The sequence below is a fragment of the Halorubrum rubrum genome, from assembly GCF_024494685.1.
GTDB lineage: Archaea > Halobacteriota > Halobacteria > Halobacteriales > Haloferacaceae > Halorubrum > Halorubrum rubrum.
The window spans coordinates 1-51,799 of record NZ_JANHDM010000018.1; the positions used below are offsets into that span (position 1 = coordinate 1).

Genomic DNA, 51,799 nt, shown 5'->3' on the forward strand with positions numbered 1-51,799 from the left:
ATTCGAAAGTGATAGACCGGCAAGATGGTGGCGAATACCCTTTTCAATGATCTCGCGGGGTGTCCGCTCTCGCTCCACAAATTCCAAGTCGATCCACTCGGTAGACTCGCTGAGGCGGTTGGATTCGGACATGGACATTCGAACTACCGACCGCCTCTTTCTTAACTTAACACCGCGAACGGCTGCCGGCGGAGTTATAAAAGAACGCGTTCGAGCGCGACGGCCGCCCCCGACTCGGCGTCCGGGTCGCCGACGAACCGGCCGAGACAGACGGCCGTCCCGTTCGGCACGTAACAGGCGACGAGCGGGGGTTCCGTTTGGTCTTCGTGGTTCGCCGTGTCCGCAGCGTCGGCCGCGTCCAGATCGCTGTCGATCACGCCGGGCGCGTAGACGGGCGCGCCGGTGGCGACGTTGCGGGCGGCGGAGGGCGCGATCGTCACCGAGGGAAGGTGAACCAGCGCCTCCTCGGCGGGGCGGACCACCTCGCGGAGCGGTTCCTCTTTCCCTTCCTCCGCCCACGCGAGCGCGTCGACGAGGTCCTGAAGCGCGTGGAGGTCCGCGTCGTCGAAGGGGTCCGTGGCGGTCCGCCGGAGGTGTCCCATGTGCGCGCCGACGCCGGCGGCGAGCCCGAGGTCGTGACACAGCTTGCGGACGTACGTGCCCGACTCGCAGCCGATCCGGAGCAGGGCGCGCCGCTCCTCGAGTTCGAGCACGTCGAGGTCGTGGACCGTCCGAGTCCGGAGCCGGCGGGTGACCGCGCTCTTCCGGGGGGGCTTCTGGTAGATCTCCGCCTCGAACTCCGCGGCGACGTCCTCGAAGTCTGCGGGCGCGGGACCGTGGAGCTCCAGCACGGAGACGTACTCCTTTCCGCCCTCGAGGAACACCTGCGCCATCCGGGTCGCGGTGCCCGTGAGCGTCGGGAGACAGCCGGTGACCTTGGGATCGAGCGTGCCCGCGTGGGCGACGCCGTCGATCCGCGGCCCGTCGGGGTCGATGACCGCGAGCGCGTCGTTGATCGCGTCGCGGATCCACGCGGAGAGTTGGTGTGAGGAGGGTCCTGCGGGCTTGTCGACGTTGACGACGCCGAACCGGAGCAGCTCCGGGACCGACCGCTCGCCGGGCGGGGCGCGGATCGGGTCGTCGCTCGCGAGATCGGCGTCGTCGCTCAGGGGATCGGCGGAGTCGTCGGACCCGGCGTCGGTGTCGTCGGTCATGTTGGTGTCCGTGTGTGCTTGGGTCCCGGCGTCCGCGGGTCAGAAGTCGTAGGAGACGCCCTCGATCGGCACCTTCCCCTCGTCGTCGTCGGGGTCGTACGCCTCGACCGTGGAGACGAGCGCCTCGAGGAACCGGTCGGGGCCCCAGCGGGCGGTGTTGTAGGCGGCGTCGTAGATCGAGAGGTCGTCGATGTCGACGTCGTAGTACTCGAGGTACCGCTTTCGCTCGGAGGCCTCGCGGCGGAGCGTCTCCTCGCGGGCCTGCGAGACGGGCTTGTCCTCCCGGTCGGCGATCCGCTCGGCGCGGACCGCGACGGGGGCGTCGAACCAGAACCGCAGGTCGGCGTGGTCGCCGGCGAGCCAGCCGGCCAGCCGCGACTCGAGCACGACCGCCTCGCTGGTCGTCGCGATCTCGCGGAGGCGGCGGTCGAGGTCGCGGTCGATGTCGCCGTCGTCCTCGGCGTGCTCGTTGAACTCGACGGGCGTCATGCCGCGGTCCGCAGCCATCTCTCGGAATATGTCGCCGCCGGAGACGTGGTCGAGCCCGAGCGCCTCGGCGAGCCCCGCGGCGTTCGTGCTCTTCCCGCTTCCCGGCGGGCCGGAGACGGTGATCAACATATCCACCCTCCGGCAGGCCCGTTCAAAACGATTGTCGTTCGCGTCCGGAGCGGCTCCCGCGTGGGAGTTCCTCGCGTGCTACTCCGTCGCGGCCGTCATCGACCAGACCGCGACGAGCCCGAGCAGAACCGCGGGGACGAGCGGGAGCGCGAGGTACGTCGCGAAGAAGGTGAACCCGAACGCTCCGGGGACGTACGGGTACGCGTAGATGATTCCGGGGATGACGAGGACGCAGGTGAACAGTACGGCGGTCAGCGCCCATCCCTTCCGACCGAAGCCGTCGGCGGCCGGTTCCGCGGAGTCGCCGGGGCGTCCCGCGGGGTCGGCGGCGTCGACGGACGCGGAGCGATCCGCGTCGGTCGCGGGACCGGCGTCGCCGCCGTCCGGGGCGTCGTCCGGCGTGTGGACGTACCCGCCGTCCGCATCGGTCTCAGAGCTCACTGTCCGGTCTCAGGACCACTTTGCCAAAGCCCTCACGGTTCTCGATCAGCTCGTGGGCGCGCGCGGCCTCGCTCATCGGGAGCGTCTCGCGGATCCGGGGCTCGAAGGTGCCGTCCCAGACGAGTTCGAGGGCGTCGTCGACCTCCCCCGGCGTCGCCATCGTCGAGCCGATCACGGAGAGCTGGTTCCAGAAGATCCGGTTGAGCCCCGCGTCCGGGTTCGGGCCGGTGGTCGCGCCGCAGGTGACGAGCCTGCCGCCCTTGGCCATGGACTTCAGCGAGTCGGGGTACGTCGCCTCGCCGACGTGGTCGACGACGACGTCGACGCCGCGTTTCCCGGTCAGATCGGCGACCTCCGCGGCGAAGTCGTTCGCCTCGTAGTCGATGGCGTGGTCGGCCCCGCACGCCTCGGCGTGTGCGAGCTTCTCCTCGCTCGAGGCGGTCGCGAACACCTCACAGCCGGCGTGGTCCGCGATCTGGACCGCGGCGTGGCCGACGCCGCCGGACGCGCCGAGGACGAGCACCGACTCGCCAGCCTCCACGTCCGCGCGCGTGTGGAGCATCCGCCACGCCGTCTGGAAGACGAGCGACGCGGAGCCGGCCACCTCCCAGTCGACGCCCGACGGGACCGGAACGAGGTTCTCGGCGGGCACCGCCGCCCGTTCGGCGTGAACGCCGCGGACGTGCTCGCCCAAAATGTGAAAGGAGACGCAGAGCGACTCCTCGCCGTCCCGGCAGAACTCGCAGTTCCCGCAGGCGACGCCCGCGCTCACCGCGACGCGGTCGCCGGGCTCGAACCGATCGACGCCCTCGCCGACCGCCTCGACGACGCCCGCCGCGTCGCTGCCGGGGACATGCGGCATGTCGAGGTCGACGCCGGGGAGCCCGCGGCGGGTCCAGACGTCGAGGTGGTTCACCGCGCCGGCCTTGACGTCGACGAGCACCTCCCCGCGGTCGGGTTCGGGGTCCGGGAACTCGCCGTACTCGATCACGTCGCGGTCGCCGTGGGCGTCGAACTGGACGGCCTTCATGGAGACACCCATCGCGGGGGACCACTAAACGGTATGGCAATCGGTGTCGGCGGCGGCCCTCGCGGGCGCTCCTCGATGCCCTGGATCGCCCGTGTCAACGGGAGCCACGTCCCGGGGCTTTCGTGATGTTTAAGTAGTGAAGCGCGGTTGATCAGGACGCACGAACTGCAGGGGTGCCGGACCCCGAGTCCGCGAGGGCGACGATACGACGCGAGTTGCGGTAGCCAAGCCTGGCCCAAGGCGCAGGGTTGCTAACTCTGTGGCGTCACTGCCTCCGGGGTTCGAATCCCCGCCGCAACGCTCGACACGACCGAGCACCGCCGGATCGCGCCGGTAGGGCTCACTGCGATCAACACATGAGCACGGAAGAATCACAGGACGACTCGCCGGAGGAGGAGGAAGACCTCCAGTACTTCGTTCGGATCGGGGGCGCGGACCTCGACGGGACGAAGACGGTCGAGCGAAGCCTATCTGAACTCAACGGCATCGGCACGCGCATGGCGCGGCTGGTCGCCGAGGAGGCCGGCGTGGACCGAACGTCCACGTTCGGGCTCCTCGACGAGGAGGACATCGAGGCGGTGGTCGACGTCGCCGAGAACCTCGAGGACCACGTCCCGTCATGGATGACCAACCGACAGAGCGACTTCTTCACCGGGGAGACGACCCACCTCGTGGGCACGGACGTCAACGAGAAACGGCGTCACGACATCAACCGGATGAAGCAGATCGAATCGTACAAGGGCGTCCGCCACAAGCGCGGCCAGAAGGTCCGCGGCCAGCGGACGAAGTCCACGGGCCGGACCGAGGGGACCATCGGCGTCAACGTCGAGGAGATCCGCGAGGAGATGGCCGACGAGGAAGCGGGTGACGAGGAATGAGCACCGGCAAGAACACCAAAGGCTACGAGACGCCGAACCACCCGTACCAGGGCGAGCGGATCGCCGAGGAGTCCGACCTCCTCTCGCGGTACGGCCTGAAGAACAAAGAGGAGCTCTGGCGCGCGCAGTCGGAACTGCGTCGCATGCGCCGGGAGGCGCGACGCCTCCTCGGCGAGGCCCAGGGTGACGTCGAGGTCGCCCAGGAGGCCGGCGCGGAGTTCGTCGCACGGCTCCGCCGCATCGGCATCCTCGGCGACAACGACGACATCTCCGCGGTCCTGTCGCTCGACGTGACGGACCTCCTCGAGCGCCGCCTGCAGACGGTGGCGTACCGACAGGGGTTCGCCTCCTCGACGAAGCAGGCCCGCCAGTTCATCGTTCACGGACACGTCACCGTCGACGGGGCGCGCGTAACGCGACCCTCGGTGAAGGTCGACGTGAGCGACGAGGGCGCGATCGCCTTCGACGAGACGAGTCCGCTCGCGGACGACCTACACCCCGAGCGCGCGGAGTCACAGGAGTAACCAATTATGAGTGGATCCGAGGACGGAAAGTGGGGCATCGCCCACGTGTACGCGTCGTTCAACAACACGCTCATCACGGTCACCGACGAGACGGGCGCCGAGACGATCGCCAAGTCGTCCGGCGGCACCGTGGTGAAGCAGAACCGAGACGAGGCGTCGCCGTACGCCGCCATGCAGATGGCCGAGGTCGTCGCCGAGCGGGTCAAGGAGGCCGGCTTGGAGGGCGTCCACGTCCGCGTGCGCGGCCCCGGCGGCAACCTCAACAAGTCGACCGGCCCCGGTGCGCAGGCGACGATCCGCGCGCTGTCGCGCGCGGGCGTCGAGATCGGGCGCATCGAGGACGTCACGCCCATCCCGCACGACGGGACGAAGGCGCCAAAGAACAAGCGAGTCTGACATGACGGAAGCCGACTTCGACGTGGAGTACGTCGAACGGGACGATCGCAGCGCGCGGGTCCTGATCCGCGGGCTCACGCCGGCGTTCGCGAACGGCATCCGCCGCGCGATGATCGCCGACGTCCCGACGTTCTCGATCGACACGGTGCGGTTCGTCGAGAACTCCTCCGTGATGTTCGACGAGATGATCGGGCTGCGATTGGGGCTCGTTCCGCTGACGACGCCGCTCGACGAGTTCGAGATCGGCGACACCGTCACGCTCGCGCTCGACGTCGAGGGACCGGCCACCGCCTACTCCGGGGACATCGAGTCCGCAGAGCCGATGGTCGAACCCGCGGACGAGAACGTTCCCATCGTCGAACTGAAGGAGGGACAGCGGCTGGAGTTCGAGGCCGACGCGGTCCTCGAGGCCGGCAGAGAGCACGCCAAACACCAGGGCGGCGTCTCCGTCGGCTACCGACACCTCCAGCGCGTCTCGGTCGAGGGCGACCGCGGCGAGTTCGACGACGAGGAGCCGCGCGTCCTCCGGGGCGTCATCGAGACCCCCGAAGGGGAGGTCGTCGCCACCGACGAGTTCGGCAACGACCTCTCGGAGCGGTACCCCGGAAAGGAGGTGCGCGTCGAGGACGTCCCCGGCGCGTTCGTCTTCCACATCGAGACGGACGGCTCGTTCACGGTCGAGGAACTGCTGCTCCGCGCGATCGACTCCCTCGAGGAGCGCGCGGACGAACTTCGAACGAAGGTCGCGGTCTAAGGAATGTCGACTCCCCGAACCACGTACACGGCGCTCGCCCCGGTCGCGAGCGGCGACGCCGTCGCGGACGACGGCGCGGCCCCGAACGGCGGGACCGAAAGTGGTTTGAAGGGAGCCGGATTACCCAGGAGTGCACGCAGGGATAGCCAAGTCAGGCCAACGGCGCAGCGTTCAGGGCGCTGTCCTGTAGAGGTCCGCAGGTTCAAATCCTGCTCCCTGCACTCCGCTTTTCAGGAACCCCCCACAGGGAGGGACAGCTATGAGTAGCAAGACGAATCCGAACTTACAGAACCTCATCGCCGATCTGAAGTCGGTCTCGCGTGACTCCGGTGCCAACGTATGGCAGGACGTCGCCGACCGACTGGAGAAGCCACGGCGTACCCACGCCGAGGTCAATCTGGGTCGCATCGAACGGTACGCAAACGAAGACGAGACGGTCGTCGTTCCCGGCAAGGTGCTGGGCAGCGGCGTCTTAGAGAAGAGCGTCACCGTCGCCGCCGTCGACTTCTCGGGCACCGCCCGCACGAAGATCGACCAGGCCGGCGAGGCGGTGTCGCTCGACCAGTTCGTCGAGGACAACCCCGAGGGCGGCAACGTCCGGGTGATCCGATGAGCCTCGCGAAGGTCGACGCCGACGTCGTCGTCGACGCCCGGGACTGTATCCTGGGTCGGGTCTCCTCGAAGGTCGCCCAGCGCGTCCTCGACGGGGAGACGGTGGCCGTGGTCAACGCCGAACACGCGGTGATCACCGGCAACGAGGAGGCGACGATGGACACCTACCACACCCGCGCGAACCTCGGCTCGGACAGCGGGCCGTACTACCCCAAGCGTCCGGACCGCATCTTCAAGCGGGCCATTCGCGGCATGCTGCCGTACAAGAGCGAGGACGGCCGCGAGGCGCTCTCGAACGTCCGCGTCTACGTGGGCAACCCCTACGAGCGCGACGAGGACGCCGAGGCGGTCGTCCTCGACGGCACGTCGCTGGACCGACTCTCGAACATCAAGTTCACCACGCTCGGGGACGTCTCCGAGTCCCTGGGAGCTAACGTCACATGGTAACTAACACCTCGGGCAAGAAGAAGACGGCCGTCGCCCGCGCCACCGTGCGCGACGGCGAGGGCCGCGTTCGAATCAACTCCCAGCCGGTCGAGCTGGTCGAACCACAGCAGGCGCGTCTCAAGATGCTGGAACCGTTCCGCATCGCCGGCGAGGCGATCCGCGACGACGTCGACATCGACATCGACGTGACCGGCGGCGGGTTCAACGGCCAGGCGGACGCGACGCGGACCGCCATCGCCCGCGGGCTCGTTCAGCACCTCGGCGACGCCGAGCTGCGCGACGCGTACATGAGCTTCGATCGCACGCTGCTGGTCAACGACGTTCGCCAGTCCGAACCCAAGAAGTGGGGCGGACCCGGCGCGCGTGCCCGCTACCAGAAGTCCTACCGCTGAGGTGATCCAGTCATGATGATCCCCGTCCGGTGTTTCACGTGCGGCAACGTCGTGGGTGAACACTGGGAGGAGTTCAAAGAGCGCGCTCGCGAGGGCGAGGAGGATCCCGGCGAGGTGCTCGACGACCTCGGCGTGAACCGACACTGCTGTCGGCGGATGCTGGTAAGCCACCGGGATCTCGTCGACGTCGTCTCGCCGTACCAGTAAGAATGTCAACACAGAGATACAATCGGTACGAGAAGGCGCGGATCCTCGGGGCGCGCGCCCTACAGGTGTCCTACGGGGCTCCCGTGCTGATCGAGACGAACCAGACGGAGCCGATCCTCGTCGCCGCCGAGGAGTACGACGCGGGCGCGCTTCCGTTCACGGTCCGGAGGGAGGCCGACGCGTGACCCGGATCACCAACGTGTCGCTGCGCCGTATCCTCGACTCGCGGGGGAACCCGACGGTCGAGGCGGACGTGCTCACCGAGTCCGGCGGCTTCGGTCGCGCGGCCGCGCCGAGCGGCGCGTCGACCGGCGAGTACGAGGCGATCGAGCTCCCCGCCGAGGAGTCGATCGCGAAGGCGAGAGAGCGCGCGGTTCCCCGGCTCGAGGGGCTCTTCGCCGGCGACCAGCGGTCGGTCGACGCCGCGTTGCGCGCGGCGGACGGCACCGACGACTTCTCCGCGATCGGCGCGAACAGCGCGGTCGCCATCTCGATGGCGACCGCGAAGGCCGGCGCGGACGTGCTCGGCGCGCCGCTGTACCAGCATTTGGGCGGCGCGTTCCGCGGCGACAACTTCCCCGTGCCGCTCGGTAACGTCGTCGGCGGCGGCGAACACGCCAAGGAGGCGACCCACATCCAGGAGTTCCTCGCCGCGCCGGTCGGCGCGCCGAGCGTCTCCGAGGCCGTCTTCGCGAACGCCGCGGTCCACGCGGCGGTCGCGGACGTGCTCGACGAGCGCGGCGTGCCCGCGGCGAAGGGCGACGAGGGAGCGTGGGCCCCGCCGATCTCGGACGCGGAGGCGTTCGAGGTCGTCGCGGAGGCCGTCGAGACGGTCGAGGCGGAGGTCGGCTTCGAGATCCGCTTCGGGCTCGACATGGCCGCCGCGGAGTTGTACGACGACGAGGGCGACGCGTACGTCTACGGCGAGGAGACCAAGTCGACGGACGAGCAGATCGAGTACGTCGCCGGTCTCGTCGAGGAGTACGACCTCGCGTACGTCGAGGACCCGCTCGACGAGAACGACTACGAGGCGTTCGCCGAGCTCACCGAACGCGTGGGCGACCGGACGCTGATCTGCGGCGACGACCTGTTCGTCACCAACGTCGATCGGCTCCGCGAGGGGATCGACGTCGGCGCGGGAAACAGCATCCTGATCAAGCCGAACCAGATCGGGACGCTCTCGGACGCGTTCGACGCGGTCGAACTCGCGACCCGGAACGGGATGGAGAGCGTCATCTCCCACCGTTCGGGCGAGACGGAGGACACGACCATCGCACACCTCGCCGTGGCGACCGACGCCGCCTACATCAAGACGGGCACGGTCGGCGGCGAGCGAACCGCCAAGCTGAACGAACTGATCCGCATCGCGGACGACGCCGTATGACGGACCCACACGACGCATGAGTGAAGACAACGACGCGGTCGAACTCGACGAGGACGCCGAGACCGAGGCGGTCGACGCGGACGTCGAGGAGGAGGCCGACACGACCGAGGAATCGACCGCCGACGCGGGTGCCGAGGAGGCCTCCGCCGACGCCGGAACGGACGAAGCGACCGCCGCGGCCGACGACGTCGGGGCGGCCGACGCGGCGATCGAGGGCGACGAGGCCGAGGAGGACGCCTCGCCGTTCGACGACGACGTCATGCCCGACGACGACGTCGACCTGCTCATCCCCGTCGAGGACTACCTCTCCGCGGGTGTCCACATCGGGACCCAACAGAAGACGAAGGACATGGAGCGGTTCATCCACCGCGTCCGCGACGACGGGCTCTACGTGCTCGACGTGAGCGAGACGGACGGCCGGATCCGCACGGCGGCCGACTTCCTCGCGAACTACGATCCCGAGCAGATCCTCGTCACCTCCTCGCGGCAGTACGGCCGGTTCCCGGCCGAGAAGTTCGCCGACGCGGTCGGCGCGCGCGCCCGGACCGGACGGTTCATCCCCGGCACGCTCACCAACCCCGACTACGCCGGCTACATCGAGCCGGACGTCGTCGTGGTGACGGACCCGATCGGCGACGCGCAGGCCGTCAAGGAGGCGATCACGGTCGGCATCCCCGTGATCGCGATGTGCGACTCCAACAACCAGCTGTCGAACGTCGACCTCGTCATCCCCACGAACAACAAGGGTCGACGTGCACTGTCGGTCGTCTACTGGCTGCTCGCCAACGAGACGCTCGACCGCCGCGGTGCGGACACCGTCTTCGCCCTCGAGGACTTCGAGGACGAGCTGTAAGCCGGCCGTTCGATTCGAGTTCGACTCGCCTTTTTGCCCGCCACGCGCTCCCGCCGAGCGACGGCTCCGGCGTTCAGTCGGTTCCCGAACCGGCCTCGGCGTCCGGCACGTCGTGGGTCCACCGCGGCTCGATCTCTCGGTTGGCCATCACGATCCGGTCGCCGGCGTCCGTGTCGATCCGGGTCTTCCGCAGTTCGATGGCGGCGACGGCGTCCTCGATCGTCTCCGAGAGCGCGTAGGAGACGCCGAGCGCGACGAGCAGATCGCCCACGAGTTCGCGCTCGCCGACGTACACCCGCCCGATGGACGAACGGACGAGCGCGAGAACGATCCGAACGGTCACGTACGCGAGCCCGAGGAACACCAGTCCAGAGAGCAGTCGAGGTATCGCGACCGGCACGCCGTCGAGGAACGCGCCCAGGGCCTCCGTGAGCAGCGACACGATCGGTGACATGGAACACGCGATGGCGGCCGCCGACGAAAAGAGAGGGAAGATCGACGGATAGGGGTGATCGACGGGTCGAGATCACCGCCACGCAAGCGCAACGACTGTATGCTCGCGGAGAGACGGTCGTCGTATGACCGTCTGTGAAGCGCCGGGGAAGGTGTACCTCTTCGGCGAACACGCCGTCGTCTACGGCGAACCCGCGGTTCCGGCGGCGATAGAGCGCCGGGCTCGGGTGACTGCCGAGCCGCGGGAGGACGACCACGTCCGGGTCACCGCCGAGGACCTCTCGCTCGACGGATTCACCGTCGAGTACGCCGGCGGGACCGGCGACCGCCCCGACATCGACGCGCCAGCGCCGCTCGTCGAGGCCGCGATGGGGTACGTCGACGCCGCGGTCCGGCAGGCCCGCTCGGCGGCCGACGCGCCCGACGCCGGCTTCGACATCACGGTCGAAAGCGAGATCCCGCTGGGCGCGGGGCTTGGGTCGTCGGCCGCCGTCGTCGTCGCGGGGATCGACGCGGCCACGCGCGCGCTCGGCGAGCCGCTGGACCGCAAGGAACTGGCCGACCGCGCCTACCGCGCCGAGTTCGAGGTCCAGGAGGGCCAGGCCTCCCGCGCGGACACGTTCTGCTCGACGATGGGCGGGGCGGTCCGGGTCGAGGGGGACGACTGCGAGGCGATCGACGCCCCGAACCTCCCGTTCGTGATCGGGTTCGACGGCGGCGCGGGCGACACCGGCGCGCTCGTCGCCGGCGTTCGCGAACTCCGCGAGGAGTACCGGTTCGCAGCCGACACGGTTCGGGCGATCGGCGACATCGTGCGCGACGGCGAGGAGCTGCTGGCCGAGGCGGTGCCCGAGGCGGACCCCTCCCGCGAGCTGCTCGAGGAACTCGGCGACCTGATGGACTTCAACCACGGCCTGTTGGCCGCGCTCGGCGTCTCGGCGCGCTCGCTCGATGCGATGGTGTGGGCGGCGCGGGACGCGGGCGCACACGGCGCGAAGCTCACCGGGGCCGGCGGGGGCGGCTGTATCGTCGCGCTCGACCCCGGCGCGGAGACGCCGACCGCACTCTCGTTCACGCAGGGATGTGAGGAGGCGTTCCGCGCCGAACTCGCCACCGAGGGCGTCCGAGTGGTGGAGCCGTGACCGCCGACGGCCCGTCCGCTCCCGGCCACGATCCGTCCGCAGCCACCGACCATCCGCCCGTCGTGCTCAAGCTCGGCGGGAGCGTGATCACGGAGAAGGACCGCCCCGAGACCGTCGACGAGTCGGCGCTCGCGGCCGCCTGTGACGCGGTCGCGAGGGCGCTGGGCGGGTCGGTCGATCGGCTCGTCGTGGTCCACGGCGGCGGGAGCTTCGGGCACCACCACGCCAGCGAACACGGCGTCTCGACGACCGAGGGAACCCACGACGACGACGCGGTGACGGATATCCACGGCGCGATGGTGCGGCTCAATCGGGCCGTCATCTCGGCGCTTCGCGACCGCGACGTGCCCGCGATTCCCGTCCACCCGCTCTCGCTCGCGGCGCGGTCGGGGGGCGTCGGGGGCGACCTCGACCTGCCGCTCTCCTCGACGGCGACGCTGCTCGGGGAGGGGTTCGTCCCGGTGCTTCACGGCGACGGGGTCGCGACCGCAGCCGAGGGGGTGACGGTCGTCTCCGGCGACGAACTGGTCGTCGAACTCGCCGCGGGGCTCGGGGCCGACCGGATCGGCGTCTGTTCGACCGTTCCCGGCGTCCTCGACGAGGAAGGGTCGGTGATCGAGCGCATCGACTCCTTCGAGGCGGTCGCCGACGCGCTCGGTGCGAGCGACGCGACCGACGTCTCCGGCGGAATGGCGGCGAAGGTCGCGGAGCTGCTCGCGCTCGACGCGCCGGCGGCCGTCTTCGGTCCGGCGGGACTGGAGGCGTTCCTCCGCGGCGAGGCGGTCGGCACGCGGATCGAGTGACCGATCCCGGTCCCGTCGCGACGGGATCGACGCGCAGTGGAGGACCCGCCCGCGACGCCGTCGGTGGGGAACCCTTATTCGCGTCTCCGCCCTCCTCCCGGACATGAACGAAGCGGACGTACGGGACCGTCTACGGGCGGTCGAAGACCCGGACCTCGGCGACGACATCGTCTCGCTCGGGCTGGTGAACGACGTCGAGATCGACGGCGGGACCGCGCGGGTGTCGCTCGCGCTCGGGGCCCCGTTCTCGCCGCACGAGTCGACGATCGCCGACGACGTGCGGGCGGCGCTCGCGGACTCGGGACTCGACGTGGAGCTGTCGGCGTCGATCCCCGAGGACCTCTCGGCGGACGAACAGGTGCTGCCCGGCGTCGAGAACGTGATCGCGGTCGCCTCGGGGAAGGGCGGCGTCGGGAAGTCGACGGTGGCGGTGAACCTCGCGGCGGGGCTCTCGGCGCTCGGCGCGCGGGTCGGCCTCTTCGACGCGGACGTGTACGGTCCGAACGTCCCGCGGATGGTCGCCGCTGAGGAGCGCCCGCAGACGGACGGCGAGACGATCGTGCCGCCCGAGCGGTACGGCGTGAAGCTCATGAGCATGGACTTCCTCACCGGCGAGGACGACCCCGTCATCTGGCGCGGCCCGATGGTCCACAAGATCATCACCCAGCTCGTCGAGGACGTCGAGTGGGGCGAGCTCGACTACCTCGTGATGGACCTCCCGCCGGGCACCGGCGACACCCAGCTCACGATCCTCCAGACGCTGCCGCTCACGGGCGCGGTGATCGTCACCACGCCACAGGACGTGGCGCTCGACGACGCGGTGAAGGGCCTCCGGATGTTCGGCAAACACGACACGAACGTGCTCGGGATCGCGGAGAACATGTCCGGGTTCCGGTGTCCCGACTGCGGCGGCTTCCACGAGATATTCGGCTCCGGCGGCGGGAAGGCGATGGCGGCCGACCACGACCTGCCGTTCCTCGGCGGGATCCCGCTCGACCCGGCCGTGCGGACCGGCGGCGACGACGGCGCGCCGGTCGTGCTCGGGGAGGGCGACACCGCCGACGCGTTCCGAGTGATCACGGAAAACGTCGCGAACAACGCCGGCGTCGTCCGCCGTCGCGAGGCCAGCGAGGGACGATGACCGGGGGCGAGGAACGGGAGGAACGCGGGGAGGACGACGGTGACGGAGAGAGTCCCGGCGACGAGTCGGCCGATCCGCTTGAGGCCGCCGGCGTCGACCCGGTCGTGCCGGATTCGGCGTCCGACGCGGCGGGCGAGGCGTTCGTGGACGACGCGGAGGTCCGGGCGTTCCTCCGGGAGGTCGCGGACGACGTGCGGGGAGACAGTTCCGAGAGCAAGCAGCTCTCGGCGGTGCTGTACCGCGTGTCAGACCTGTACGATCCAGACGAGGTGACTTCGCCCGAGGAGATCTACCTCAACGTTCGTCACATCATGCGGATCAAAGAGCAGGGCGGGATCGAGCGGTAGCCGCGGTCGTCGGAGAAGCCGAATCCGGGGCTGCCGGACGGTCGAAAGCCAGGGCAGGGAGTTGAACCCCGGAAGTCTCGATTACAAGTCGAGTGCATGAACCACCCATGCTCCCCTGGCGCGGCCGGACGTTCTCGGCGCTCGTATGAGTGCGTGTCGCTTTCGGCGAACCTCCCGGAGGGATCCCCGACACGACTCACTCCTCGTCGTCGATCGCCTTGCGGAGTTCGACCCGGTGGAGGTCGTATCCGCGGTCGGCGTAGAACGCTCGCGCCCGCTCGTTGTCCGCGAGCGCCTCCAATGCGACCGCGTCAGCGCCCGCCGCCGCGAGCTCGCGTTCGGCCGTCGCGAGCAGCGCCGATCCGATCCCCTCGCCGCGGCGCTCCGGCGTCACGAAGAGGTTGCTGACGACGCCGCGCGTCCGGTCGCGTTCGTAGCCGTCGCGCTCGAGCGAGAACGCCACGAAGCCGACGATCGCCCCCTCGGAGGCGTCCGCCTCGTCGTTCTCCCCGCCGCCTTTCGCGTCGTTCGCCCCGTCGTTCTCCCCGCCGTCTCGCGCCACGAGCAGCTCGCCGGTGACGACGCTCCGAGCGACCCACTCCCTGACCGCGGACCGGTTCGCCGACGCGAGCAGCGTCGACCCGTGCCGTCGCTGGCCGCGGGCGAGCGCCACCCACTGGTCCGTGATCGCGTCGACGTCGTCGACGGTCGCCGCGACGATCCGCGGTCCCTCGGAGTTCGACACGGCTCGTGGTAGTGGCCTGCCGCGTTTGAGCCTGCCGCTCGATCCGTCGGCTCAGACCTCCCGGCAGTTCGGACAGATCGCCTGTCCGTTCGCGTCCGCGAGATCCGGTGCGAGCGCGCCGCACACCTCACAGACGCCCTGGGTCGGGGCACCGGCGGCGTCCGTCGAGGACGCGGTTCGTGCCCGCTCGGACCCGCGCGCGGCGTCGGCGGTCCCCGACCGCGTCGTCTCGAGGCGCGCTCCGTTCCGCACGTCGGCGGCGGCCGTCGGCTCCTCGGGGGGATCCTCCTCCCGCGCCGCGCCCGCGGCGAGCGAGTCGCGGGCGGTGACGACCCCGACCGCCTCCCCGTCGGCGGCGACGACGACGCGGTCGACCCCCTCCGCGACCAGCCGCTCCTCGACGGCCCGCAGCCCGTCGTCGGGGGCGACCGTCGGCAGCGGCGGCCGCATCACCGATCCCACGGTCGCGTCGTCGACGTCGCCCTCGAGGACGGCCGCGAGCGCGTCCCGCGCGGCGAGCCGGCCGACGGCTTCCCCGCCGCGGAGGACGACCAGGCAGTCGGTTCCCTCCTCGACCAACAGCGCGGCCGCGTCGGCGAGCGGGTCCGACTCGCTGACCCCGAGGAACTCCCGATGCATCACGTCTCGAACCGTGGTGTCTATGCGCATACTCGCGGATCGGCGGCGAACGGCTAAAAACTGCCCCCGGTACCGTTATCACGCCTCCGGGCGTAGGATCCCCTTCGGCGGGCGATGCGGACCAGCGGACGACCACGGCGATGGACGAACGCGGACCGAAGCGGAAAGGGAGCCTTGAAACGCCCCGGCGTCGGAACGCGACCATGACCATACCCTCGTTCGTGATCGGGATCGCGGGGGGGACCGGCGCGGGGAAGACGACGGTCTCCCGGCTCGTCACCCGGAACTTCGGCGATGACGTCACGCGGATCCCGCTCGACAACTACTACGAGGACCGCTCGGAGCTCTCCTTCGAGGAGCGACGCGAGGTCAACTACGACCACCCCTCCGCCTTCGAGTGGGCCCTCCTCCGCGAGCATCTCGAGACGCTGTTGGAGGGCCGATCGGTCCAGATGCCCCGGTACGACTTCGAGGTCCACAACCGGAAGGAGGAGCGGACCACCGTCGAGCCGACCGACGTCATCGTGCTCGAGGGGATCCTCGCGCTCCACGACGAGGACATAAACGGGATGATGGACCTCCGGCTGTACGTCGAGACGGACGCGGACGTGCGGATCCTCCGGCGGATCCGCCGCGACGTGCTCGAGCGCGGCCGCGACCTGGAGGGCGTGATCGACCAGTACCTCTCGACGGTGAAGCCGATGCACGAGCGGTTCATCGAGCCGACGAAGGGCCACGCCGACCTGATCATTCCGGAGGGAGCGAACAGCGTGGCGGTCAACCTGATCGAGGAGAAGCTCCACGCCGAGATCGAGGGGAACGCCGTGCGTAACTGGGAGCGCGGAAGCCTGGAGCGGGAACTCGCCGAGAAGCGGTCGCCGGACCTCGATACCGAGAACTGAGGGTCGCCGGTCGGTGCTCGTCTCACTGCATCCGCGATCGTTTCGGGTCAGCCGAGTCGCTCGTCGAGGATCAGCCGGGTCTTCGTGGATTTGACGTCGTCGAGTTCGCGCGCCTGCGTGATGAGTTCGTTGACGGCGCGGGTGTCGACCGCGTCGACGACGAGGACGATGTCGTCCTCGCCGGAGACCTGCCAGACGAAGTCGACTTCCTCCCACTCCACCATGCGCTCGCCGACGGCGGCGGTGTCGACGTTCATCTCCACGGAGATCTCGATCATCGCCTTCACGTTTCCGGTCCGGGTGGTGACGGTGAACCGCTCGATGATGCCCTCCTCGGTCAGCCGGTCGACGCGGTTGCGGACCGTCCCCTCGGAGGTGCCGACCCGGTCGGCGATCTCGGTGTAGGGGGTTCGCGCGTCCCGTCGCAGGATCGAGAGGATCCGGCGGTCGAGGTCGTCCATACGACGGGGAGGGTCGGCGACGACTTACCGCTTACGAAGATCGTAACTACCCTTCGAACTCCACAGCGAGATCGACTCGTGAGTGCGATGTTCGCAGCCGATCTCGGTGACCTCCTCAACAGTGACTCTTCCGGTCCGAGTGCGGTCGATACAGCCTAAGCAACGAGCGATCGTCCGAACGGTCGGCGCGCCTCCTCGCGTCCCGACGGGACGCGAGGAGCCCGCGAGGGACGCCACGAGCGCTTGAAAAGCGCGAGTGGCGAGGTTGGGGAGGCGTGAGGTGCGGTTGCGGGGCGGTTGCGGGCGGACTCAAAGGGACAGCCGGCTCCGGGAAGACGGCCGACGCAAGCACCGCAGCGAACGAAGTGAGCGAGGAGCGCAGCGAGGCCCTCGACTGGAGCCGGCTGGGGCTTTGGACGTCGTCACCGCGCCAGCAACGATCTCCTTCTACTCATCCCAACCGCTACTGAAACACCCGTCCAATAAGCATCCACCTCTCGCAGATGGTTCGCGATTACAGCTACGAAACCGGTATCTCCACTCCCCGTTCCCGAACGTGTGACGCGGCCACCCGTCTACTCCCGACGCAACACGAGCGCGTCGCCGTCGACGTACGCGTCCGGCCGGCGGTCGACCACGTCGAACCCGCACGCCTCGTAGAGCGCGAGCGCGGCGTCGTTGTCGGGATGTGCCTGGAGCGTCACGGGGCCGTCCGCGCCGTCGACGACCGCCGCGAGGAGTCCGCTGGCGCGACCCTCCCGGCGGAAGGCGGGATCGACCACGAGTTCGGCGAGGTGAGACCCGGACCGCGTCGGCGCGTCCACCGGGAGCGCGTAGCCGACGACGGAACCGCCCTCGGCGACCGAACCGTCCTCGGTGACGTCCGCGTCGTCCGCCGCGCGGGCGTCAGCGACGCTCACGAACCCGGACCCGATCGCGATCCCGTACTCTAGCAAGTCCGAACTCGGCTCGCGGAGGTGTCGCTGGAGGGATCGAACGCGGTCGGCGTCGGCGGGACGGATCGGCCGGACGCGCGGATCCGAGGGGCCGTCGAGGTCGGTCATCGGGATCACCCGACCGCGACGCCGACGCCGACCGCGAGGGCCGCGCCGGAGAGCGTCGCGAGGAAGTTCACGGTCTGGTTGCCGATCCGGCCGCCCTCGACCAACGCGCCGAGGACGCTGTCGACGGTCATCCCGAACACGCCCGCGAGGACCACGACGCCGCCGGCCCGGAGGACGCTGCCGACGACGACGGGGTCGAGGACCGAGACGGGGGGTACGGCGAGGACCGCGATCAGCGCCGCCCCGGCGGCCCCGGCGACGCCCCCCTGCCACGTCACGGCCCCGTCGGTGCCGGGCTCGACCGGGCGGAGCGTCGTGATCAGCCGCGGGGCGTCGAAGAGCCCGCCGATCTCCGAGGAGAGGGTGTCCGCCATCGCGGTGGCGACCGCGCCGGCGAACGCGAGCCGGAAGACCGACTCGGGAACCGCGAGGTGGCCGGCCGCGGCGTACCCGAGGAGTGCGGCGAGCGCGACCGCCGAGTTGGCGAGGACGTTCCCCGTTCCGCGCGCACCCTGGTTCTCCTGGGCGACGCCGCGGTCGGCCTTCTCCTCGAAGCGGTACTTCGAGGCGAGTCCCCCGCCCGCATAAAAGGCCATCAGCGTGAGGAACCAGGCCACCCCACCGAGCACGACGGTGAGAAGCGAGAGCAGCACCCCGGTGAGCATCCCCGGCACCGAGGCGGCCCCGAGCGCGTAGGAGGCGTACCCGAGCCCGGCCGTCACGGCGAGCGCCGCGACGACGCCGACGGCGGTCACGGTCGGGGCGAGCGCCGTGAACCCCCACGCGACCAGCGCGACGATGACGACCGTGATGTGGGCGTCCCGCGCGTACACGAGCGACCGGACGAGCGCCGCGGTCAGGACCGCGACGGAGCCGAGGAACGCGAACTCGGGAAGCGAGCCGACGGGCGCGCCGAGCCCGCCGGAGGCGATCAGTTCGGCCGCCGCGCCGGAGGCCACCTGTCCGATGACCGCGGCGACGCCGCCGGCGAGGAGGTAGCCGGCGACGAGCCGGAACTCGTCGTCGGAGCGCGTCCGGACGAATTCGCGACCGAGCCGGCCGCCGCCGACCGCGAGCGCGGCCGCCGCGAACGCTCCGGCGGGCAGCGGGACGGGAGGGAACGTGGCGACGACGGCGAGCCCGGCGAGCGCGAGCGCGAACGCGCCGACGCCGTAGAGGCGATCCGCCTCCCTGTCGCCGGGAAGCGCGAGGGTCTCGAACCACTCGCCGTCGCGGATGGCGAGGAGGAACGCGCCGGCGGCGACCAGGAAGGGAACGGCGGCGGCGCGGCCGAGCGCCGGTGCGAACGCCGCGAGCGCGGCCACCGCGGCGAACACGCTCGCGCGTCTGACCCTCCGATACACACCGACGAGTATCCGCGACGACCACTTAACCCTCCCGACAGCGGGGCGACACGGTCGTTCGGCGGCCGGCCGAACGACGAGAGCGGACGGAAGGACACGAGAAACGACCGGCCGGTGAACTCGGCAGTACGCGCACCGACACGGGAGCGAACGCGCGGCGGCTCAGTACCGGTACTCGTTGAACTGGACCGCGTGACCCTCGATGACTGGAACCCCGTCCTCGGCCTCGTCGTCGTCGTCCGCGGCCGCGTCGTGTGAGTCAACCGCTGTCATACCCGGTAGTTGCCGCACTCCTACATAAATGATGCGGAAATAACGTCCGGTTCCGGCTCGGTCAGAGCACCCGATCGATCTCGCCGAGGTGGTCGACGACGTGGTCGGGTTCGAGGTCGCTCGCCGCGAGGTCGGCCTCGTCGGTGACGCCCGACAGCACGAGGACGGTGGTCATGCCGGCGCGCACGCCGAGCTCGATGTCGGTGTCGAGACGGTCGCCGACGACGAGACACTCCTCGGGCGGGTACGGGAGCCGCTCGCGGACCGCCTCGATGGCGGGATCCGACGGCTTGCCGAGGATCACGTCGGGATCGCGTTCGGCGACGGCCGCGACCGCCCGGATCACCGCGCCGGATCCGGGAACGTCCCGCTCGGCCGCGGGGATGACCACGTCGGGGTCCGTCCCGATGAACGGGATCCCTCGATCGAGCGCCCACAGCGCCGCACAGAGGTCGTCGTAGTCGAACGACCGGTCGATCGAGGCGACGAGCGCGTCGGCGGCGTCGACGTCGTCCGTCGTCGAGAGCCCCGCGTCGGCGAACTGCTCGAACAGGCCGGGCGCGCCCAGACAGAGCAGGTCGTCGTCGGGGTGGTGCTCGCGGAGGTACGCCGTGGTCACGCTCCCGGCGGTGATCACGTCGGCGTCGGTCACGTCGTACCCCGCCGCGCCGAGCCGATCGACGTACGCCGGCGGCGCTTTCGTCGGGTTGTTCGAGACGAACAGCGTCTCGACGCCGGCCTCGCGAAGCCGGCGGTAGCCCGACGGCGCGCCGGGGATCGGGTCGTCGCCGCGCACGACCGTCCCGTCGACGTCGAGGACGGCACCGGAGAACTCCATGTGGATCACTGGGCCGCCGTCGCCGTATGGGTTGCGCTCGCCGACGTGACGGGGGGCCGTCGCCCGGCCGAGGGACAGGTTCGTTCCAATATCGTGATCTGTCGCACCTACGGGATAACGGAAGCGTAAAGCGGCGGCGGTCCGAATCGGAGGTACTGTGACGACGACTCAGGTGACCCTCGTCCAGATCGACAACTACGGGCCGTGGACGGTGACGCCGGAGCCCCGACGAGAGATGGACCTCCAGAGCCTCCAGTCCCGGCTCTTCGCCGACATCGCCGAGTTCCTCGGGCACCGCGACGGGTACGCCTTCTTCACCCGCTTCGACAACATGATCGCGGTGACGAACGGGGTCGACGCCGACGCGCACGCCACGCTCCAGGAGTCGATCGGCAACCGCTACCCGGTGACCGTCAGCTTCGGGACCGCCGTGGGCGATCGGCCGATCGACGCCCTCGAGGCGGCCAACGCCCGGCTCCAGACCGAGGGAAGCGCGCAAGACGAGGGCCGGACCGAGGTGCTCGCCGGCGAGTACCTGACCGAGACGAGTCCCGGAGACGTCCAGATCGCCCACTTCGACGTGGTGAACGTGACCGGCAAGTACACCGACCGGCTCAACGAGTTCGACACGTTCATCGACATCGAGCGGGCGTACGCGTCGCTGATGCGGCACCTCCGGCGGGAACACGGCGCGCTCTCCTTCTTCGTCGGCGGCGACAACGTGATCGCCGTCTGCCCGGACATGTCCGAGGCCGCGTTCGCGGACGCGGTCGACCACGTCGTCGCCGACGTCGAGGTGGAGCTTCAGGTCGGCGTCGGCCGCGGAGCCTCCGCCCACGAGGCGGGCTTCGCCGCCAAACACGCGCTGGAGGACTGTCGACACGCCGGGACCGCGGTCGAACTGTTCGGCGCGCCGGCCGCGGGCGACTGAGATGGGCGGTCGGAGCGGCGGCTCCGAGAGGAACCCCCCGACCGTCGGGGTCGTCGTCTACGGCGACCTCGACGCCCGCTCCGGGGGATTCCTCTACGACCGCCGGCTCGCAGACCACCTGACGGCCCGCGGCTGGACGGTCGAGGTCGTCTCGCTGCCCGAGCGGTCCTACCGGCGGTCGCTTCTCACGAACCTCGCGCCCGGCCTCGTCGACCGGCTGGACGCCCTCGACGTCGTCGTCGAGGACGCCTACTGCGGCCCGTCGCTGTTCCTCGCGAACCGTCGGATCGAGGCGCCCGTGGTCGCACTGGTTCACTACCTCCGGTCGGCCGGCGGCGGCGAAGCCGTCGGCGACCGCGCGGTCCGGGCGATCGAGCGCGACTACCTCCGGACCGCGGACGCGTACGTCTTCAACAGCCGCCCGACGCGGGACGCCGTCGCCGAGCTGTGCGAGGGCGACGACGCCGGAGGACGGTCCCCGTCCGCCGCGAGCGTCGTCGCGCCCCCGGCCGGTGACCGGCTCGGAACCGCCCCGGCGCTCTCCGGCGACCGACTGACTCGAGATCCCTTCCGGGTGGTCGCCGTCTGTAACGTCACCCCGCGGAAGGGGATCGCGACCCTGCTCCGGGGACTGTCGCGTCTCGACGAGGGGATCGACTGGCGGCTCCGCGTCGTCGGCGACGTCGACGTCGCGCCCGGCCACGTCGCGTCGTTGCGGACGCTCGCCGACCGCCGCGGGATCGCGGACCGCGTCGCGTTCGCCGGCCGCGTCGACGACGCCAGGCTGCGGGAGGAGCTCCGCTCGGCGCACGTCCTCGCCGTCCCCTCCCGGTACGAGCCGTTCGGGATCGCCTACCTCGAGGGAATGGCCTTCGGGCTGCCGGCGATCGCCTCGGCGAACGGCGGGGCGAGCGACTTCGTCGGCGACCACAACGGCGCGCTCGTGCCGCCGGGCGACGCAGGGGCCGTCGCCGACGCGATCGGACCGCTCGCGCGCGACCGCGACCGCCTCCGCCGACTGAGCGAGGCGGCCCGCGAGACCTTCCGGGCCCACCCCACCTGGGAGGAGACCTGCGGACGCGTCCGGCGGTTCCTCCGGAGGATCGTCGAGGGCGAGGCGGTCGACGGATCGGCCGCGGTCGTCGGGACATCCGGATCTCACGGATGATAACTCGCGTGTGAGCTTTTTATTCCCGTGTCGGGAAGGGCCGGATAGCATGTCAGAAGAGATAGTTTTCGTCTGTACGGCGGAGGGGTGTGACGCCGGGCCGTGGGAGGGCGCTCACGACGCGATGGCCCACTGCGAGATGACCTCCGATCACGGCTACACCGGTCGGCCGCGCTCGGAGGTGGACGAGGTGATCCCCGCGACCGCGGTCGAGAAGCGCGACAACCGGAACCTCCAGCACAAGGGCCACCCGGATGGCGCGCTGGCGAACGACGACTGAGTCGGCGGGAACGCCGACCGCCTCTTATTCCCCATCGAGCAGTCCGAGATCATCGGCGACGAGGTCGGCCAGTCGGTCTTTGAGCCCCGGAGCGACCTCGGCCACCTCCTCGCCGTCGTGCGTCCCTTCGTTGTGCCGGGAGAGCGCGTCCGCAACGTCGGAAAGCGGGACCCGCGTCTCCGTCTCGCAGTCGGTACACACGATCGGGACGGTCGGTTCCTCGGAAGACATCGTTCGGAGAGTCGCGGGTGGTCGGCATAGTTCTTCGGGGACGCGGCGCGCGTCGCGATCGGGCCGGGTCGCGACCGCCGACGACTCGAAAACCCCTAAGTCACGGCGACCCAACCTCGCGTATGGTCGAAGCACCAGCGACGGAGGAAGGGTGGTTCGCGCTACACGAGTTCCGGTCGATCGACTGGGACGCGTGGCGTGACGCGCCCGACCGGAAGCGGGAGCGCGCCGTCGAGGAGGGTCAGTCGTACCTGCGCGACCGCGAGGAGCTCGCGACCGCCGACGCCGGGGACTCGGCGCTCTTCTCGGTGCTCGGACACAAGGCGGACCTGCTGACGATCCACTTCCGTCCGACGCTCGACGAGCTGTCGACGATCGAGCGCGGCTTCGAGAACACCGCGCTCGCCGAGTTCACGACCACCGAGTCGTCGTACGTCTCGGTCACGGAGGTGTCGGGATACGTCTCCGACGCCTACTTCGAGGGTGACGAGGAGGAGGTCGACGAGGGGCTCCGTCGGTACATCGAGGGGAAGCTGAAACCGGAGATGCCGGACGACGAGTACGTCTCCTTCTACCCGATGAGCAAGCGTCGCGGCGAGGAGTACAACTGGTACGACCTCTCCTTCGAGGAGCGCGCGGAGCTGATGTCCGGCCACGGCGACACCGGCCGCGAGTACGCCGGGAGGATCGAGCAGGTGATCGCCTCCTCCGTCGGCCTCGACGACCACGAGTGGGGGGTGACCCTGTTCGGGTCGGATCCGACCGACATCAAGGACATCGTCTACGAGATGCGCTTCGACGAGGCCTCCTCGCGGTACGGCGAGTTCGGCCGGTTCTACGTCGGCCGCCGGTTCCCGCCGCGCGACCTCGGCGCGTACCTCGCCGGCGAGGCGGTTCCGACCGGGAACACGGGCGGCGAGGGCGGCGACGCGCGGGGCCACCACGGCGGGGGCGACGCGCACGACCACCACGGCGAGGGCGGGTCGGCTCACGGCGATCATCCGCACGGTGACGAGGACGCCGTCGGCGAGGGCGATCACCCCCACGGCGAGGACGACCGCGCCCACGGCGATGACGACGCCGAGGAGTCGGCCGACGGGATCCGCGGCGAGCTCGCCGACCTCGACATCTACGCCGGCAAACCCCAAGGCGAGGACGTGTTCGCGACGGTGCTGTACAGCGAGGCCGACGTCGACGAGCTGTTCGGAGAGGTCGAAGGGCTCCGCGCCAACTTCGACCACTACGGCACCCACGTGAAGACCGCGGTCTACGAGGGACGCTCGACCGACCGCGCCGCCGTCGTCTCCCTCTGGGAGACCGCCTCGGCGGCCGAGACCGCCGCCGGGTTCCTCTCGGAGCTGCCCGAGGTCGTGGGGCGCGCCGGCGAGGAGTCTGGCTTCGGGACGATGGGGATGTTCTACACGGTCAAGCCCGAACACCGCGAGGACTTCGCCGACACGTTCGACGACGTCGGCGAGGCGCTCGCCGGGATGGACGGCCACATCGAGACGGACCTGATGGTGAACGTCGAGGACGAGAACGACATGTTCATCGCCAGCCAGTGGCGCGCACAGGACGACGCGATGGCCTTCTTCCGCTCCGACGACTTCCGCGAGACCGTTCAGTGGGGCCGGGAGGTCCTCGCGGACCGGCCCCGACACGTCTTCTTAGCCTGAGACGAACCGGGTCCGGCTCCGCGCACCGTCCCGACTCCGCGACCGCCCCCTTTTAACTTCCGCGTCGGCGAACGGTCGGTCATGTTCGACACGATCGTGGTCGCGACGGACGGCTCCGACAGCGTGGGTCGGGCGGTCGATATCGCGATCGACGTGGCCGCCCGCTTCGACGCGACGGTCCACGCGCTGTACGTCCTCGACACCGGCGAGGTCGAGTCGTCGCCCGACGAGGTTCGCGAGGACCTCCGCGCCGCGCTCGACGACCACGGGGAGGACGCGCTCGCGGCGGTGGTCGACCGCGGCGCGGAACGCGACGACGAGCTCGCGGTCGTGACCGACGTGCGCGAGGGCCGGCCGGCCAGGGAGATCGTCTCGTACGCCGAGGAGATCGACGCCGACCTCGTCGTCACCGGGACGCGCGGGCGGCACGGAGAGAACCGCTTCCTCATCGGATCCGTCGCCGAGAACGTCGTCAGGACGTGTGATCCCCCCGTGTTGACGGTTCGCCGGCTCACCGACGAGGACCCCCGACGGGTCACCTTCTGAGCGACCGACGACGGGATCGAACCGCGTCAGAACACCCGGTTTCGAAGCGCCTCGCCGGTTTCCAACCGATCGAGGTTCTCCACGAGAACGTCGGCGACGCGGTCGAAGTACTCCGGGGTGTGCCCGGCGTTGTGCGGCGTGATCGTGACGTCCGAGAGCCCCCACAGCGGGTGGTCCTCGGGGAGCGGCTCGGGATCGGTCACGTCGAGGGCAGCCCCGCGGATCCGGTTGTTCCGGAGCGCGGACACCAGGGCGTCGGTGTCGACGACGCGGCCGCGCGCGATGTTGACGAGCACGGCGTCCGAGCGCATGGTCCGGAGGACGTCGGCGTCGATCAGCCCCTCCGTCGCGTCCGAGAGCGGACAGGCGAGCACGACGTACTCGGCGTCGGCGACCGCCTCGTGGATCCGGTCGAAGCCGACCACCTCGTCCGTCGGACCACCCTTCTCCGGCGTGTAGCGGACGCCGACCGTCTCGACGTCGAACGCGGAGAGCCGGTCGACGATCGTCTCGCCGATGGCCCCGAGGCCGACGACGGCGACCCGCGAGCCGTACACCTCGGTCGTGGAATACGAGCGCCACTCGCGGCGCCGCTTCTGGCGCTGGGCGCGATGGAACCCGCGGGCGTGGCCGATCATCGCGCCGACGACGTACTCGGCGATGTTCGGGCCGTGGACGCCGGAGGCGTTCGTCACCGCGACCCCGTGGTCCTCGAACGCCTCGCGGGGGAGGTGGCCCGTCCCGGCGTACACGCAGGCGAAGAGCTCCAGGTTCTCGGCGGCCGCGAGGTCCTCCTCCGCGGCCGTGAAGCCGGTCGCGATCCGCGCCTGCGAGAGGTACTCGCGCTCCTCGGCGGGCGTCCGCGCGAGCGCGACCTCGCGGTCGGGAAGCCGCTCGCGGAGTATCTCGGCGTAGTCGCGCCCCTCGATACCGTGGATCTTCTGTCGTAGAACGACGACGTCCGGGTTCGTCATGGCCGTGGAGACGGCGAGGGGGACCAAAAGGCTCGGCACCGCGGCCCCGACTACCGGGACCGGCGGATCGCCCGCGGTCGGCCGGTTCCTCCCTTCAGAGAAGAATTCACGCGTTCAAATTTTAATTGTCTACCTAAATCATAGAAAAGTATATAGTAAAACACCCACATTGGGTACTGGTACCATGCCTAGTCCGAACTTTCCGGCGGAGCTCGCATCGATCCCGTACGAAGAGGTCATCGGAACGCCGTTGCGCGCCGCCGTCGAGGCGAACGCGAGCGCGTCGATGACGGCGGCGGAGTTCATCAAGACGGTCGGATTCACCGAACCGATCGTCGGGGAGGCGGAGCCCGTGACGGTCGATTTCGCCTACAAGCGCCGCGAGATCGACCCGGACACCGGGGGCGAGACGGTCGAGAGCCACACGATGACGGTGCCGCTGCTGTTGTTGATCCACGTCCCCTACTTCGAGGTGGAGACGGTCACGATCGACTTCAACGTGAAGCTTAATTCGGTGGAGGCGTTCTCGCGCTCGACCGAGTTCGAGTTCGGCGTCGACAACGAGACGGAAGGCGGGTTCGATCTGGGGTTCATCGACGGGAAGACGAAGACGTCGGTCAACATGAGCTACCAGTCGTCGACCCGGCGGGGACGGGAGATCGAGCGGACCTACGACCAGCGCGTCCACGTCGAGGCAGGATCGATCGATCCGCCGGAGGGTGTCTCGAAGCTGTTCTCCGCGCTGGAGACGACGATCACTGACGTGACGGACGACGACGGCGAAGTGGAGTGACCCGGCGTGAGCCAGACCGACACGCTCGCCGACCTCCCGCTCGCGACGCTGTTCTCCGCGCCGCTGATCGCGGCGATAGACGCCAGCGCGCAGGCGCAGACCGAGACGATCGACCTCCTCCGGGAGGTCGGGTTCGAGTCGGACGGGACCCCCGCGACGGTGTCGTTCGAGTACGCGACGACGGACGTCGAACCCGCGACCGGCGAGCGACGACGGCGGCCGAAGACGCTCGAGGTCCCGCTGTTGTTGTTCCTCTCGGTCCCCGAACTCGTCGTCCACGAGATCGAACAGACGTTCTCCGCGCGGATCGTCGACGTCGAGGACGTCGAACGCGAGGGCGACGGCGGGGGCGGAACCGCCGGTCGCACGAAGTCGCCGTCGCTCCGCCCGCAACGACTCCGCGTCGCGCCCGCCAAGCAGTCGGAGACGTTCGCCCGGCGGACCAAGACGACCTTCGACCTCGACGTCACCATGCGTGCCGAGGTGGAGAACCGGTCGACCGGGATAGACCTGCTCGAGCGATCGCTGATGACGACCGTCGTCGACGGCGACTCGGAGGCGGCGGGATCGACGCCGGCGGGGCGGGAGAAAGCGAAGCGCGAAGCGGCGAAACGAGAGAAAGCGAAGCGCGAGAGAGCGGAGGAGGACCCGCAGAGAACCGAAGATCGGACGACCGAGGGGGACGGCGAATGACGGAGCTCAGGCACTTCCTCACGTCACTTTTCGACGCCGTCTCCGAGGCGGAGCTACAGGCGCTGTCGAACGGGCGAACGCGGCTCGAACGGATGGTCGAGTCCGGCCGGTTTCCGGAGGACGTGAGCCTGCCCGTCTACCACGCGAACGACCTCTCGGTGTCGCTCGACGTCGGACTCGAGGCCAAACGGACGAAACGCGGGATCCAGCTGTTCGTCACGGAACCCGGCGAGGGCGACGACACCGCCCTCGAGTTCGACCTCGAGGTGTACGACTTCCTCGAGGCGGGCGACCTCCCGGACGGTGGCGTCGGGCGGGGGAACCCGGACCACGGGGCGGTCGACGTCCACGTGCCGCTGGAGGATCCCCCGGCGGGAGCCGGCCGCGAGGGCGATCCGGACGACGCCGGGACGAGCGGAGAACGGGTCGATCCGAAGGAGGAGTACTATCGCGAACGGGAGCGCGAGGAGCGGAAACGGGAGGAACGCGAGGAACGTGACCGGCGCGAGAAACGCGAGGAACGTGACCGGCGCGAGGAACGCGAGAAGCGAGAGAACGAGCGGAGCGGCGCGAACGACGAGCGAACCGATGACGACACAGAAACGGACCGACGGCGACCGGATCGATCGGCGAACGACGAGAAACGGGCAGAGCCCGCCCGGAGGGAACGGAGACCCGCCGATCGAGAGGGGTCCGGTTCGAGCCGGCCGTTCCTCGGAGTCGACCTCCCGGAGGGCTGGCCGCTCCGGCGGACGGGAACGCTCGACGCGACGGGCGAGGACGAACCGTCGGGGGAGAAGCGATGAGTGACGACGACGGCGTTCGACGCTACTTCGAGCCGCTGACGACCGACCAGCGCGAGTCGCTCCGGGCGCGCATGGAGCGGTATCGCGACGGACTGGAGGGCAACGGGTACGAACTCGCGCTCGCCGAGGGAGTCGGCGGGCTCTTCGCCGGCGTCCTCGTGATCGACGACGAGCGGGGTCGCGCCGGGTTCCTCGAGACCAACGGCGCGGTCACCTGGCTCGACGGGTCGACCGGCGGGCTCGGCGCGCTCGGGTCGGCGATCGCACAGAACCACACCGACGCGCTCGACGCGGCGGTCGACGTCCCCGAGGGCGTCGACATCGAGTAGCGTCCCGCCGGGACCGGGCGCGGCCGAACGACCGCTCGTTCACTCGAGGGCGGCGTCGAACGCCCGCTGGAGGTCCGCCTTCATGTCGTCGACGTGCTCGATGCCGACCGAGACGCGGATCAGGCCGTCGGTGAGCCCGGCGGCGAGGCGCTCCTCGCGGGGGATCGCGGCGTGAGTCATCGCGGCCGGCTGCTCGATGAGGCTCTCGACGCCGCCGAGCGACTCCGCGAGCGTGAACACCGCCGTCTCCTCCACGACCGTCGAGGCCTGCTCGAGGCTGCCGTCGAACTCGAAGGAGAGCATCCCGCCGAAGTCGTCCATCTGTTCGGCGGCGAGCTCGTGGTGCGGGTGCGACTCTAAGCCGGGGTAGTAGACCCGGCTCACGTCGTCGTGGTCCTGGAGCCACTCGGCGAGTTCGGCGGCGTTCTCGCAGTGGCGGTCCATCCGCACCGGGAGGGTCTTCGTGCCCCGAAGGACGAGGAAGGCGTCGAACGGGCCGGGCGTCGCGCCCACCGAGTTCTGGTAGAACCCGATCTCCTCGTCGAGGTCGGCGTCGTCGACGATCAGCGCCCCGCCGATCGTGTCGGAGTGGCCGCCGAGGTACTTCGTGAGCGACTGACAGACGACGTCCGCGCCGTCCTCGAGCGGCCGCTGGAGGTACGGCGTCGCGAAGGTGTTGTCGACGGCACACAGCGCGTCGCCCTCGTGGGCGATGTCGGCGAGCGCGCCGACGTCGTTCACGTTCATCAGCGGGTTCGTGGGCGTCTCGACCCAGACCAGCTCCGTGTTCGGCTCCATCGCCTCGCGGACCGCGTCGTGGTCGGTGGTGTCGACGAACGTGGTCTCGAGGTCGTACTGGTCGTACACCTGCGTGAGGATCCGGTGGGTGCCGCCGTAGACGTCGTCGCCGGCGACGACGTGATCGCCCGCGGAGAGCAGGTTGAGGACGGTGTTTATCGCGCCCATCCCCGAGGAGAAACAGCGGGCGTGGCTGCCCGACTCCAACGCCGCGAGGTTCTCCTCGAGGTCGGTTCGCGTCGGGTTCCCGGTCCGGGAGTACTCGTAGCCGCGGTGGTCGCCGGGGCCGTCCTGTTTATACGTCGAGTTGGCGTGGATCGGCGTCATCAGCGCGCCCGTCTCCGGGTCCGGCTCCTGGCCGGCGTGGATCGCCCGCGTCTCGAAGTGGAACTCGTCAGCGTCGCCGTCGCCCGCTGGATCGTGGTCGCTCATGGGTTCCACTCGCCGGCCGGGGTTCTCACTCTTGTCCTTTCGGTCGGTGACGGGGGCTCGGAGGTTGATCCCTCGAAGAATGCTCGGTCAGGGATTTGAACCCTGGTCGTCGGCTGTCTTCCGAACCGGCACGGCGAGGTGCCACGTTCGTCGAAAGGCCAACATGATTGGCCGGACTACACCAACCGAGCGCGTTCTCTCGTTACGACGGACCCGATTTAACTCTTCTCAACTCCCCTCGGCGAGTCACTGCGTCACACGGACCCGAACCGGGGGCGACGCGGCGACGACCCCCGAACCACCCATCTATATATACTCCACACACGCTATGTAACTGACGGACGTCCTCCGGAAAAGTCGCTAACTCCGGAGGGTATCGGGTTCCCTCCTTTCGAACCAGCAACGCCACGAGTCCGGTAGGTAACTCGACTCTGGCGGTTCTATCGACGGACGCGTTCGGATATATATTTTACCACAGCGTTAAGTAGAGTCGACCACGATCCGATCGCATGGAAACGCGGAAGGTGCAGGTCACCGGCGGCTCGACGTACACGGTCTCGATCCCGAAGTCCTGGGCGACCGAGAACGACGTCGGCGCGGGAAGCGAGGTCGAGTTCTACCCCGACGGCGACTCGCTGTTCCTCACGCCGCGCTCGGACGAGGAACGGACCCGTGGAACCCTCGACATCGCCGATCTCACCGGACAGGACCTCACCCGCGCGGTGACGACGATGTACGTCAGCGGGTTCGACGTGATCGAACTGACCGGCGGCGACATCTCCACCGAGCAGCGCTCGACGGTCCGGGAGGCGGTCCAGAGCCTCGTCGGCCTCGAGGTGTTAGAGGAGACGCGCGACCGCGTCGTGATCCGCGACCTGCTCGACTCCTCGGAGCTGTCGATCCACAACGCCGTCACCCGGATGCGACTGATCTCGCTGTCGATGCTCGAGGACGCGATCACCGCGCTCTCCGAACTGGACCACGACCTCGCGCGCGACGTGATCGGCCGCGACGACGACCTCGACCGACTGTGGCTCGTCGTCTCGCGGATCTTCCGGGCCACCCTCCGGACGCCGAAGGCGGCGGAGGAGCTCGGACTCCCCCGCGAGGAGTGTTTCGACTACCACTCGAGTGCCCGACAGCTGGAGCGGGTCGGCGACCACGCGACCAAGATCGCCCACCTGACGCTGAACATCGAAGAGCCGCTCCCGGAGGACGTGATCGACGCCATCGACGACCTCCACGGCGACGCCGTCGAGGTGATCGACACCGCGATGGACGCGCTGCTCGCCGAGGACAACGACGAGGCGACCCGGCTCGCGAACGAGGCGCGCACCGGCGTGCGGGCCATCGACGAGCGCGTGCGCGCGATCGACGAGCTGCTCCGCGGGCTCGACCCGACGCGCGCACAGCTCCTGGGACTCGTGGTCGACTCCGTCCTCCGGTCGGCCGACTACGGCGGAAACGTCGCCGAGACCGCCCTCCAGAAGGCCGCGCCGACCCCCTGAGCCGGCGACCGCGTCTCGAGACCGCGCGTGGAGAGCGCGTTTCGGAACCGGGTTCCGGGATCGCGCTCCGACGAGTGTCGTGTCTTTTTGTCCGTCGACGCCGGACCCCGTGGCATGCCGGAGATCGAGTTAGGCGTCCCGCGAGGGGTCATCGAGTCGTTACCGGAGGGGGACGAGACCGCGGAGCGGGACATGCGGCGGGCCATCGCCGGGATCCAGTCCCGGCTGAACGAGGAGATCGGCGGGAGCGACCCGTCGGAGGCGGCGACGGTCGTCGTCGACGCGGTCGAACGCATGGAGGCGCAGGCGAGCACCTACCACGAGTTCGTGCCCGAACTCCGCGCGTGGGGGCAGTCGCCGATCTACGCGATCGCCTGGCGGAACCTCTACGTCGAGCTGATCGGTCAGCTGTACGAACACGAGTGGCTCGCCGGCGAACTCGACCGCGAGCGAAACTTCCGGCTCGTCGACGACGGGATCCGGCTCTCGGACCTGTAGCGGTCGAAGCGCCGGAGACGCCGGTCAGGCGCCGTTGTCGTCGCCTCCGCCGACCGCACCGTTTTCGCCGACCGCACCGCCGCCGCCGTTCGCGCTCCCGCCGTCGCGCGCGCCGCCTCCGTCCCCCGCTGTCGCCCGGTACAGCCAGAGGTGTCCGTCGCCCTGCGGGAGGTCGATCGGACGGTAGGTCCGACGGACGGTCCCGCCGCCGACGAACGTCAGCACCTCGTTGGAGACCGGTCGCCGCCCCGCGACGATCGCGTTCGTCCGGTCGACGAACCGGTCCGGGTCGGCGAACCGGTCGCTCACGTCGGCCGCGAACCGCTCGCAGTCCCGTCCCACCGCGTCCTCGGGGTCGCCGTCGATCCCGAACAGCTCGTACAGGCGGTCGTTGACGGCGAGGACGCGCCGGTTCGCGGTCTCGACGAGCACGCCGTACGGGAGCGTGGCGAAGATCGTCGAGAGGACGGCGTTCGTGCGTTCGAGTTCGCGTTTCCGCGCCTCGCGCTCGGTGACGTCCTCGAACTGCGAGAAGACGCGGATCACCTCGCCGTCGTCGTCGGTCACCACCTGGTTGTGCCACACGCAGCGGATGCGCTCGCCGTCGCGGGTGACGTTGTCGTTGACGCTCCGGTAGCCGCCGCGGTCGGCGAGCAGGTGGCGTTCGACCTCGGCCACGCGCCGCCGCTCCTCCTCGGGGACGATGGGCATCCAGGTGCCGCCGACGAGCTCGTCGGCGTCGTAGCCGGTCACCGCCTCGGCGGCCGGGTTCACCCGGACGATCTCGAAGGACTCGTCGTACTCGATCGTGGCGAGCGGCGACTGCTCGATGAACCGCGAGAGTCGCTCCTGGCTCGCCGCCAGCGCCCGCTTCGAGCGGTGCTGGTCGACCGCGTTGCGCACCCGGTTGGCGAGCACGGTGTACTGGTCGGTGCCCGCCTCCTTCTGGATGTAGTCGGTCGCGCCCGCGGCGATCGCCTCGCTCGCGATCTCCTCGCTTCCCTTCCCGGTGAACAACACGAAGGGGACCTCGATCCCGCGGTCGCGGACCCGCTCGAGGAAGGTCAGCCCGTCCGTCCCCGGCATGTCGTAGTCGCTGACGATACAGTCGACCCGCTCGTCGTCCACCTCGAGCGCCGTCAGCGCGTCGGCGGCCGCGGTCTCCGACCGGACCGAGAACGCGTCGTCGACGCGTTCGAGGAACGTGGCGACGAGCTCCGTGAACGCCCCGTCGTCGTCGACGTGGAGGATCCGGATCCCCTCGTCTTCCACGGCGTCCGACCGGTGGAGGGGGTCGGTCATGATAGTACGCGAGACGGTCACGCGAAATATAGTTTCGGGTCGGGTACCCGAAACGAACGACGATCGGCCGCGAGAACGGCGCGTCGGTCTGCGGGTCGGCTACCGTCGATCGGAGGCCGCCGACGTCTCGTCGGCCCCGTCGTCGCCGGCGACTCCCGCTCCGTCGGCGCGGGCCAGCCGGAAGAGCCCGGTGAGCGCGCCGGCGACGATGAGGGCACCCTCGACGCGGGCGGCCGCGATGACCCACGGCCTCGGCTCCGCGTCCTCGGCGTTCCGGTAGGCGACGCGGGTGAGCACGCGGACGAGGGGACCGGGAGCGACCGCCTCGATCAGTCCGAGGAGTCCGGCGGCGAGGAGTAGGTGAGCGCGCATGCCTGCGCTTCGACGGGAGACGACAAAAGCGATGCGGCCACGCCGAGAAGCGTAGTTTTTACTCCGTCTCCGGGGAAGGGCCGAGCATGGGCGAGGACTACCGCACGGAGGAGGACAGCCTCGGCGAGATGCAGGTACCGGCCGACGCCTACTGGGGCGCACAGACCCAGCGGGCCGTCGAGAACTTCCCCATCTCGGGGATCGGGTTCGGGCGGCGGTTCGTCCGCGCGCTCGGCGTGGTGAAGAAGGCGGCCGCGCAGGCGAACCGGGACCTGGGTCTGATAGCGGAGGACACCGCGGAGGCGATCGTCGCCGCCGCCGACGAGGTGATCGCGGGCGAGCACGACGACCAGTTCCCCGTCGACGTGTTCCAGACCGGCTCGGGCACCTCCTCGAACATGAACGCCAACGAGGTGATCGCCAACCGCGCCGCCGAGATCGCGGGCGCGGAGATCGGCGACCGCGTCGTCCACCCGAACGACCACGTCAACTACGGACAGTCGTCGAACGACGTGATCCCGACGGCGATGCACGTCGCCGCCCTCGAGGCGGTCGAGAAGGACCTCGTTCCCGCCCTCGAGACGCTCCACGCCGAACTCGAGGCGAAGGAGGCCGAGTTCGACGGGGTCGTCAAGACGGGCCGCACCCACCTCCAGGACGCCACGCCGGTCCGGCTCGGCCAGGAGTTCGGCGGCTACCGAACCCAGATCGCGAAGGGGATAGAGCGCGCCGAGGCCGCCCAGTCGAACCTGCGCGAGCTCGCCTTGGGCGGCACCGCGGTCGGCACCGGGCTCAACACCCACCCCGAGTTCCCCGCCCTCGCCGCCGAGTACGTCTCGGAGGCGACGGGCACCGCGTTCCGCGAGGCGGACGACCACTTCGAGGCACAGGCGGCCCACGACGCGATGGCGGAGGCGCACGGCGCGCTCCGGACCGTCGCCGGGAGCATGAACAAGATCGCGAACGACCTGCGACTCCTGGCCTCCGGCCCCCGCAACGGGCTCGGCGAGATCGAACAGCCCGAGAACCAGCCCGGCTCCTCGATCATGCCCGGCAAGATCAACCCGGTCGTCGCCGAGTCGGTCAACCAGGTCCACAAGCAGGTGGTCGGCAACGACGCCGCCGTCTCGGCGGGGGCGGCCCGCGGCGAGATCGACTTGAACCTCTACAAGCCGGTCGTCGCGCACAACTTCCTCCAGTCGGCCGCGCTGCTCTCGAACGCGGCCGAGACGTTCGGCGAGAAGTTCGTCGCGAAGCTGGAGGCGAACGAGGAGTACTGTGAGACCCGCGTCGAGCAGTCGATGGCGCTGGCGACCGCCCTGAACCCCGCGATCGGCTACGACAAGGCCTCGAAGGTCGCGAAGAAGGCGCTCGCGGAGGACAAAAGCGTCCGCGAGGTCGCCGTCGCGGAGGGGTACCTCACCGAGGCGGAGGCCGACGAGGTGCTCGATCCCGAGGCGATGACCCACCGCGTCATCCTCGGCGACGACGACTGAGATCGGCGGACGGACGCGGCGACCCCGCGGCGGGGTCGAACCGGGGCGGCGCGGTGAAAGTCCGCTATCGCCGGCCGACTCGCACCTTCACTGCGCCGTCCGGGCGGAGCGTGATCGACGGCGACAGCGAGAGCTCGTCGGTCACGGCGTCGAACTCCCAGTCCCGTGCGATCGTGGCGAGCACCAGTCGCATTTCCTGTTTGGCGAAGTTCTCGCCGATACAGCGCCGTGGCCCGCCGCCGAACGGGAAGTACGCGAACCGCGGGAGCGAGTCACGGAACCCGTCGGTCCACCGCTCGGGTCGGAACGACTCGGGACTCTCGTAGAACCGGGGGTCGCGATGGAGCACCCACTGTTGGACCGTAACGACGGTTCCCTCGGAGAGTTCGTAGCCGCCGAGTTCGATCGGCTCGGTGGCTTCCCGTATGACGCTCTGTACCGGCGGATACACGCGCATCCCCTCTCTGAGCGTCCGTTTCGTGTACGGCAACTCCTCGATCACGTCCCTCGACGGCGGACCGCGGTTCACGTTCTCGTCGAGTTCGGCGCCCAGTCGGTCCGCTTGCTCCGGGTTCGTCGCCAGCAGGTAGAGGGTGTACGTCAGCGCGAGCGCGGTCGTCTCGTGGCCCGCCAGAAGCAGCGTCACCACCTCGTCCCGTATCTGCTCGTCGTCGAGACCCTCCACGCGCGATTTCGCCCGCAGGAGCCGCGAGACCACGTCGTCTCCGTCCCCGTCGTGGCTCTCGACGATCTCCGCCGCGATCGCGTAGAGCGTCGAGAGCGCGCGGTTGTACCGGCGGTTGCCGGGCGTCGGAACGGCGTCCGGAACGGTGATCGGCCGTTCGAGCCGCCGCTCCGAGCGGTCCATCACCGCTTCGAGCGCGTCGGAGATGTCGGCCTCGTAGTCCCGAATGTCCACGTCGAACAGGGTCCTCGCCGCGATCTCGACGGTGAGTTGCATCATGTCCGCGTGGACGTCCCGGACCGTGTCGTCCTCCCAGTCCGACAGTAACCGTTCGGTGTGTTCGACGATCGTCGGCGCGTACTCCGCGAGCGCCTCGGGGTGGAAGGCCGGTTCCATCCGGTGGCGCTGCCGTCTCCAGAACTCGCCCTCGCTGATCAACAGCCCGTTGCCGATGACGGGGCTGAGGATCCGCCGATACTCCGACCCTTTGTCGAACCCGTCGTTCCGGTGGACCAGCACCCGCTCGACGAGTTCGGGATCGCTCAACTGATAGAACTCGGTGCCGCCGAGTCTGTACCGCGCGACCGGCCCGTACTCGCGTGCGACCTCCTCGTAGAACGACAGCGGGTCGGACGCGAACTGGTAGACGTTTCCCACCACGGGGAGGCCCGACGGACCCGGTGGTTCCTCGCCTCGTGTCGTCATACCATCGTACACGAGGCGTACTGTATACGTCTTTCCCCGTTCGGGGCGAACCCGTCCGGAGGCCGACTCGGGCCGTGATCCGTCGTTCGATGGCCGGTCGTCGCCTCCGGACCGCCCGCGTCGCTCGCCGGCTGCCGAGTCCCGACGCCAGCCAGCCGTGCGAGCCGGATCGGCACCATTTAAGCCGCCGTCGAACGCCCTTCGAAACGGATGAAACTTCACGAATATCAAGCGAAGTCTATCTTCGCGGACGCCGGGATCCCGGTACCGGATTCCCGGCTCGCGACGACCGTCGAGGAGGCGCTCGACGCCGTCGACGAGATCGGGTACCCGGCCGCGATCAAAGCGCAGGTCCACGTCGGGGGGCGCGGGAAGGCCGGCGGGATCAAGATCGCGACCGATCGCGACGAGGCGGAGCAGTACGCCGACGACATCCTCGGGATGGACCTGAAGGGGTACACCGTCGGGAAGGTCCTCGTCGAGTCGGGCGTCGACTTCGTCGACGAGCTGTACGTCGGCGTCACGATGGACCGCGGCGAGGGCGAGCCCGTCCTGATGGTCTCGACCGAGGGCGGCGTGGACATCGAGGAGGTCGCGGCGGAGAACCCCGACGCGATCGCGCGCGAGCACGTCGACCCCGCGTTCGGGCTCCACCCGTATCAGGCCCGCAAGGTCGTCTACGAGGCCGGCGTCGACGCCGACGTCGCGCTCGACGTGGCGTCGATCCTCTCGACGCTGTACGACCTCTACGAGGACAGCGACGCCTCGGAGATCGAGGTCAACCCCGTGATGATCACGGGCGACCGCGACGTGATCGCCGCCGACGCCGTGATGAACGTCGACGAGGACGCGCTGTTCCGCCAGCCCGACCTCGCGGAGATGGCCGAGGAGTCCTACGAGGACGACCTGGAGCGCAAGGCCGGCGAGTACGGCTTCGACTACGTCCGCCTGTCGGGCAACGTCGGCATCATCGGCAACGGCGCGGGCCTCGTGATGACGACGCTCGATTTGGTCGACTACTACGGCGGGAAGCCCGCGAACTTCCTCGACATCGGCGGGGGCGCGAAGGCCGACCGCGTCGCGAACGCGCTCGACATGGTCTTTTCCGACCCCAACGTCGACGCCGTCGTCTTCAACATCTTCGGCGGGATCACCCGCGGCGACGAGGTCGCGAAGGGGATCAACGAGGCCCTCGGGCAGTTCGACGAGATCCCGAAGCGGGTCGTCGTCCGGCTCGCCGGCACGAACGCCGAGGAGGGGATGGAGATCCTGAACACGGACCTCGTGGAGGTCGAGGAGACGCTGGAGGACGCCGTCCAGCGCGCGGTGAAGAACGCCGAGGAGGTGACCCAATGAGCATTTTCGTCGACGACGACACGCGCGTGGTGGTCCAGGGGATCACCGGCGGGGAAGGCAAGTTCCACGCCGAACAGATGATCGAGTACGGGACGAACGTCGTCGCCGGCGCGGTGCCCGGCAAGGGCGGCCAGGAGGCCGCCGGCGTCCCGGTGTACGACACGGTCGACGAGGCCGTCGAGGCGGAGGACGCGGACGCCTCCGTGATCTTCGTGCCGCCGGCGTTCGCCGCCGACGCGATCTTCGAGGCGCTCGACACCGATCTCGACCTCGCGGTCGCGATCACCGAGGGGATCCCGACCCAGGACATGGCGAAGGTGAAAAAGCGGCTCTCCGAGACCGAAACGCGGCTGCTCGGGCCGAACTGTCCCGGCATCATCACGCCGGGCGAGGCGAAACTCGGCATCCTACCGGGCAACATCTTCGCCGACGGCAACGTCGGGCTCGTCTCCCGCTCGGGGACCCTGACCTACCAGGTCGTCGACAACCTCACCGAGCGCGGGATCGGCCAGACGACCGCCATCGGCATCGGCGGCGACCCGATCATCGGCACCTCCTTCATCGACGCCCTCGAGGCGTTCGAGGCCGACACGGAGACCGACGCGGTCGTGATGTGCGGCGAGATCGGCGGCGAGGACGAGGAGGAGGCCGCGCGGTTCATCGGCGAACACATGGACACGCCGGTCGCCGGCTTCATCGCCGGCCGCACCGCCCCGCCGGGCAAGCGCATGGGCCACGCGGGCGCCATCGTCTCCGGCTCCGGGACGGGCACCGCGGAGTCGAAGATCGACGCGCTCAACGAGGCGGGCGTCCCCGTCGGCGACACTCCCGAGGAGGTCGCCGACCACGTCGAGAGCTTCCTGTAGGGCGACGACCTCCGGCCCGATCGCCGGTTCCATCAGTTCTGATACTCCCGCGAAAGCTTCAAATAAACCCGAACTGTTTCGAACGGTATGATACCATTCCCCAGGATCGGCTCCGGGGAGCCGACCGGGGGAGCGCGGACGGCGACCTCGATCGACCGCGCGAACCGATCCGGAGGCGCCGAGCTCGCCGGGATCGTCGGGGGGACCGCGATCCCGTTCGGAGGTGAACGAGTGTGAACGAGGGGAACGCGGACGAACGGATGGACGAGCGGCCGGTAGATCGACGGGAGGTCGTCCTCGTCGTCGACGACGAGCCCGGCGCGGCGGATCTCGTCGCGACGTATCTCGAACGACTCCTCGGCGGCATCGAAACGGTCGTCGTCACGTCCCCGTCGGCGGCGCTCGAGCGACTCCGGGAGCGACCGATCGACTGCGTCGTCAGCGACCACGACATGCCGGAGTCGACCGGGTTGGAGCTGCTCGAGACGGTTCGTTCCGAGATCGGCGAGATCCCGTTCCTGTTGTTCACGGGGAAGGGGTCGGAGGAGATCGCGAGCGAGGCGATCTCCGCCGGAGTCACGGACTACCTCCAGAAGGGCGGCGGCGCGGACCAGTACGAGATGCTCGCCAACCGCGTCGATAACGCGCTCTCCCGTCGACAGGCCGAATCGGACCTGCTGGAGGTCAACCGAAAGGTGACCGCGATCCACGAGTTCGCGACCGACCTGTCGTCCGCCGGGACCGTCGAGGAGGTGTTCGAGCGGGTCGTCGGCGTCGCCTCCGAGGTGCTCGAGTTCGACCGGTGTCTCACCGCCCGGCGCGAGGGCGGGTACGTCTACCCGACGGCGCTCTCGGAGGGCGTCACCGAGGACGACGTCCGTCGGTTCGAACTCGGGGAGGGGCTCGCGGGTCGGACCGTGGCTGAGGAGCGGACGTTCCTCATCGAGGAGGTCGATAAGTCGCCGGACGCCGACCCCGTCGCCCACGACGTCGAGTCCGCGATCAGCGTTCCGATCGGCGAATACGGGAACTTCCAGGCGATCTCCGGCGGACGGGCCACGTTCGACGAGCGGGACGTCGAGTTCGCGGAACTGGTCACCGCACACGCCGCCGAAGCGATAGACCAGATCGAAACCGAGCGCGCGCTCCGGGCCGAGCGCGACCGGCTCGCGACGCTCTTCGACAACGTCCCGTCGCCGGTGGCGCGGCTCGTGATCGACGAGGCGGGCGAGCGCACGCTCGACGCGACGAACGACGCGTTCGAGGAGACGTTCGGGTGCGTCGCGGGCGAGGTCACCTACGAGGAGATGTGTGCGAGGATCGTCCCCGCGGGCGTCGACTCGATCGAGCCGGACTGGTCCGACACCGACATGGAGACGATGCGGACGGAGGTCGAACGTCGAACCGGCACTGGGGTCCGCGATTTCATCCTCCACGCCATCCCGACGGAGACCGACGGGGAGGTCCTCGTCCACCTGGTGTACGCCGACATCGACGAGCAGAAGCGGGTCGAACGGACCCTCCGCCGGCTCCACGAGGCGACGAGGGAGATGTTCGCCGGCGAGGACCGCGAGGAGGTCGCCCGCGTCGCGGCGCGGACCGCGATCGACACGCTGGGCTTTCCCAACAGCGGGGTCCGGCTGTACGACCCCGACGCCGGGACGCTTCGGCCCACGGTGATAAGCGAGGAGGCGGTCGCGGCGCTCGGCGAGCGCCCGCCGTTCGGGCCGGACGACGGGGTGATATGGGACGCGTTCGACCGCGAGGAGACGGTCGTGGTCGACGACCTCGCGGCGACGGAGACGGCCGTGGAGTACGGTGACCTCCGGAGCCTGCTCGTCGTGTCCCTCGGCGACCACGGCGTGATGCCGCTCGGCTCGCCCGACCCGAACTTCTTCGACGACACGGACGTCCAGCTCGCGCGGGTGTTGGCCGCGAACGTGACCGCCGCGTTGGATCGCGCCGAACGGACCGAGCAGCTTCGCGATCGCGACGCCGCGCTCCAGCGGGAGCTCGATCGCCTCGAGAAGTTCGCGGGCGTGGTCTCACACGACCTCCGAAACCCGCTTACGGTCGCGAGCGGGCGCGTCGAGCTCCTCCGGCCGCTCGTCGACGACGAGGACGCCCACGAGCAGCTCGATCGACTGGAGGACGCTCACGAGCGGATGGGAGAGCTGATCGAGGACCTCCTCGCGCTCGCCAGGGAGGGCCGGACGGTCGACGACCCGGAGCCGGTCGCGATCGCCGACTCCGCGCGGGAGGCGTGGGGGACCGTCGACACCGCCGGTACCGCCCTCGAGATCGAAGCGGGGGACGCGACCGTTCACGCCGACCCCGAGCGACTCCGGACGCTGTTCGAGAACCTGTTTCGGAACAGCGTCGAGCACGGTTCCACTCGCGGCCGAATCCCCGAGCGGTCGGACGCCGATCCGGACGTCACCGTGACCGTCGGAACGCTGCCGGACGGGTTCTTCGTCGCCGACGACGGGCCGGGATTCGACGGGGTCGACCCGGAGGAGGCGACGAAATACGGCACTTCGAGTGCGGACCACGGCTCCGGGCTCGGACTGGCGATCGTCAGAGAGATCACCGACGCACACGGTTGGCGGGTCACGGTCGGTGGAGGCGGGGACGAGGACGAGACGGGGGCGCGCTTCGAGTTCCGGACCGGCGGGTAGCGACCTCGAACGGAGCGAGCCGCGCGGGCTCGGGATCTCCCCCGTCGGGCGTGCGCGACGCACGCACACCCGGACCACGGTTATGGCCGGCTCGCCCCACCGATCGGTATGGACGACGACGCGCGCGAACGGCTCGAACCGCTCCCGCCGAGCGCCAAGCTCGTGTACTACGTGCTCGACGCCGAGGGACGGTTCGACCAGACGGGGCTCGCGGCGGAGACTCGGCTCTCGACGCGCACGGTCCGGTTCGCGATCGAGAAGCTCGTCGACGCGGACCTCGTCGAGGAGGGGTTCTGTCCCACCGACGCGCGCCGCTCCGTGTACGAACCGGCCGACCCCGTGGACGCGGAATCCGCTCACGAGGCCGTGCCGTCCGCGGTCGCCGCCGAGGACTGACTCGCTCCTCGCCGGCTCGTCGCGACCCGCACCGGCTGGGGGATCGACCTTCTCGAGTCGCCCGCGATCGTCTCGACCGACCGGCGTGTTTACCTGAATCGACCGAGAACCGCCGGTATGTCCCTACAGGATACGTTAGAGGCCGATCCCGGACGGATCGTCTCGATAATCGATCACACCAACGTCGATCCGACGGCGACCGAGGCGGAGATCCGCGACCTCTGTGAAGCGGTCCTCGAATACGGCTTCTGTTCCGCCGTGGTCGTGCCGTATCACGCCGAACTCGCGAGCGAACTCGTCGGCGACCGGGCCAACGTCGTCGCAGTTATCGGCTTTCCATACGGGATACAGCATTCGAACGCGAAGCGGGCCGAAGTCGAGGAGCTCCTCGAACACGTCGACGAACTCGACATGGTGCTGAACAGAACGGCGTTCGCGAACGGCGACGACGAGACCGTGGTCGACGACGTCAAAGCGGTACGAGACGCGGTCGGTGAGAAGACGCTGAAGTGTATCATCGAATCCCCCGCGCTGAACCGATCGGAGATCCGACGAGCCGCGGGGCTGGTCGAACGGGGCGGCGCGGACTTCGTGAAGACCGCCGTCGGATACGACGGTCCGACCGACCCCGACGAGGTAGTGGCGATCCGAGAGGGGATCGGCTCGGATACCCAGATCAAGGCCTCGGGTGGGATCGACACCTTCGAGCAGGCGCTCGAAATGGTCGCGGCGGGAGCGACCCGTATCGGTGCCTCGTCCGGGGTAGCTATCTACGAGTCGATCCGGTAGTCGGGGACGTTTCGCATCGACGTGTCACGACCGGCGGGACGCCGAAGCCGTGTTTGCCCGCCGAAGAAGTACAAGTATATTGATATGCCATAAGCGACAACAGGAACGTATGAACTTCGACGAGTTCGCCGGCCAAGCCCAGCACCGACTCGAAACGCCCGGAACGGGCGAAACGGTCCGAGCGATACGGGCGACGCTCATGACGCTCGGTCAGCGCATCCCCGAAGGAAACGCGGCGGACCTCGCGGCGTCGCTTCCGATCGAGATCAAGTGGTATCTGACCGGGGCAGTCGACGAACACGGACAGCGCTTCGACTGGCGAGAGTTCGTCGAGAGAGTGAGCGAGATCGAGGGTTCGGATCCGGCCGACGCGGCCTATCACGCCCGTGTCGTCCTCGATCTCGTCCACGAGGAGGTCCCGGAGTCGGACTTCCAGCAGCTCCGTGATATGCTTCCAGGGAGCGAGACCACGGAGAACTGGGGCAACCTCTTCGAGCTCGTCGACGACGACTGAGACGTCCTCGCGAGCTCGCGGACCGACCGCGACCGAAGACGCGTCTGCGCCCGTCGAGTTCGGGAAGGTCGCTCTGAGGGACGGGCCGACGACGGTGCCCGAAGAGGAGGAGCCGAGAGGGCCCCGAGGTCCCGATCCTCCCAGCCACCGCGCCGAGACCGGACGAGTTCGGGTGGAGATCCGATCCCGATCCGGGGGCCTTTTGCCCGCCCGCCGGATAGGGGGGACAACCGATGGCGACGTACCACATCGAGACGTACGGCTGTACGTCCAACCGGGGGGAGAGCCGCGCGATCGAACGCGCCCTCCGGGACGGCGGCCACCGGCCCGCGGACGGTCCGGAGGAAGCCGACGTCGCCATTCTCAACAGCTGTACCGTCGTCGAGAAGACCGAGCGCAACATGCTCCGGCGCGCCGAGGAGCTCGAGGCGAAAACGGCGGAGCTCGTCGTCACCGGCTGTATGGCGCTGGCGCAGGGCGAGGAGTTCCGCGAGGCGGGCATCGACGCCGAGGTGCTCCACTGGGACGAGGTCCCCGAACACGTGCTCAACGGCGAGTGCCCCACCCACACCCCCGACACGGAGCCGATCCTCGACGGCGTGATCGGCATCCTCCCCATCGCTCGCGGCTGTATGAGCAACTGCTCGTACTGTATCACCAAGTTCGCGACCGGTCGCGTCGACTCCCCGCCGATCGAGGAGAACGTCGAGAAGGCCCGCGCGCTGGTCCACGCCGGCGCGAAGGAGATCCGGGTCACCGGCCAGGACACCGGCGTCTACGGCTGGGACACGGGCGACCGGAAGCTCCCGGAACTACTCGACCGGATCTGTGCCATCGATGGCGACTTCCGGGTCCGGCTCGGGATGGCGAATCCCGGCGGGATCCACGGGATCCACGAGGAGCTCGCCGACGTCTTCGCGCGAAACGAGAAGCTGTACGACTTCATCCACGCCCCCGTCCAGTCCGGCTCCGACGACGTGCTCGCCGACATGCGCCGGCAGCATCGCGTCGACAAGTTTCGGGAGGTCGTGGCGGCGCTCGACGACCGGCTGGACCACTGGACGCTCTCGACGGACTTCATCGTGGGCTTCCCGACCGAGAGCGAGGCGGACCACGAGGCGTCGATGGATCTCCTCTCCGAGGTGCGCCCCGAGAAGATCAACGTCACCCGTTTCTCGAAGCGACCCGGCACCGATGCCGCCGACATGAAGGGGCTCGGCGGAACGGTCAAAAAGGAGCGCTCGAAGGCGATGTCCGAGCTGAAGATGGCGATCGTCGGCGAGGCCTACGAGTCGATGGTCGGCGACGAGTTCGAGGTGCTCGTCGTCGAGGAGGGAACCGGCGACTCGGTGAAGTGTCGGGACTCCGCCTACCGACAGATAATCGTCCAGAACGCGACCGAGCGCGGGGTCGCCGTCGGCGACTTCCTCGTCGTGGAGGTGACCGGCCACAACACCGTCTACGCGTTCGGCGAGCCGGCGACCGAAACCGGAACCAGCGAAGGCGAGTCGCCCGAGCGCGACGACCGCTCCGAGTCGACCGCGCCCTCGGCGTAGCCGGCACCGCCCGACGAACCGGCCGCAGTCGGTCGCCCGCGACGGGCCGCACGGGAACGGACGCCCGCTCGAGCGACTCACTCGACGTCGTCGGAATCGACGCGCTCGACCCACGCCGACCGCCTCTCGTGGTCGCGGGCCCGCGCCGCGATCGCGTCCCGGTCGAGTATCCCCTCCTCGGTCACGACCCCGCGGAGCAGGTCGCCCGGAACGCGTTCGAAGACGGGGTTCTCGACCGAGACGGCGGCGTCGCCGTCGTACACCGCCGACGGGTCCCCCGCCTCGGCGACGACCGCGGTTTCCGCCGCGACCTTGTCCGCGGCGGCGACGACGTACGCCGGAACGTCGGCGTCGGCCGCCGCCAGCGCCAGAGGATACGAGCCGACCTTGTTCGCCGCGTCGCCGGTCGGAAGGACCCGGTCCGCGCCGAGCAGGACGCAGCCCACGTCGCCGTCGCGGACGCGTCCGGGGAGCGCGGCGTCGGTCGTGAGGGCGACGTCGACGCCGTCGGCGGCCAGCCGCTCCGCCGCGGTCACGCCCTCGCGCGCCGGCCGCGACTCGCCGACGACCGCCGCGCGGCCGGCCGCCCGGATCGCGTCGGCGACGGTCCCCGACCGCGACAGGGTGGCGACCCGACCGGGCGCGTCGGCGATCGCGTCCGCGGCCCGCTCCGCAGCCCGGCGGTCGGCGTCGAAGGCGTCGTCGAGGGCGTCGACCGCGCGGTCGTGGACCGCCCGCGGCGTCCCGGCCGCCGCGTCCATGACCCGATCGACCCGGTTCCGAACGACGATCATGCTCGGCCGGGCGTCGCGGAGGTCACGGGCCACGCCCCTGACTCGCTCCATCCGGTCCTCCGCCTCCCCGTCCTCCGCCCCCTCGTTCACCTGCGCGCCGAACGCGACGACCCCCGCCGCGTCGCGGAGAACCTCCAGCGCGCGGAGGGAGAGCCACGCGGCCCCGTGGACTTCGTCGGTCCGGATCGCGTCGACGTCGGGGGCGACGCGGCGATAGCGCTCCCACAGGCCGGGAACGGTTTCGCGCGTGAGAAACGCCGTCGGGGGGAGCCACTCGACCGCGTCCGGCGACCGGTGGGCGGGCGGGTCGCGGCCCGCCGCCTCGAACAGGAACGGGTGAACCGTTCGCTCGGTGCCCTCGCCGGCCACGGAAAGCGGCTCCCCGCGGCGGACGAGGTCGAGGTCGGCGTCCGGCATCGCCGCGCGGAGGGCTCGCCGGACGTCCTCGACCGGATCCGTCGCGTCCGACCGGACCTCGCCGGAGACGACGTCGAGGCGACCGGCGTCCGTCTCGGCGTCGTCGCGGCGCCGGACGCAGCACACCGCGGCGCGATGGCGGACGAAGGCGCTGACGACGGCCGTCACGTCTCGTCGTCGGGGGAGCACCCACATCAGTTCACCGGTGGCGCGTGGTGATCGGCGACCGAACGGAGACGGCAGGGTCGGCGACCGGGACGGGGGCGGCGATCGGACGGGGGCGGCGACCGCGACGGGGCGGGCTAGAGCGTGACGGCCATCATCACCTCGTCGACGTACTCGCCGTCGATGCGGTAGTGGTCCTCGCGGGTCGCCTCCTCCTCCCAGCCGTGCGTTTCGAGGAACGCGATCGCCTCCTCGTTCGTCGAGGGAACGCTGTTGTATATCCGCTCGTATCCCTCCTCGACGGCCCACTCGAGACCGCGTTCGAGGAGGCGGCTCCCGATCCCGTGTCGGCGGTACTCGGAGAGGACGCCGACGGTGAGTTCCGCCGTGTGACTCAGCTTCTCCAGTTCCGGGTGGCTGATGTTGACCCAGCCGACCACGTCGCCGTTCACGGTCGCGACGAAGAACACGCGAGATTTCACTCCGTCCCGCCGGAAGAGCATCCGTTCCTCGTCGACGACGTCCGCGATGTTCTCCGCGACGACGTCGTTGCCGTCCTCGACGGCGTCGCGTATCACCCCGAGGAGCCCCGAGAGGTCGGCCTGTCGCGCCGGTCGAATGCTGAACGACACCTCGTCGCCGGCGAACTCCTCCTCGGCTCCGCCCCCGAAGTCGTCCTCGATGCCGGGCACCAGGTCGCCGCCCTCCTCCCGCAACAGCCCGTCGCGCTTCAGGATCGTGACGTGGTGGCCGAACCGTGTCGGATCGAAATCCAGCCCCTCCCTGGCCGCCTCGTACGCCACCCGACCGCGTTCCTGGACGTACCCGTAGATGTCTCGCCGATCCTTGTGTTCTACCTGCTGGATCATGCCTGAGACTACCACGCACTATCACTTATGTCTAATTATTATTCATGTAGGACTGGCAGTGTCATCGATCGGCGCGGGGCGGGACGCCGGTGAGCAGCTGTGCGGTGTCACGGACGTTGTGGGTCTCGACCAACAGCTCCGCAGCCTCTCGAACGGTCACGGCGGGGTCGCGAGACGAGCCGTGACACCGGAGGTACAGCGCCAGCCAGTCGTTTATCGCCGCCTGAAGCAGCGACAGCTCGACCTCGGAGAATCGGACGTGCTCGTCGCCCGTTCGGCCCCGGAGGTACACCGCGACCGTCGGACCGAACCCCTCGCGGAGGTACTCGAGACCGCGCTCTTTGGCCGGCGGCGACGCCGGCGGCTCGAACGACTTCCGCTCTTCACGGGCCCGATCGGCCAGGTCGGCGATGCGCTCGGCGTACGGCGAGGTCGTCATCTCATCCCTGCCGGAACTCGACGCCCTTCCCGCCGCGGGGGTGCTCCCAGTCGGTGTCCGCGACGACGGCGCAGGTCCCGCACTCGACGCAGGGCTGGGTGTCGAGGCTCACGACGCGTCGCTCCTCGCCGTTCGTCCGGACCGTCTCCTCGCGGTAGCAGCCGCCGCCGAAGTCGCGGGCGCTGACCGGACAGGCGGTCACGGCGTCGCCGCTGGCCCCGACGGCGTCGTCGACGAGTTCGATGTGCGGGTTGCCCACGTCGACGTCGTAGGTGAGACTGCCGATCCGATCGGCCAGATCCGGCGGCGTCACGCCGTTCTTCGTCTCGACGGGGTCGCCGAGTTCCTCCGCGATGACCGTCGGCAGCGTCACGTACGGCGTCCGGGTGTCCGGGACCATCATCGAGAGGAACGGCGAGCCGTACAGCCGTTCGAGGTCGTCGCCGAGCGCCCGCACGCCGAACCGTCCGACCGGCGAGTCCAACACCGCGTCCAGGACGTCCGTGACCGGGTCGTGTTCTGCGAGCGTCCGGACCGCACGGTACCGCCTGGGGCGAAGCTTCTCCATCACGCCCTCCTCGCGGAGCTTCCGCTCGTAGAGGGCGCCCGCGGCGTCCGGATCGCTCCGCGAGCGCGCCTCCACGAACGCCTCGGCCGCGAGCGCGCCGGCCGTGACGGCGTGGTTCATCCCCTTGATGATCGGCCCCTGGGCCTGCATCTGTCCGGCGGCGTCGCCGACGAGCGCGAGACGGCCCCGGTGGGGCGACGGGTGAGCCACCTTCTTCGAGTCGGGGACGAGCTTCGCGGCGTACTCCAGCTCCTCGTACCCGTCGTCCAGCCAGCGGGCTAAGAGCGGGTGCGTGAGCAGCGCGTCCAGCAGCTCGTGGGGTTCGGCCTCCTCCGCGACGAGGCTGTCGAGGTGGAACACCGTCCCGATCGAGAGGGTGTCCTCGTTGGTGTAGAGGAACCCGCCGCCGCGGACGCCCTCGAAGAGGTCGCCGGAGAACAGGTGGGCCTCGCCCTCGCCGTCGTCGAGGTCGAACCGGTCGTCGACCGCGCCCTCCGGCATGTCAACGACCGCCTTCACGCCCTGGAACCACTCCTCGGGCTCCTCCCAGTCCATCAGCCCGGCGTCGCGGGCGAGCTCGCTGTTCACGCCGTCGGCGGCGACGACGAAGTCGGCCTCGATGGGATCGAGCTCGTCGCAGGTGACGCCGACGATCTCCCCGTCTTCCCGGAGCAGCCCGTTCACCCGCACGCCGGTGAGCAGGCCGCCCCCGGTCTCCCGCGTCAGCTCGTGGACCCGCTCGGCGAGCCACGAGTCCATCTTCCGGCGGAGGACGGCGTCGGACCACTCGGTGTCGTGCTCGTGGAGGTCGGTGATGTCGAAGGTCTTGACCCGATCGCCCGCGAGGTTGTGGAGGTAGTAGTCCGTGACGGGGCGCTCCGCCGCGGCCTCCCGGAACTCGGGGAACAGGTCGTCTATCGCGTACGGTGCGGACGCCTCCGCGTAGAGGAGGCCGCCGGAGACGTTCTTCGATCCGGTCTCGACGCCGCGCTCCAAGACGAGGGTCTCCACGCCGTTCCGAGCGAGCGCCGCGGCGGCCGCCGCGCCGCCCGGCCCCGCGCCGACGACGACGGCCTCGTAGCGTTCGCGCTCGGTCATCCCGTCTCACCCCCGTCCGCGACGGCGGCGGCGTCCAACTTCCCGGCTTCGAGGGCCTCGACCAGCCGCGGCAGCACCTCGAAGAGGTCGCCCTCGATGAAGTAATCGGAGAAGTCCCGGACGTCCGCCTCGGGGTCGGTGTTGACCGCGACGATGGTGTCGGACTCGTCCATTCCGACCTTGTGCTGGATCGCGCCGCTGATGCCCGCGGCGACGTAGAGGTCGGGCTCCACCTCCTGGCCGGTCTCGCCGATCTGCCGCTCCTCGGCGGCGTACTCCTCGACGTGGCCCTCGAACTCGTAGGAGGAGGTGACGATACCGCGGGAGATCCCCAGGGCGGCGTCCTCGAACGCGTCGACCAACTCGAGGCCGAGTTCCATCCCGCGCGTGGGGTCGTCGCCGATGCCCCGCCCGAGCGCGACGATCACCTCGTGGCCGGTCAGGTCGACGCCGCCCTCCAGCCGGTCGAAGGCCTCGACCTCGACGCGGAACCACTCCTCGTCGAGCTCGAACTCGTGTTCGACGACCTCGCCCTCCCGCTCGGGCTCGGGATCGGGCACCTCGAAGCTCCCAGGGATGACCGAGGCCCCTTGCGGATGGAACTCGCGGCTCGGGTTGTCGAGACAGAGAATGGTCGAGTACTCGAAGCCGCTGAAGTCCGGTCGCTTCATGTGGAGGACGCGCTCGAACTCGCGGTCCTCGCCGCCGGTCTTCGCGGGGTTCGAGATGACCGCGTTCTCGATGTAGAGCCCCGAGCAGTCGCTCGCGAGCCCCGAGTCGAGCTCCGCCTGTACCTGCGCCGAGAGGTCGCGGCCGTTGGGCGTCGCCGGGAACAGCACGTAGCGCGGCTCGTCGTAGTCGCGCCACGCCGCGGGGTCGGGGTTCCCCGCGCCCGGATCGCCGCCCCAGCGCGCCATGTCGCAGAACACGCGGGTGTAGGGCTCGTGTCGGAACCGGTCCAGTCGCGGGTCCTCGTGGTGGACGACGACGTCCGCGCCGTGTTCGATACACGTCTCGGCGTGTGTCGCGACGCCGTCGCCGACGAGCACGGCGACGACCTTCTCGTCGGCGTCGTACGTCTCGTTGTAGTCGTCCATCAGCTCGCGCGCCTTCCCGAGCATCTCCAGGGAGACGTCGATCAGGTCGCCGGCCTGCGTCTCGCAGTACACCCACATGTCGGCGTAGGTGCCCTCCTCCAGCGCGCGGACGTGTCGCTTGTCCGCGGTCGGGTGGTCGAGGTCGGGGTGTTTCTCCTCGGGCGGGACGACCTCGGCCGCCTCCGCGTCGCTGCCGCGCACCGAGTCGAGGCGGTTGTCGACGAGCGTGAGCACGCTGTCACGGTTCTTCCCCTCCTCCTCGGCCGCGCGGATCCGCTCCAGTTCCTCGGGGTCGTCGACGTCCTGGAGTGCGTTCCCCACCTCGGCGGCGGTCATCTCGCTCGGATCGATCTCGCCGGTCGACTCCTCGTCCTCGGTGAACTTCTCGATCCGGCTCTCGATGATCGTCTTCGCGCCCGCGCGGTTCTCGCCGGCCTCCTCGGCCTCCAGGATCGCCCGCAGCGCGTCGACGTCCTCGATCGACCGGATCTCGGGGCCGAGCTCCTGGATCGCGTACTCGCCGGGGTCCATCGGTGCGTCCGCCATCGTCACTCACCCCCCGCGAGCGGCGCCATCTCGTCGACGACCGCCGCCATCTCCTCGTCGCTCTCGGGATCGACCATCGTCGCGTCGCGCTCGGCGGGGGCCTTCGGGATGGGATCGACCGAGGAGACGACGGTCGGCGAGCCGTCGAGCCCGATGTAGTCCGGGTCGAGGTTGAGGTCGGCGTGGTCCCACACCGTCAGGTGCTCCTCGTGCTCTCCGGCGCGCTCCCGCGTCTCCTCGCGGAGGTCCTTGTGACGCAGGCGGTGTTCGGCCCGGCGGTAGGACGGCTCGAACTCCGGGTCCGCGACGACGAACGCCGGCAGCGTCGTCTCGACGGTCTCGATCTCTTCGATGTCGCCCTCGACGAGCCGCTTCGCCCGTAGCCGCTCCGCGTCGGGGTCGACCTCCATGGAGACGACGTGGGTGACGATCGGCATCCCGTACGCCCAGCAGGTCTGTGGCCCGGTGTGGCCGGTCTCGCCGTCGGCGGTCTTGAAGCCCGCGAAGACGAGGTCGGGCGAGGGCTCCATCTTCCCGAGGGCCGTCGCGATCGTGATCGCCGTCGCCCACGTGTCCGCCGCGGCCATCTCGCGGTCCGACAGCAGGTAGAGGTCGTCGGCGTACACCGACTCCATCGCCTCCCGGAGCACGTCGCCGTACCCCGGCGGCCCCATGCTCATCACGCTCACGGTGCCGCCCCGCCGCACCTTCGTCTGGAGCGCGGCCTCGAGCGCGTGCTCGTCGTTGGGGTTCATCACCGTCGGCGTCTCTCCCCGTTCGAGGTGTCCGTCCTCGTCGAAGGAGACCTGTCCCTCCCGGAAGTCCGGGACGCCTTTCGTTAGAACGACCGTGTTCATTGTTACACCCTCTCGTGTTCGCATCCGACGGGTAGTTCCTTAATTGTTTTTCGTGTGGAACGTGGCGAGACCGGCCGTCGTTCGACGGCCTCAGATCCGACCCGCCCGTCCCGCGTCGACGTCGATGGCGTCGACGGGGCAGACGTCGACGCAGATCATACAGTCGATACACTGCGACTCGTTGGCCGGGTCCGCTTTTATTTCGCTCTCGGGATGGCCGGGGGTATCGACCCACTCGAACACGTCGACGGGACAGTCCTCGATACAGGCTCCGTCGGCCAGGCAGATGTCGAAGTCGACCGCGACGTGCGTGCCGTGTATGCCCAGCCGTTCCGGGTCGTCCACGGGACCCCAGACGTCGTGACCCTCGTGCTCGTCGACTACCTCCCGGTTCTCCTCGAAGTTGGGATCGATAGACATGTCACACGCTAACAGGAATCTATAACTATTTAAAATTGAGGTCGGGACTCCGCGCGGTGTTAAGTTAAGAAAGAGGCGGTCGGTAGTTCGAATGTCCATGTTCGAATCCAACCGCCTCAGCGAGTCTACCGAGTGGATCGACTTGGAATTTGTGGAGCGAGAGCGGACACCCCGCGAGATCATTGAAAAGGGTATTCGCCACCATCTTGCCGGTCTATCACTTTCGAAT

60 protein-coding genes, 4 tRNA genes and 2 pseudogenes are annotated in these 51,799 nt (G+C 69.5%); 39 read left to right on the top strand and 27 right to left on the bottom strand.

The features are described from left to right. The 5 genes and pseudogenes from NO889_RS15645 to NO889_RS15665 all read right to left on the bottom strand — a co-directional run. Positions 1 to 132 (bottom strand): annotated as a pseudogene (locus tag NO889_RS15645) (IS6 family transposase); the annotation flags it as partial. Between the two features lie 62 nt (positions 133 to 194). Next, positions 195 to 1,214, bottom strand: a complete 1,020-nt coding sequence (locus tag NO889_RS15650) for an RNA-guided pseudouridylation complex pseudouridine synthase subunit Cbf5 (RefSeq protein WP_256413162.1) — start codon at positions 1,212 to 1,214, stop codon at positions 195 to 197. A gap of 39 nt (positions 1,215 to 1,253) precedes the next feature. Next, positions 1,254 to 1,832, bottom strand: a complete 579-nt coding sequence (cmk, locus tag NO889_RS15655) for a (d)CMP kinase (protein ID WP_256413163.1) — start codon at positions 1,830 to 1,832, stop codon at positions 1,254 to 1,256. A gap of 78 nt (positions 1,833 to 1,910) precedes the next feature. Beyond that, positions 1,911 to 2,273, bottom strand: coding sequence for a DUF7977 family protein (locus NO889_RS15660; protein ID WP_256413164.1), 363 nt, complete (start codon positions 2,271 to 2,273; stop codon positions 1,911 to 1,913). Next, on the bottom strand, positions 2,263 to 3,303 hold the full coding sequence (locus tag NO889_RS15665) for a zinc-binding dehydrogenase (protein ID WP_256413165.1): 1,041 nt from the start codon (positions 3,301 to 3,303) through the stop codon (positions 2,263 to 2,265). The genes NO889_RS15660 and NO889_RS15665 overlap by 11 nt, the downstream gene beginning before the upstream one ends. 214 nt (positions 3,304 to 3,517) lie before the next feature. Here NO889_RS15665 and NO889_RS15670 point away from each other — a divergent pair. The 13 genes from NO889_RS15670 (at position 3,518) to rpsB (ending at position 9,750) form a co-directional block, all read left to right on the top strand. After that, a tRNA-Ser gene (locus tag NO889_RS15670) sits at positions 3,518 to 3,603 on the top strand. Between the two features lie 56 nt (positions 3,604 to 3,659). Next, positions 3,660 to 4,181 (top strand): 30S ribosomal protein S13, encoded by a 522-nt coding sequence (locus NO889_RS15675; RefSeq protein ID WP_256413166.1) that lies wholly within the window; start codon positions 3,660 to 3,662, stop codon positions 4,179 to 4,181. After that, positions 4,178 to 4,705, top strand: a complete 528-nt coding sequence (locus NO889_RS15680; RefSeq protein ID WP_256413167.1) for a 30S ribosomal protein S4 — start codon at positions 4,178 to 4,180, stop codon at positions 4,703 to 4,705. Before NO889_RS15675 ends, NO889_RS15680 begins: the two co-directional genes overlap by 4 nt. Before the next feature lie 6 nt (positions 4,706 to 4,711). Continuing rightward, positions 4,712 to 5,101, top strand: a complete 390-nt coding sequence (locus NO889_RS15685) for a 30S ribosomal protein S11 (RefSeq protein WP_066417396.1) — start codon at positions 4,712 to 4,714, stop codon at positions 5,099 to 5,101. A gap of 1 nt (position 5,102) precedes the next feature. Further along, the gene (locus NO889_RS15690) at positions 5,103 to 5,855 is read left to right on the top strand and encodes a DNA-directed RNA polymerase subunit D (RefSeq protein WP_256413168.1); all 753 of its coding nucleotides are present in this window, start codon (positions 5,103 to 5,105) and stop codon (positions 5,853 to 5,855) included. Positions 5,856 to 5,991: 136 nt separating this feature from the next. After that, a tRNA-Leu gene (locus tag NO889_RS15695) sits at positions 5,992 to 6,076 on the top strand. A 38-nt stretch (positions 6,077 to 6,114) separates the two neighbouring features. Next, positions 6,115 to 6,468 (top strand): 50S ribosomal protein L18e, encoded by a 354-nt coding sequence (locus NO889_RS15700; RefSeq protein ID WP_256413169.1) that lies wholly within the window; start codon positions 6,115 to 6,117, stop codon positions 6,466 to 6,468. Further along, positions 6,465 to 6,914: a 50S ribosomal protein L13 gene (locus tag NO889_RS15705; protein WP_142986396.1), complete on the top strand. Its 450-nt coding sequence runs from the start codon at positions 6,465 to 6,467 to the stop codon at positions 6,912 to 6,914. The genes NO889_RS15700 and NO889_RS15705 overlap by 4 nt, the downstream gene beginning before the upstream one ends. Then, on the top strand, positions 6,908 to 7,306 hold the full coding sequence (locus NO889_RS15710) for a 30S ribosomal protein S9 (RefSeq protein ID WP_256413170.1): 399 nt from the start codon (positions 6,908 to 6,910) through the stop codon (positions 7,304 to 7,306). Before NO889_RS15705 ends, NO889_RS15710 begins: the two co-directional genes overlap by 7 nt. A gap of 12 nt (positions 7,307 to 7,318) precedes the next feature. Further along, a complete protein-coding gene (locus NO889_RS15715; RefSeq protein ID WP_149783217.1) occupies positions 7,319 to 7,513 on the top strand; it encodes a DNA-directed RNA polymerase subunit N in 195 nt (64 codons plus the stop codon). A 2-nt stretch (positions 7,514 to 7,515) separates the two neighbouring features. Next, complete coding sequence (locus NO889_RS15720) at positions 7,516 to 7,698, top strand: DNA-directed RNA polymerase subunit K (RefSeq protein ID WP_256413171.1); 183 nt, start codon at positions 7,516 to 7,518, stop codon at positions 7,696 to 7,698. Then, on the top strand, positions 7,695 to 8,897 hold the full coding sequence (eno, locus tag NO889_RS15725) for a phosphopyruvate hydratase (protein WP_256413172.1): 1,203 nt from the start codon (positions 7,695 to 7,697) through the stop codon (positions 8,895 to 8,897). Before NO889_RS15720 ends, eno begins: the two co-directional genes overlap by 4 nt. A 16-nt stretch (positions 8,898 to 8,913) precedes the next feature. Then, entirely contained in the window at positions 8,914 to 9,750 is an 837-nt protein-coding gene (gene rpsB / locus NO889_RS15730; protein ID WP_256413173.1) for a 30S ribosomal protein S2, read from the top strand. Positions 9,751 to 9,823: 73 nt separating this feature from the next. Here rpsB and NO889_RS15735 read toward each other — a convergent pair whose 3' ends face one another. Then, a complete protein-coding gene (locus NO889_RS15735; RefSeq protein ID WP_256413174.1) occupies positions 9,824 to 10,204 on the bottom strand; it encodes a hypothetical protein in 381 nt (126 codons plus the stop codon). Between the two features lie 124 nt (positions 10,205 to 10,328). Here NO889_RS15735 and mvk point away from each other — a divergent pair, with 124 nt between their 5' ends. From mvk to NO889_RS15755, 4 genes are all read left to right on the top strand, one after another. Next, positions 10,329 to 11,345 carry a mevalonate kinase gene (gene mvk / locus NO889_RS15740; protein ID WP_256413175.1) on the top strand — a complete coding sequence of 339 codons (1,017 nt, stop codon included), beginning with the start codon at positions 10,329 to 10,331 and terminating at the stop codon, positions 11,343 to 11,345. Continuing rightward, complete coding sequence (locus tag NO889_RS15745) at positions 11,342 to 12,148, top strand: isopentenyl phosphate kinase (protein ID WP_379787738.1); 807 nt, start codon at positions 11,342 to 11,344, stop codon at positions 12,146 to 12,148. Before mvk ends, NO889_RS15745 begins: the two co-directional genes overlap by 4 nt. A 103-nt stretch (positions 12,149 to 12,251) precedes the next feature. Next, positions 12,252 to 13,289, top strand: a complete 1,038-nt coding sequence (locus tag NO889_RS15750; protein ID WP_256413176.1) for an Mrp/NBP35 family ATP-binding protein — start codon at positions 12,252 to 12,254, stop codon at positions 13,287 to 13,289. Then, a complete protein-coding gene (locus tag NO889_RS15755; RefSeq protein WP_256413177.1) occupies positions 13,286 to 13,636 on the top strand; it encodes a DUF7976 family protein in 351 nt (116 codons plus the stop codon). Before NO889_RS15750 ends, NO889_RS15755 begins: the two co-directional genes overlap by 4 nt. Positions 13,637 to 13,682: 46 nt before the next feature. Here the strand turns inward: NO889_RS15755 and NO889_RS15760 are convergent. From NO889_RS15760 to NO889_RS15770, 3 genes are all read right to left on the bottom strand, one after another. Next, positions 13,683 to 13,756: transfer RNA gene (locus NO889_RS15760), tRNA-Thr, on the bottom strand. Between the two features lie 76 nt (positions 13,757 to 13,832). Beyond that, positions 13,833 to 14,381, bottom strand: coding sequence for a GNAT family N-acetyltransferase (locus NO889_RS15765; RefSeq protein ID WP_256413178.1), 549 nt, complete (start codon positions 14,379 to 14,381; stop codon positions 13,833 to 13,835). A 51-nt stretch (positions 14,382 to 14,432) separates the two neighbouring features. Then, positions 14,433 to 15,050: a CBS domain-containing protein gene (locus NO889_RS15770; RefSeq protein WP_256413179.1), complete on the bottom strand. Its 618-nt coding sequence runs from the start codon at positions 15,048 to 15,050 to the stop codon at positions 14,433 to 14,435. 173 nt (positions 15,051 to 15,223) lie between these two features. On the opposite strand from NO889_RS15770, the gene udk reads away from it, so the two are divergent. Continuing rightward, positions 15,224 to 15,922, top strand: coding sequence for a uridine kinase (gene udk, locus NO889_RS15775; RefSeq protein ID WP_256413180.1), 699 nt, complete (start codon positions 15,224 to 15,226; stop codon positions 15,920 to 15,922). A gap of 47 nt (positions 15,923 to 15,969) precedes the next feature. On the opposite strand, the gene NO889_RS15780 is transcribed toward udk, so the two are convergent. The 4 genes from NO889_RS15780 to NO889_RS15795 all read right to left on the bottom strand — a co-directional run bounded on the left by NO889_RS15780 (position 15,970) and on the right by NO889_RS15795 (position 19,922). Then, on the bottom strand, positions 15,970 to 16,383 hold the full coding sequence (locus tag NO889_RS15780; RefSeq protein ID WP_066417468.1) for an Lrp/AsnC family transcriptional regulator: 414 nt from the start codon (positions 16,381 to 16,383) through the stop codon (positions 15,970 to 15,972). 575 nt (positions 16,384 to 16,958) lie between these two features. Beyond that, positions 16,959 to 17,447 carry a GNAT family N-acetyltransferase gene (locus NO889_RS15785; protein ID WP_256413181.1) on the bottom strand — a complete coding sequence of 163 codons (489 nt, stop codon included), beginning with the start codon at positions 17,445 to 17,447 and terminating at the stop codon, positions 16,959 to 16,961. A gap of 5 nt (positions 17,448 to 17,452) precedes the next feature. Then, entirely contained in the window at positions 17,453 to 18,811 is a 1,359-nt protein-coding gene (locus NO889_RS15790) for a DUF92 domain-containing protein (RefSeq protein WP_256413182.1), read from the bottom strand. 334 nt (positions 18,812 to 19,145) lie between these two features. Beyond that, positions 19,146 to 19,922, bottom strand: a complete 777-nt coding sequence (locus tag NO889_RS15795; RefSeq protein ID WP_256413183.1) for an HAD-IIA family hydrolase — start codon at positions 19,920 to 19,922, stop codon at positions 19,146 to 19,148. 157 nt (positions 19,923 to 20,079) lie between these two features. On the opposite strand from NO889_RS15795, the gene NO889_RS15800 reads away from it, so the two are divergent. The 3 genes from NO889_RS15800 to NO889_RS15810 are packed head-to-tail and all read left to right on the top strand — an operon-like array spanning position 20,080 to position 22,301. Further along, positions 20,080 to 20,853, top strand: coding sequence for a GTP cyclohydrolase III (locus tag NO889_RS15800; protein WP_256413184.1), 774 nt, complete (start codon positions 20,080 to 20,082; stop codon positions 20,851 to 20,853). A 1-nt stretch (position 20,854) separates the two neighbouring features. Continuing rightward, positions 20,855 to 22,021: a glycosyltransferase family 4 protein gene (locus NO889_RS15805; RefSeq protein WP_256413185.1), complete on the top strand. Its 1,167-nt coding sequence runs from the start codon at positions 20,855 to 20,857 to the stop codon at positions 22,019 to 22,021. Between the two features lie 49 nt (positions 22,022 to 22,070). Next, positions 22,071 to 22,301, top strand: a complete 231-nt coding sequence (locus NO889_RS15810) for a hypothetical protein (protein ID WP_256413186.1) — start codon at positions 22,071 to 22,073, stop codon at positions 22,299 to 22,301. Positions 22,302 to 22,325: 24 nt separating this feature from the next. On the opposite strand, the gene NO889_RS15815 is transcribed toward NO889_RS15810, so the two are convergent. Continuing rightward, entirely contained in the window at positions 22,326 to 22,532 is a 207-nt protein-coding gene (locus NO889_RS15815; RefSeq protein WP_256413187.1) for a DUF8149 family protein, read from the bottom strand. Between the two features lie 122 nt (positions 22,533 to 22,654). Between NO889_RS15815 and NO889_RS15820 the strand changes: the two genes are divergently transcribed. Continuing rightward, positions 22,655 to 24,208 carry a heme-binding protein gene (locus tag NO889_RS15820; protein WP_256413188.1) on the top strand — a complete coding sequence of 518 codons (1,554 nt, stop codon included), beginning with the start codon at positions 22,655 to 22,657 and terminating at the stop codon, positions 24,206 to 24,208. Positions 24,209 to 24,289: 81 nt separating this feature from the next. Then, positions 24,290 to 24,754, top strand: a complete 465-nt coding sequence (locus NO889_RS15825) for a universal stress protein (protein ID WP_256413189.1) — start codon at positions 24,290 to 24,292, stop codon at positions 24,752 to 24,754. A 26-nt stretch (positions 24,755 to 24,780) separates the two neighbouring features. On the opposite strand, the gene NO889_RS15830 is transcribed toward NO889_RS15825, so the two are convergent. After that, positions 24,781 to 25,728 carry a D-2-hydroxyacid dehydrogenase gene (locus NO889_RS15830; RefSeq protein WP_256413190.1) on the bottom strand — a complete coding sequence of 316 codons (948 nt, stop codon included), beginning with the start codon at positions 25,726 to 25,728 and terminating at the stop codon, positions 24,781 to 24,783. A gap of 184 nt (positions 25,729 to 25,912) precedes the next feature. Between NO889_RS15830 and NO889_RS15835 the strand changes: the two genes are divergently transcribed. The 4 genes from NO889_RS15835 to NO889_RS15850 are packed head-to-tail and all read left to right on the top strand — an operon-like array spanning position 25,913 to position 28,349. Next, positions 25,913 to 26,521, top strand: a complete 609-nt coding sequence (locus tag NO889_RS15835; protein WP_256413191.1) for a DUF2589 domain-containing protein — start codon at positions 25,913 to 25,915, stop codon at positions 26,519 to 26,521. Between the two features lie 6 nt (positions 26,522 to 26,527). Further along, entirely contained in the window at positions 26,528 to 27,214 is a 687-nt protein-coding gene (locus tag NO889_RS15840) for a DUF2589 domain-containing protein (RefSeq protein ID WP_256413192.1), read from the top strand. Continuing rightward, positions 27,211 to 28,020 carry a hypothetical protein gene (locus NO889_RS15845; protein ID WP_256413193.1) on the top strand — a complete coding sequence of 270 codons (810 nt, stop codon included), beginning with the start codon at positions 27,211 to 27,213 and terminating at the stop codon, positions 28,018 to 28,020. Before NO889_RS15840 ends, NO889_RS15845 begins: the two co-directional genes overlap by 4 nt. Beyond that, complete coding sequence (locus NO889_RS15850; RefSeq protein ID WP_256413194.1) at positions 28,017 to 28,349, top strand: hypothetical protein; 333 nt, start codon at positions 28,017 to 28,019, stop codon at positions 28,347 to 28,349. Before NO889_RS15845 ends, NO889_RS15850 begins: the two co-directional genes overlap by 4 nt. A gap of 39 nt (positions 28,350 to 28,388) precedes the next feature. On the opposite strand, the gene NO889_RS15855 is transcribed toward NO889_RS15850, so the two are convergent. Both NO889_RS15855 and NO889_RS15860 read right to left on the bottom strand, forming a co-directional pair. Then, positions 28,389 to 29,579: a cystathionine gamma-synthase gene (locus NO889_RS15855; RefSeq protein WP_256413195.1), complete on the bottom strand. Its 1,191-nt coding sequence runs from the start codon at positions 29,577 to 29,579 to the stop codon at positions 28,389 to 28,391. A gap of 80 nt (positions 29,580 to 29,659) precedes the next feature. Continuing rightward, positions 29,660 to 29,770: transfer RNA gene (locus NO889_RS15860), tRNA-Glu, on the bottom strand. 318 nt (positions 29,771 to 30,088) lie between these two features. Between NO889_RS15860 and NO889_RS15865 the strand changes: the two genes are divergently transcribed. Further along, the gene (locus NO889_RS15865) at positions 30,089 to 31,087 is read left to right on the top strand and encodes a phosphate signaling complex PhoU family protein (RefSeq protein WP_256413196.1); all 999 of its coding nucleotides are present in this window, start codon (positions 30,089 to 30,091) and stop codon (positions 31,085 to 31,087) included. A 114-nt stretch (positions 31,088 to 31,201) separates the two neighbouring features. Continuing rightward, positions 31,202 to 31,585: a DUF7971 family protein gene (locus NO889_RS15870; RefSeq protein ID WP_256413197.1), complete on the top strand. Its 384-nt coding sequence runs from the start codon at positions 31,202 to 31,204 to the stop codon at positions 31,583 to 31,585. 24 nt (positions 31,586 to 31,609) lie between these two features. On the opposite strand, the gene NO889_RS15875 is transcribed toward NO889_RS15870, so the two are convergent. Both NO889_RS15875 and NO889_RS15880 read right to left on the bottom strand, forming a co-directional pair. Continuing rightward, the gene (locus NO889_RS15875) at positions 31,610 to 32,887 is read right to left on the bottom strand and encodes a PAS domain-containing response regulator (protein ID WP_256413198.1); all 1,278 of its coding nucleotides are present in this window, start codon (positions 32,885 to 32,887) and stop codon (positions 31,610 to 31,612) included. Positions 32,888 to 32,986: 99 nt separating this feature from the next. Next, complete coding sequence (locus tag NO889_RS15880; protein ID WP_256413199.1) at positions 32,987 to 33,259, bottom strand: hypothetical protein; 273 nt, start codon at positions 33,257 to 33,259, stop codon at positions 32,987 to 32,989. Positions 33,260 to 33,345: 86 nt separating this feature from the next. Between NO889_RS15880 and NO889_RS15885 the strand changes: the two genes are divergently transcribed. Next, the gene (locus tag NO889_RS15885) at positions 33,346 to 34,755 is read left to right on the top strand and encodes a class II fumarate hydratase (RefSeq protein WP_256413200.1); all 1,410 of its coding nucleotides are present in this window, start codon (positions 33,346 to 33,348) and stop codon (positions 34,753 to 34,755) included. A gap of 64 nt (positions 34,756 to 34,819) precedes the next feature. On the opposite strand, the gene NO889_RS15890 is transcribed toward NO889_RS15885, so the two are convergent. After that, positions 34,820 to 36,145 (bottom strand): cytochrome P450, encoded by a 1,326-nt coding sequence (locus tag NO889_RS15890; protein ID WP_256413201.1) that lies wholly within the window; start codon positions 36,143 to 36,145, stop codon positions 34,820 to 34,822. Between the two features lie 210 nt (positions 36,146 to 36,355). Between NO889_RS15890 and sucC the strand changes: the two genes are divergently transcribed. The 8 genes from sucC to NO889_RS15930 all read left to right on the top strand — a co-directional run bounded on the left by sucC (position 36,356) and on the right by NO889_RS15930 (position 44,300). Next, entirely contained in the window at positions 36,356 to 37,501 is a 1,146-nt protein-coding gene (sucC, locus tag NO889_RS15895; RefSeq protein ID WP_256413202.1) for an ADP-forming succinate--CoA ligase subunit beta, read from the top strand. After that, the gene (sucD, locus tag NO889_RS15900) at positions 37,498 to 38,367 is read left to right on the top strand and encodes a succinate--CoA ligase subunit alpha (RefSeq protein ID WP_256413203.1); all 870 of its coding nucleotides are present in this window, start codon (positions 37,498 to 37,500) and stop codon (positions 38,365 to 38,367) included. The genes sucC and sucD overlap by 4 nt, the downstream gene beginning before the upstream one ends. A gap of 87 nt (positions 38,368 to 38,454) precedes the next feature. Further along, positions 38,455 to 38,604: a hypothetical protein gene (locus NO889_RS15905; protein ID WP_256413204.1), complete on the top strand. Its 150-nt coding sequence runs from the start codon at positions 38,455 to 38,457 to the stop codon at positions 38,602 to 38,604. Positions 38,605 to 38,627: 23 nt separating this feature from the next. Beyond that, positions 38,628 to 41,045 carry a GAF domain-containing protein gene (locus NO889_RS15910; protein WP_256413218.1) on the top strand — a complete coding sequence of 806 codons (2,418 nt, stop codon included), beginning with the start codon at positions 38,628 to 38,630 and terminating at the stop codon, positions 41,043 to 41,045. A gap of 108 nt (positions 41,046 to 41,153) precedes the next feature. Beyond that, complete coding sequence (locus NO889_RS15915; protein WP_256413205.1) at positions 41,154 to 41,441, top strand: helix-turn-helix domain-containing protein; 288 nt, start codon at positions 41,154 to 41,156, stop codon at positions 41,439 to 41,441. Positions 41,442 to 41,558: 117 nt separating this feature from the next. Continuing rightward, on the top strand, positions 41,559 to 42,230 hold the full coding sequence (gene deoC, locus NO889_RS15920; RefSeq protein ID WP_256413206.1) for a deoxyribose-phosphate aldolase: 672 nt from the start codon (positions 41,559 to 41,561) through the stop codon (positions 42,228 to 42,230). A 109-nt stretch (positions 42,231 to 42,339) separates the two neighbouring features. After that, positions 42,340 to 42,744: a DUF2267 domain-containing protein gene (locus NO889_RS15925; RefSeq protein WP_256413207.1), complete on the top strand. Its 405-nt coding sequence runs from the start codon at positions 42,340 to 42,342 to the stop codon at positions 42,742 to 42,744. A gap of 233 nt (positions 42,745 to 42,977) precedes the next feature. Further along, on the top strand, positions 42,978 to 44,300 hold the full coding sequence (locus NO889_RS15930) for a tRNA (N(6)-L-threonylcarbamoyladenosine(37)-C(2))-methylthiotransferase (RefSeq protein WP_256413208.1): 1,323 nt from the start codon (positions 42,978 to 42,980) through the stop codon (positions 44,298 to 44,300). Positions 44,301 to 44,377: 77 nt separating this feature from the next. Here NO889_RS15930 and NO889_RS15935 read toward each other — a convergent pair whose 3' ends face one another. The 7 genes from NO889_RS15935 to NO889_RS15965 form a co-directional block, all read right to left on the bottom strand. After that, positions 44,378 to 45,679, bottom strand: a complete 1,302-nt coding sequence (locus NO889_RS15935) for an eIF2B alpha/beta/delta subunit family protein (protein WP_256413209.1) — start codon at positions 45,677 to 45,679, stop codon at positions 44,378 to 44,380. Positions 45,680 to 45,813: 134 nt separating this feature from the next. Then, a complete protein-coding gene (locus tag NO889_RS15940; RefSeq protein WP_256413210.1) occupies positions 45,814 to 46,545 on the bottom strand; it encodes a GNAT family N-acetyltransferase in 732 nt (243 codons plus the stop codon). Between the two features lie 61 nt (positions 46,546 to 46,606). Then, positions 46,607 to 46,984, bottom strand: coding sequence for a DUF8055 family protein (locus tag NO889_RS15945; protein ID WP_256413211.1), 378 nt, complete (start codon positions 46,982 to 46,984; stop codon positions 46,607 to 46,609). Position 46,985: 1 nt separating this feature from the next. Next, the gene (locus NO889_RS15950; protein ID WP_256413212.1) at positions 46,986 to 48,650 is read right to left on the bottom strand and encodes an FAD-dependent monooxygenase; all 1,665 of its coding nucleotides are present in this window, start codon (positions 48,648 to 48,650) and stop codon (positions 46,986 to 46,988) included. Beyond that, entirely contained in the window at positions 48,647 to 50,293 is a 1,647-nt protein-coding gene (locus tag NO889_RS15955) for an electron transfer flavoprotein subunit alpha/FixB family protein (protein WP_256413214.1), read from the bottom strand. The genes NO889_RS15950 and NO889_RS15955 overlap by 4 nt, the downstream gene beginning before the upstream one ends. 2 nt (positions 50,294 to 50,295) lie before the next feature. Then, positions 50,296 to 51,150 carry an electron transfer flavoprotein subunit beta/FixA family protein gene (locus tag NO889_RS15960; protein WP_256413215.1) on the bottom strand — a complete coding sequence of 285 codons (855 nt, stop codon included), beginning with the start codon at positions 51,148 to 51,150 and terminating at the stop codon, positions 50,296 to 50,298. A gap of 90 nt (positions 51,151 to 51,240) precedes the next feature. Then, positions 51,241 to 51,570 (bottom strand): 4Fe-4S dicluster domain-containing protein, encoded by a 330-nt coding sequence (locus tag NO889_RS15965; RefSeq protein WP_256413216.1) that lies wholly within the window; start codon positions 51,568 to 51,570, stop codon positions 51,241 to 51,243. A gap of 97 nt (positions 51,571 to 51,667) precedes the next feature. Here NO889_RS15965 and NO889_RS15970 point away from each other — a divergent pair. Beyond that, positions 51,668 to 51,799 (top strand): annotated as a pseudogene (locus NO889_RS15970) (IS6 family transposase); the annotation flags it as partial.

What these genes read in the sequence shown, in the direction of transcription:
- NO889_RS15945 (WP_256413211.1), bottom strand. Translation starts at nt 46,984, where the DNA reads ATGACGACCTCGCCGTACGCCGAGCGCATCGCCGACCTGGCCGATCGG.
- rpsB (WP_256413173.1), top strand. Translation starts at nt 8,914, where the DNA reads ATGAGTGAAGACAACGACGCGGTCGAACTCGACGAGGACGCCGAGACC.
- NO889_RS15795 (WP_256413183.1), bottom strand. Translation starts at nt 19,922, where the DNA reads ATGGAGTTCTCCGGTGCCGTCCTCGACGTCGACGGGACGGTCGTGCGC.
- NO889_RS15805 (WP_256413185.1), top strand. Translation starts at nt 20,855, where the DNA reads ATGGGCGGTCGGAGCGGCGGCTCCGAGAGGAACCCCCCGACCGTCGGG.
- NO889_RS15720 (WP_256413171.1), top strand. Translation starts at nt 7,516, where the DNA reads ATGTCAACACAGAGATACAATCGGTACGAGAAGGCGCGGATCCTCGGG.
- NO889_RS15865 (WP_256413196.1), top strand. Translation starts at nt 30,089, where the DNA reads ATGGAAACGCGGAAGGTGCAGGTCACCGGCGGCTCGACGTACACGGTC.
- NO889_RS15700 (WP_256413169.1), top strand. Translation starts at nt 6,115, where the DNA reads ATGAGTAGCAAGACGAATCCGAACTTACAGAACCTCATCGCCGATCTG.
- NO889_RS15735 (WP_256413174.1), bottom strand. Translation starts at nt 10,204, where the DNA reads ATGTCACCGATCGTGTCGCTGCTCACGGAGGCCCTGGGCGCGTTCCTC.
- NO889_RS15855 (WP_256413195.1), bottom strand. Translation starts at nt 29,579, where the DNA reads ATGAGCGACCACGATCCAGCGGGCGACGGCGACGCTGACGAGTTCCAC.
- NO889_RS15915 (WP_256413205.1), top strand. Translation starts at nt 41,154, where the DNA reads ATGGACGACGACGCGCGCGAACGGCTCGAACCGCTCCCGCCGAGCGCC.
- NO889_RS15875 (WP_256413198.1), bottom strand. Translation starts at nt 32,887, where the DNA reads ATGACCGACCCCCTCCACCGGTCGGACGCCGTGGAAGACGAGGGGATC.
- cmk (WP_256413163.1), bottom strand. Translation starts at nt 1,832, where the DNA reads ATGTTGATCACCGTCTCCGGCCCGCCGGGAAGCGGGAAGAGCACGAAC.
- sucD (WP_256413203.1), top strand. Translation starts at nt 37,498, where the DNA reads ATGAGCATTTTCGTCGACGACGACACGCGCGTGGTGGTCCAGGGGATC.
- NO889_RS15710 (WP_256413170.1), top strand. Translation starts at nt 6,908, where the DNA reads ATGGTAACTAACACCTCGGGCAAGAAGAAGACGGCCGTCGCCCGCGCC.
- NO889_RS15890 (WP_256413201.1), bottom strand. Translation starts at nt 36,145, where the DNA reads ATGACGACACGAGGCGAGGAACCACCGGGTCCGTCGGGCCTCCCCGTG.
- NO889_RS15825 (WP_256413189.1), top strand. Translation starts at nt 24,290, where the DNA reads ATGTTCGACACGATCGTGGTCGCGACGGACGGCTCCGACAGCGTGGGT.
- NO889_RS15770 (WP_256413179.1), bottom strand. Translation starts at nt 15,050, where the DNA reads ATGCGCATAGACACCACGGTTCGAGACGTGATGCATCGGGAGTTCCTC.
- NO889_RS15955 (WP_256413214.1), bottom strand. Translation starts at nt 50,293, where the DNA reads ATGGCGGACGCACCGATGGACCCCGGCGAGTACGCGATCCAGGAGCTC.
- NO889_RS15830 (WP_256413190.1), bottom strand. Translation starts at nt 25,728, where the DNA reads ATGACGAACCCGGACGTCGTCGTTCTACGACAGAAGATCCACGGTATC.
- NO889_RS15755 (WP_256413177.1), top strand. Translation starts at nt 13,286, where the DNA reads ATGACCGGGGGCGAGGAACGGGAGGAACGCGGGGAGGACGACGGTGAC.
- NO889_RS15690 (WP_256413168.1), top strand. Translation starts at nt 5,103, where the DNA reads ATGACGGAAGCCGACTTCGACGTGGAGTACGTCGAACGGGACGATCGC.
- NO889_RS15960 (WP_256413215.1), bottom strand. Translation starts at nt 51,150, where the DNA reads ATGAACACGGTCGTTCTAACGAAAGGCGTCCCGGACTTCCGGGAGGGA.
- NO889_RS15650 (WP_256413162.1), bottom strand. Translation starts at nt 1,214, where the DNA reads ATGACCGACGACACCGACGCCGGGTCCGACGACTCCGCCGATCCCCTG.
- NO889_RS15930 (WP_256413208.1), top strand. Translation starts at nt 42,978, where the DNA reads ATGGCGACGTACCACATCGAGACGTACGGCTGTACGTCCAACCGGGGG.
- NO889_RS15715 (WP_149783217.1), top strand. Translation starts at nt 7,319, where the DNA reads ATGATGATCCCCGTCCGGTGTTTCACGTGCGGCAACGTCGTGGGTGAA.
- NO889_RS15870 (WP_256413197.1), top strand. Translation starts at nt 31,202, where the DNA reads ATGCCGGAGATCGAGTTAGGCGTCCCGCGAGGGGTCATCGAGTCGTTA.
- NO889_RS15675 (WP_256413166.1), top strand. Translation starts at nt 3,660, where the DNA reads ATGAGCACGGAAGAATCACAGGACGACTCGCCGGAGGAGGAGGAAGAC.
- NO889_RS15965 (WP_256413216.1), bottom strand. Translation starts at nt 51,570, where the DNA reads ATGTCTATCGATCCCAACTTCGAGGAGAACCGGGAGGTAGTCGACGAG.
- NO889_RS15925 (WP_256413207.1), top strand. Translation starts at nt 42,340, where the DNA reads ATGAACTTCGACGAGTTCGCCGGCCAAGCCCAGCACCGACTCGAAACG.
- deoC (WP_256413206.1), top strand. Translation starts at nt 41,559, where the DNA reads ATGTCCCTACAGGATACGTTAGAGGCCGATCCCGGACGGATCGTCTCG.
- NO889_RS15665 (WP_256413165.1), bottom strand. Translation starts at nt 3,303, where the DNA reads ATGAAGGCCGTCCAGTTCGACGCCCACGGCGACCGCGACGTGATCGAG.
- NO889_RS15835 (WP_256413191.1), top strand. Translation starts at nt 25,913, where the DNA reads ATGCCTAGTCCGAACTTTCCGGCGGAGCTCGCATCGATCCCGTACGAA.
- NO889_RS15940 (WP_256413210.1), bottom strand. Translation starts at nt 46,545, where the DNA reads ATGATCCAGCAGGTAGAACACAAGGATCGGCGAGACATCTACGGGTAC.
- NO889_RS15815 (WP_256413187.1), bottom strand. Translation starts at nt 22,532, where the DNA reads ATGTCTTCCGAGGAACCGACCGTCCCGATCGTGTGTACCGACTGCGAG.
- NO889_RS15780 (WP_066417468.1), bottom strand. Translation starts at nt 16,383, where the DNA reads ATGGACGACCTCGACCGCCGGATCCTCTCGATCCTGCGACGGGACGCG.
- NO889_RS15910 (WP_256413218.1), top strand. Translation starts at nt 38,628, where the DNA reads ATGGACGAGCGGCCGGTAGATCGACGGGAGGTCGTCCTCGTCGTCGAC.
- mvk (WP_256413175.1), top strand. Translation starts at nt 10,329, where the DNA reads ATGACCGTCTGTGAAGCGCCGGGGAAGGTGTACCTCTTCGGCGAACAC.
- NO889_RS15820 (WP_256413188.1), top strand. Translation starts at nt 22,655, where the DNA reads ATGGTCGAAGCACCAGCGACGGAGGAAGGGTGGTTCGCGCTACACGAG.
- NO889_RS15885 (WP_256413200.1), top strand. Translation starts at nt 33,346, where the DNA reads ATGGGCGAGGACTACCGCACGGAGGAGGACAGCCTCGGCGAGATGCAG.
- NO889_RS15685 (WP_066417396.1), top strand. Translation starts at nt 4,712, where the DNA reads ATGAGTGGATCCGAGGACGGAAAGTGGGGCATCGCCCACGTGTACGCG.
- NO889_RS15880 (WP_256413199.1), bottom strand. Translation starts at nt 33,259, where the DNA reads ATGCGCGCTCACCTACTCCTCGCCGCCGGACTCCTCGGACTGATCGAG.
- NO889_RS15750 (WP_256413176.1), top strand. Translation starts at nt 12,252, where the DNA reads ATGAACGAAGCGGACGTACGGGACCGTCTACGGGCGGTCGAAGACCCG.
- NO889_RS15810 (WP_256413186.1), top strand. Translation starts at nt 22,071, where the DNA reads ATGTCAGAAGAGATAGTTTTCGTCTGTACGGCGGAGGGGTGTGACGCC.
- NO889_RS15905 (WP_256413204.1), top strand. Translation starts at nt 38,455, where the DNA reads ATGATACCATTCCCCAGGATCGGCTCCGGGGAGCCGACCGGGGGAGCG.
- NO889_RS15845 (WP_256413193.1), top strand. Translation starts at nt 27,211, where the DNA reads ATGACGGAGCTCAGGCACTTCCTCACGTCACTTTTCGACGCCGTCTCC.
- NO889_RS15785 (WP_256413181.1), bottom strand. Translation starts at nt 17,447, where the DNA reads ATGACCGACCTCGACGGCCCCTCGGATCCGCGCGTCCGGCCGATCCGT.
- NO889_RS15850 (WP_256413194.1), top strand. Translation starts at nt 28,017, where the DNA reads ATGAGTGACGACGACGGCGTTCGACGCTACTTCGAGCCGCTGACGACC.
- NO889_RS15950 (WP_256413212.1), bottom strand. Translation starts at nt 48,650, where the DNA reads ATGACCGAGCGCGAACGCTACGAGGCCGTCGTCGTCGGCGCGGGGCCG.
- NO889_RS15705 (WP_142986396.1), top strand. Translation starts at nt 6,465, where the DNA reads ATGAGCCTCGCGAAGGTCGACGCCGACGTCGTCGTCGACGCCCGGGAC.
- NO889_RS15680 (WP_256413167.1), top strand. Translation starts at nt 4,178, where the DNA reads ATGAGCACCGGCAAGAACACCAAAGGCTACGAGACGCCGAACCACCCG.
- sucC (WP_256413202.1), top strand. Translation starts at nt 36,356, where the DNA reads ATGAAACTTCACGAATATCAAGCGAAGTCTATCTTCGCGGACGCCGGG.
- udk (WP_256413180.1), top strand. Translation starts at nt 15,224, where the DNA reads ATGACCATACCCTCGTTCGTGATCGGGATCGCGGGGGGGACCGGCGCG.